Raw genomic sequence first — 57,671 nt, forward strand, 5'->3', positions numbered from 1 at the left:
CCCGACGGTGTTTTGGCACACACCTGCGGTCTCAGCGGCGTTTCTACGGTGGTGTCGGCCTGGGTGGAGAGCTGGCGGACGGCAATCACGCAGCCGGCCTTGAACGTGCTGATTTTCATCATTTGAAGTTCCATTTCATAGTCTTTACCGGGCTCGGGGATAAGCGTGACGGGCGCGGGAAAGCAGGAGAGTTGCGATCCCCCCATGGCGAACCCTGCAATAAACGGTTTACCGGCCGGGATGACATGTTCGTCAAACACCTTGGGCGATTGATTGATGGCTTTGCTCGCCTTGCTGGCAGGCATGCCAATCACGCTGTTCTGGCGGTCTGTCGCCCGGAAAGGGTAGAGCCCCGCCGAGTCGACATGGGCTGTTTGCCATCCGGCTTCTTCGGGGGTTTTGGTCAGCAGGGACTCGTTGTAGAACATCTCGCAGGTCTGGCCACTGATAAAGCCGGCGTGGGTGGTGTCACCGGTGATCAGGCGGACACGCGCGGTAGTGGTCGGGTCATATCGGCTGATGTGTGCTTCGTTGCGAACGTCGGTCTTGGTGGTGGCGCAGCCGATCAGCGTCAAGCTGACGGCCAGGGGAAACAGTAAACGCATGGGTAACCTTCATATCCTGTGAGGGTTGGGGGCCGCAACCATACTATGGCGGGGATATGTTCGCCCACTTGCGATACACAGGGGAAGGGACAGGGAGGGGACGTTCATGGCGGCTGTACATTGACGTAACATAGCCGCATAACACTCAGCCTCGGATGTTATCGGGAATGAAAATTGGCCCACTGGACGGGATGAAAATTGCCTATCACATCACCAGCCCACACGTTGCGTGCACTGTCGGAGCTCGATTACTACCACATTAGGTCGGTTCAGCTCCCCGTTGAAATCACCATGCTTGACGCGTGGAACATCACAACGGCTGAGCCGGGACTGGCCATGCGGCTGGCTTTCCGAATAAGGGACGCAATTTCTTCGTTATTCGGTGTGAGGCGAATCGGCGGGTTCTCCGGCGTTGCGCGAAAAACGGTACACGCAGGCGAACACCTGGATTTCTTTCTGGTGGAGCACAGCGCCTCCGATATCCTGGTTCTTACCGAGCGTGACAGGCATCTGGATGTCATGATCTGCCTTTCGATAACAGATCGTGTGCTCACCATCACATCATCGGTCGTCACGCATAACCTCTATGGACGCATCTACATGTTACCGGTAGGGCTCGCCCATAAAGTGATCGTCAGTAGTCATCTGCGCCGACTGAAGAGAAGCCTTGAAAGGCAGTAGAGGTTGGTTGTTCAGGTCGATCAGCGAACCCTACACGCGTCCATCAGCACCCATCCTGTCGCCCACTGACAGGCGCATGCACGGCCAGCAACTCAGCCACCCATTCGATAAACACGCGCAGCTTCAGGCTGATATGCCGGTTCGGCGGAAAGGCCACGTAAAGCGGCATCGGATCAAGGTGCCAGTCCTTGAACAAGGGCACTAACTCGCCCCGGTCCTCGAAGGCTTTCGACATGTAGCTGGGCAACCACAGCACGCCAAGTCGGCAGCCATGCAGACGGCTCGCCCGAGCCCGATCTGGAGGATCAGGTCCGTCTGGCGTTCAACAACCTGAATGCGATCCTGGGGGCTGCCGGCTGCACCTTTGACGATGTGATCGATGTGACGGTGTTTATCGTCGATCCCGAATCCAGGTTCGAGACGATCTGGAAGGTGGTGCCGGAGTTCTGGGGCGAAGCGCCGCACCCGACGCTGACTGGCGTGGGGGTTACGTGGCTGTATGGGTACCAGTTCGAGATCAAGGTGATTGCCAGGCTTGCTTTGTGAATCCGTGCTGGCACATCCACCTCAGCAAGCACGGCTAGGCGCAGGCTGTCGGTATAGTTGATCCTATCGTCCAACGCCTATCCCGGAGCTTGCAACCCGTGTCTGACTTGCCAGGCAACGCCGCCTACACACAGCGCTTCGACGCCGTGCTCGCTTATATCGACGCGAATCTTGAAGGTGACTTGTCGGTGAAGGCGCTGAGCGAGGTGGCGCATTTTTCGGTGTTTCACTTCCATCGGCAATTCACCGCGTTCGTGGGCATGCCGGTTGCGCGCTATGTGCAACTGATGCGCCTGCGCCGCGCGGCACATGACTTGTCTTCCCGCGCTGATTATTCGGTGCTGGAGGCGGCGCTGGGGGCCGGCTTCGAAAGTCCTGAAGCCTTTGCCAGGGCGTTCAGGCGAGCGTTCGGCATGGCGCCGAGCGCATTCCGGAAACGACCGGATTGGCAGCTCTGGCGCGGGGTATTCAGCGTCCCTTACTTTTCCAGGAGCATCATCATGCAGGTACGAATTGTGGAGTTTCCTGCGGTCAAGGTGGCCGCATTCGAGCACCGCGGCGCCCCAGGGCGCGTGAATGAAAGCGTGCAGACATTCATTGCGTGGCGCATGCACAGCGGGCAGTCGCCGGTGGCTTCAAGTCGCAGCTTCGGTATTCCCTTCGACAATCCTGATACGACCCCGGCCGATGAGTTCCGGTTTGCCATTTGCGGCGAGATTCACCAGGCGCTGGCCGCGAATGAGTTCGGCGTCACTGAACGCGTCATCCCCGGCGGGCGCTGTGTGGTGGTGCGTCATGTGGGTTCGCCGGATCACATCGCAGAGTCGATCTATCCGATCTACCGCGACTGGCTGCCTGGCAGCGGCGAGGAGCTTCGGGACCAGCCGTTGTTTTTCGAATACCTGAGCATTTTCCCCGAGACACCGCAGGATCAATGGCAGACCGATATTTATGTGCCGTTGCAATAGCGGCGCTCGCCAGCCTGTGGGAGCGCGACTGCGCTTCCACGCCAGGTGTTGCGGCCAGCTACGGCTGAGCGGTCCACACCGCCAGTTCATAACCATCCGGGTCAATGAAGTGAAACCTGCTGCCACCGGGGAACGAAAAGGTCTCGCGGCTGATCACGGCGCCTGCGGATTTGAGCCGCTGCTGCGTGCCTTCAAGATCATCCGCGTACAGGATCACCAGCGGGCCACCCGGTCGAACGGGCTCTGCGGTCGTGAACCCGCCGGTCAGCCTGCCATCGCTGAACTCGGTGTAGGTGGGGCCGTAGTCGACGAATGCCCAGCCGAACACCGCGCCGTAGAAGGCTTTGCTGCGGGCGATGTCGCCCACGTTGAACTCGATATTGTCGATCTGTCGGTCTTGACCGCGAACGCTCATGGTTGCCTCCTTGGCGGATGGTTGAGGGGCGAGTGTAGCGGTTTACACCCAGGACTGGGTTACCATGCCGGCGCGAAATTCCCGCCGAACCCTCTGGCCACTTATGTCCTCCAACGCGCTGTACACCGACCTGTCCATCTACTACGACCTGATGTGCGCCGACATCGACTACCGCGCGCAGAGCCACAGCGTGCGCCGCCTGCACCAGTTGTTCGGCAATGACGGGCGCCGCCATCTGGACCTTGCCTGCGGCACCGGGCCCCATGTGCGCCACTTCCTCGACTTCGGCTACCGCAGCACCGGCCTGGACATCAGCCAACCGATGCTGGACCTCGCCCAACTGCGTTGCCCCGAGGCACGGTTCAGCCGCCAGGACATGGCCGGCTTCCAGGTGGACGAACCGCAAGACCTGATCACCTGCTTCCTGTACTCGACCCACTACAACCCCGGGCTGGCCCAACTGCGCGCCTGCCTCGCCAGCGTGCACCACGCACTCGCCGACAACGGCGTGTTCTGCTTCAACGCGGTGGACAAACTGCATATCGACAACCGCTTGCTGGTACGCCATAGCGTGGAGTTTGAAGGCAGTCATTTCACCTTTGGCTCCGGCTGGCATTACCGCGGAGAAGGGGAGCAGCAGGCGCTGCGCCTGAGTATCGAGAAGACCACGGCGGGTGTGACCCAGGCCTGGCAGGATGAGCACACCATGGTGGCGCTGAGTTTCACGGAGTTGCAGGGGCTGTTACAGCCGTACTTTGAGGTGCAGGTGTTCGAGCATGACTATGAGCGGATCACGCCCTGGGCGGGCGTGACCGGGAATGCGTTGTTTGTGTGTGTGAAGCGTTAATGAACTGCCGCTCCTTCATATGCCTGAAAAAGACCCAGGCAGATCAACCGTCGCCTCCACCTCCGCAAGCAATCAGTTCAATAAGTCCCATTTGGTACCACTTATTCTGGCAACTCCATCCATGTTCAAAAGTAAAGGCGCTGGCCGTACCGCTGAACGCAAGGCCTGCTGAGAGAGCCAATGCTAATGCGATGGTCGAACGTACTTTCTTCATATTGTCTTTCATAAAAACTCCCTCTATCACTTGATCGCTGTGTGGCCCGAGTCGGTCAAGGTGGCGCGGTTGTCAAAACCAACCGCCCGTCTTTCGGCTGGGACACTCCTTACGCTTAATTGAACGGTATCTGAATCAAGGCAGCGGAGGATCGGCCTGCGCTGAAACAACGTTGATTCAGCGCAGCACGTTCCCCAGGCGCATTGGATAACGGGGCGCCAGCGACATCAATACGACAAGTGACCTATTACCTCGCCGCAAACCGACAGGCGAATGGCAAGCCGCGCTAATGATAGGCGTGCATTCCACACACCGTCGCACCCGGATATGTCCGGGCATGGACATCCCCCAGCTAACCCATTTCCCTGGCGAAATGCTTGGTCAGTTCGAGCAGGGTCGTTCGCAATTCAGGCGGACGCACGGGCTTGGACAGGATGGAGATATTCATGTGGATCAATGTGCTGCGGATACGCTCGATTTCATGGCCGGTCATGATCATGGCCGGTACTTCCCAACCACGCTGTTCGCGAATCGCAGCGATACACTCGGAACCTGAAATCCTAGGGCCCAGGTCGAAGTCGGCAATGATGATGTCGCATTCCGTGGTCACGTTCAGTCCATCGCTATGACTTTCTACCTCGCATCCCCATTTTTCCAGCAAGGCCGAGGTCGCCATCAGTACGTTGGAATCGTCTTCCACCAGGCAGACCCGCAGACCCTGCAGACGGCTTTGCGTGGCCGCTGGCCGTTGTGTCTCGGTGCCCGGCGCGACGCTTTCCAGGCGTTGGATAGTGGCGCGGGTGCCTTGGCCGAGCCGGGAGTCCAACTGGATATCCAGATTGAGCAACTGGCTGATGCGCTTGACGATGGACAAGCCCAACCCCAGGCCCTCGACATCCTTGTCGCGTGCGTGTCGCACCCGGTAAAACTCCTTGAATACGTCCGGCAGATGTTCAGCGGCGATGCCGCGTCCCTTGTCGTAGATGACAATGGCCAAGCCCTTGCCTCTGGGACGCACACCGATCAAGACCGGTTGGCCGGACGCGTATTTGAGCGTATTTGACACCAGGTTCTGCACCATGGTGGTCAACAGTCCCGCGTTGACATTCACCCAGTGCTCGCAAGGGCGCAGGCGCAGTTGAACCCCGGCCCAGCGCGCGGCCTCGGTGTTCTGTTTGACGACGTCCCGCAGCAGCGCGCCCAGGTTCACCGGTTCCGCTTGCGGCTCCAGCTTTCCGTTGTCGAGGGTGTAGATATCCAGGATCGAACGGAACAGTTGAGAGACGGTATGCAGCGAGCGGTCGATGTTGTCTACCAGGCGCAGTTCTTCGCCGCCCAAATTCGCGTCCCGCAGGCACGCGGTGAACAGGCCGATGGAGTGGATGGGCTGGCGCAGGTCGTGGCTGGCCTGGGCGAGAAAGCGTGATTTCTCCTGATTGGCGGCGATTGCCTCTTCCGATGCGATACGCGTGCGCTTGAGCAGAATGTGCGCATAGGCCGGTACTACGATGGTAGTCACGATCAGCATCAGGAACATGTAGGGCTGCGCGCGCCAGAAGGGGGTAAGCATGAAGATCATGACCAGCATGCTCAGCGCGATGAGTGTCGCGGCGGTCAAGTAGCGCGAGCCAAAGCGCATGCCATTGCCCAATGTGACCCAGAGCAACGCGGCATAAACCGGCAACGCGCCTTCTCCACCCACGATCATGGCGAAAGCGATGCCGGTATAGTCATGGGCCATGGCGAATAATCGGCGCCAGAAAAAGTGCCCTGGCCAGCGCTTGATCGCCATGCGCAGGGGGACTGCGACGCTGATGAAAAACGCCATGTACCACATGATCGGTACATAGGTGGCGAAGTCACTTGAAGGAAGGAGGGCCACCACAAAGATGTACAGCGAAGCACAGGTGCTGACCGTCAACCGCAATGTGGCCTGGTCCAGTTCACTGTTCTTTTCCGTCATGTTCATTGCGATTCTCCAGGGCAAGAAGTCGCTTAAAAGTTGAAACCTGGCGTTACAGTTTGCGTTACGATGCGCCGGACCTGAGGTGAGATGGACCTTGACATGACGCACAGAATAATAGTGGCAGATGACCATCCTCTGTTTCGCGAAGGTATGCTGAGAACCATAGAACGGCTTATGCCGACAGCGATGATAGAGCAGGCGGGCAATCTGGATGAAGTACTGGCGCTGGCGCGTGCGGGCGCAGAAGTTGATTCGTTGATTCTGGACCTGCGCTTTCCCGGTATCACGTCTATGCAGGTCATAGGCCAGTTGCGCAACGAGTTCAAGCGCACCTCGATCATTGTGGTGTCGATGGTCGATGACCTGGACATTATTTCCCAGGTCATCGCCCAAGGCGCTGATGGCTTTATCGGCAAAAACGTTGATCCGGCAGGCATTGCAGAAGCCATCCTGGCGATTCGGGAAGGGGAAGTCGTGGTGAAGTACAACCCCGAAAATCCCCTGCTGGACCCAAGCCTTGCCTCACTCACGGCCCGCCAACGGCAAGTGCTCGGCCTGGTTGCAGCGGGCAAGACCAATAAGGAAATAGCCAAGCAACTGGGGATCTCCCCGTTCACCGTACGCATCCATGTTTCCACTCTGCTTAAATCCCTGGGTGTGCCCACCCGTGCGGCGGCGGCGGCTCAATTCAGTAACTTTCCCGGTGCCAGTGGGTGGCCGGGCAAGCTCGATACGTGAATCAAGACGGTGCAGTGACCATTAGAGCGTGGGTTGGGGCACGGGGGTGTTACCGGGGATCAACTTGGCGCCTTTAGGCCTTTTTGGACAGTCGCCAGATGAATACCAGCGGGTCACCACGCCCTTTTCAATCATGAACCGCTGTTCGCAACGGGCGTAATCAGGCACATAACCCCATTCCATCGAATGGCTGCCGTTTGTAAGCCATACGTAGTCGTAGCCGATGATTTTCGAGTTGCCATCACTGAGGCCATGGCTGTTTTTCGGCGCCCCCCATGACGTCACCAACTCATCTTCGGATGCACCTACCCATGAAGCAGTAATGTCCGATGTCGTTTGATAACGCTGGTTCATGACCAGATTACTCAAGGGAGAACCCGCACACCCGGACAGCATCAGAATGGATAAGACGGTGATCCATGATTTCATATTTCGACTCCATTCATGCGGCTTCAATAATCGGGCATTACATCAACTGGCGAGCAATTCATTACATTAATTCAAGCCATTAATGTCCATCTGGCTATGCTAGACAAGTCCCTGTTGGTCGCCTATAGCACACTTGTACTATGGCGTCAGCTCACGCGCCCTCATAAGCTGTACACGCTCGAAAAAGTCTTAAAGGCTTTGAGCCCGAGCGCACACCGGAATGCACTTTAACTTCAGCGTTTAAGTGTTCCAGTGTGTTTGCCCGCCTGTGAATCCAAAGGCTCGATTAGTTGCACTACGTTGTGTCAACTTCACCGTGCATCCGGTCGAAATGGAATGGTATTAATCACAACTCAAGGTAAGTCTATGTGCTTGAAATATGGAAAACTACTTAGAATCGGATTCACGCTGTGCATACTGACCGCAGGCCTGGGAGGCTGTGCTAACACTGGGGATTTGATGAATTCCTTAAATCCGGGAGCACAAAAGTACGATGTTGCTTACCTGAAGAAAACCATCATCCCGGGAAAAACTACCAAGACTCAGGTGACGCAACTGTTCGGCGCTCCAGCCGAAGAGGAACTTGATTCAACGAGCAGAAGCAATGGGTCCAACTGGACCTATGATAAAAACCAGGAGGGCCTGGAAAAGTACATGACCCTGGCCCACAAATATGTCTCGACCGAGACAAGCCTGAAGATGTACGACGCCTCGTCGCAAGTGTCCAAGGCTCAGGGTGTCGCCAATGATGTCGGCAGTGTGACGGGCACGAAAAAAGCTCAAAGCCAGACCAAGGGAACGAGGTTGATAATCTACTTCGTGGATGACGTGGTGGATTACTACAGGCTTTACTGACACGTTCCACTTCTGATACGACACGCTGTGTCGTTTGATGCCTTAACACGCCAACCTACGCCTTATTGTTCTCAAGGGGGCGGCATCCAGCGATGCATCCCCCATGGTCCATGAGGTTGAACGCGTGGAAAAGAACAGCGAACTCAATCAGGCCACGTTACGCCTGACCGTCAGCGCCTGTGCGCTGCTGTACATCATCGTACTGAGCGGGCTGCGCCCCAGCGATACCGCAGCCTACACGCCCATCATCGTGTATATCTCCACATTCATCGTGGTGTCGATATTCCTGCGCATGGCGATCAAGCGCTGGCCAGGACACTTTTTTTGGCGGCGCTTGCTCTCCATGCTTCATGACTACACCGGTATCGCTTTCGCCATGGTGCTGGGAGGCGAAGGTGCATTGCCTATCTATGCCGCGCTGCTCTGGGTAACCCTGGGTAATGGCATGCGTTTCGGCTCACACTATCTGGCCCTGGCAACCGTGATCGCGTTGTCCACCCTTATCGTTATTTTCTTGTTCAACCCCTTCTGGCGCGCACAGCCCTACATGTTCCTGATGCTGATCGTGACCACCATCGTCGTGCCGGCCTATGCGCACATTCTGCTCAAGCGCACGCGTATCGCATCGGAAGAGGCAATCGCCGCCAATCAGGAGAAATCACGCTTTCTCGCCCAGGCCAGCCACGACCTGCGCCAGCCCATCCACTCCATCGGCCTGTTCACCGCGTGCCTGCGTGACGCGAATCTGAGCGGCGAAGAACTGCGCCTGGTGGACAACATCGACCGCTCGCTGCACACCGTCTCTCAGCTGTTCCGTTCGATCCTGGATATCTACACCCTCGACAACGGTAAGCTGGAGCCGCGAGCGGAACCGGTGAACCTGGGCGCACTGCTGCAGGAGGTCGTCAAACAGAACACCGAGGCCGCGCGCTGGGCCGGGATTGAACTGCGCCTGCGCCCTTGCGAGCACTGGGTGAATGTCAATGCGGGGCTGTTGACCACCATGGTGCAGAACCTGGTGTCCAATGCGATCAAGTACGCATCGGGAGAGCCCGTGCTGATCGGTGTCAGACGCCAGGCAAAGGGCTTGGCCGTGGTGGTTTACGATAAGGGCTGCGGTATCGCCGCCGAACATCTGCCGGACGTATTCAAAGAGTTTTACCGGGTGCGCCACGCACGCGACAAGGATGTCGAGGGCCTGGGGTTGGGCTTGTCCATCGTCAAGCGCATCAGCCAGTTGCTCAATGTCGATGTAGATATTCGCTCCACGCCCGGGCGCGGCACCCAGGTGGCAATCAGCGGGTTGAAACACGCCGCCCCCAAGGTCGTCGCGCCTCGGATGAAAAGCACCCATGAGCGCCTGAACGGACTACGGATATGCCTGATTGAAGACGACGCCAATGTGTTGCTGGCCACCAAGGCCCTGCTGGAGAAATGGGGCTGCGTCGTCGAGACCCACAGTGATGCGGATACCCTGGCCAGCGATTGCGACATCATCATTGCCGACTTCGACCTGGGCACAAAGGTCTCGGGGGCCGAATGTATCGCGGCAATACGCGAGTTCCGGGGTCAAGAGATACCGGCATTGGTCATCACCGGGCACGAAATCGAGCGCATCCGTCAATCACTGCACGCATTCAATATCTCGGTACTGGCCAAACCCGTGCGACCGCCGGAACTGCGTAACGTATTGCTTGAACAGGTCAAGTCAATGAAGTGTGAGTTACCCGTAGATCCATCAAGGGACTAGCAGGTGTAGCGCCCCGCGAAACGCGCGGCGGCTACTGCTCTATTGGGTACGTTCAAGGCACGTATCAGCGAAGACACGTGAATACGCACGGTATAGGGAGAGATTTCCAGTTCAGCGGCAATTTCCTTGTTGGTTTTACCTTGTGCGATCAAATGCCAGACTTCCCGCTGCCGCGACGTCAGTTTGCCCATCGCGTGATCACTCTCAAATGATGGCGATTCGGCCGGTTCGTATTTGACCACTACTTGGCCGTTCCGAATATCGTTGATGGCGTTACGTACCTCTTCGGCTGAAATGTTCTTGCCAATAAAACCATTGGCGCCGGCCTCCATCACTCGCGTAATGACCACGCTGTCATCGACTGTCGAAACAACAACGACTGCAGTAGTGCCTCTTTCCTCGCACAGTTTTGCAAGCTCTTTCAAGGAGCAAAGCCCTGGCAAATATACTTCGATAAACAGCATGGCGACAGGTTGCCAGCGATTCAGGAGAGCCCAGACTTCCTCCAGGTTTCCTGCCTGTTTTATTTTTGCTCCAGGTATTAAGCACTCCAGTAATCCTGTCATGCCCTCTCGATAAAGTGGATGTTCGTCCGCCACCACAATTCGGCAACTCATATCAGCAAGCACAACCCGTCCAGATCAATGAAAACACGCTTTGATCATGTCCGACTCATACAACTTATGATATAGAACAGCTGAACTAGTACACCTGTACTAGTTGCTAAAGGCCATTAAGCAATTAAGTGCATTTTGCTCGATGCAACTGCGGCACAAACAGCGTGCTTGAACCCGTTGCCAGGAAGGGCAGTGCTATCCTCCTTCTCAGCGCCTGGGCATAAAGCTACCTAGTTGGCTCGCGTCTCATATCGCATCTTGACCACTTCAACGAGCCGCTCCTGTCCACCATTCGTTCCGGAGAGACTGGTCGACCTGATTGATTGCCCACGGTAGGGCCCTTCGGCAGCAAACCAATTCTGCACCACGACCTTCTGGGTCGGTTGTTGACCGGACGTTGATCCAGTGGAAATTTCATTGGTGAAGCGACAGGTCTCGAATGTCCCGAGTGCTGTTTTGATCGTCTCGCGGCCGTGGTAGGTCAGCTTTTCTGATACCTCAAACTCAAGCGTGGTGCCGCCGCTGACGACCTGGTTCTTGTAACTGACGTCGACTGTCTGCCCGGGTTGTAAATCCAGCGGCGTGGTGGGAGGAGGGGTGTAAAGGGTCGTGGTCAACGAAGGCCCGGCACCGTGCCGATCACCATAGCGAATCAACTGGCCGTCCTTGATTTGCGCAAAGGTGGTCGTTAAATACACCGGCGAATTGCTTATGAACGTGGTGTGTAATGACGCCACCGGGTTGGCCCCGGCGAAGTCTTCATGGCCCAGCGTTTCGGTTTTACTACGATTGGTTACTGCAGAGGTGTTGTCGCGACTTTCAGACTCCACAACGGTGCCGGCCTGGAAATCCGCTTCATTGGTACACGGTGCCGAGGAGGCCGTTGCACCAACGGCTGCCTCGGTCCAGGTAGCGCTGGTGGTTAACAGCGAGATCAAGGCCATCGCCAGCGCAGCGTTCATTTCAATTTTTCTGGTGGTTATAGGTTTCAAAAAAAGCATCCCTGTTCAATACGATCGGCAGCGTCGAATAGCGTAGAAAAGACCTATTAGAGCGCGAACAACTGTGATCCAGCGCCAAAGCGCGATGCAATAGGGCAGCTGTGCTATTGAGTTATCTCGATAGCCCCGGTTTTATAAGCAGCCAACTACAGCAGCACCCTTTATCCGCTCGACCATCACCCTGGGTGCTAAGGATTTGCGGGAATAACATGACGTTAGTGAAAAAAACAGCAGCGACTACCCTGGTTTTAATCGTCACCCTGGGGCTGAGCATTCAAGCCTCGTCATTCGAGAGCGGAGCAGACAACAAGGTATTCGATGCCGCGAGTCTTGAGGTGTCGAACGTGCCGTTGGGCGCCTTTCCCTACATCGCCCTTCCCGACGGATATGTCATCGCCACCGCGCCCGATGTCTCCGACTTTGATCAGGTACCCTTCTGGACCGGTGATCGCCTGGCAGTAGTAGAAGGCAAGGTCTGGTCAGCCCATATCGACGCCGCGCAGGGCAAGGCGTTCTCCGACCTGGAATTGCAGCGCAACCTCGAGTCCGTCGTGTCCTCGTTGGGCGGCAGCAAGATCTTCGATGGCAGGATTCCGGAAGACCCCGGCCAGAAGATCAAAGAATGGCCGCGGGACTTCGCGCTCAAATACAACAGTGGCCTGGGGGACATTTGGAATAACGCCGCGCAGGTGTTTGTTATCCATCGCGCCGACCGCGATATCTGGATTCATTTGTGCAGCTACGCGTTCGGCGGCGGCCTGCTGATTGCCGAAACCAAACCGCTGCAAATAACGGCCAGCCTGTTGCCGGCCAGTGAACTGAAAGCGCAGATAGATAAAACCGGCAAGGTGGCATTGCACATCAACTTTGCGACTGACCAGACCCGCATCCTTCCGGGTTCACAGCCACAGATCGAGCAAGTGTTGTTGTTACTCAAGCAAAATACATCGTTGAAACTGGCCATTAACGGCTACACCGATCACACCGGTGACCCCGCGCACAACAAGACACTGTCATACGGCCGCGCCAAGGCCGTCGAGGCCGCCATCACCGCCAAGGGCATCGACGCGGCGAGGTTATCTGCGGCCGGGTTTGGCGAGGCTGACCCGGTGGCCGACAACGCCACCGAGGCAGGCAAAGCTGAAAACCGCAGGGTCGAGCTGGTCAAGCAAGACTAAGCGAACGCTCAGGACCAGGGGCGGCCCGGGCCGTCAAGACGAGACCCGTGATGGCTTCCGGCCGATGGCGAGCCCCAAACTATCACTGATGAAACCGCCGCCCCAACGCATCCAACCGCACCGCAATCGGCGGCAGCTGCTCGCTGCTCCTGGCCAGCATCTCCACGTCGTCAGCGGTGTTTTGAGCAATGCTCTGCACCGATTGCAAGCGCCCGACAATCTCCTGATTCGCCGAGGTCTGTTCGCGTGTGGTGGAGACAATCCGCCCATTCAGCGCATCGATCTGGGTAATGTCATTGCCCACCGCTCGCAGCATTTCCACTGCCAGCTGACTGTCCTCCACACACCGTTCCACGCCCTGGCGGCTGTCGTGCATGGCTTCCACGGCCTGGCGGCTGCCTTGCTGCAGGCCCTCGATGATGGTTTTGATTTCCTGGGTGGAAACGGCGGTGCGTTGCGCCAGGCTGCGCACTTCGTCGGCGACGACGGCGAAGCCGCGGCCTTGTTCGCCGGCGCGGGCGGCTTCGATGGCGGCGTTGAGGGCAAGGAGGTTGGTCTGGTTGGCGATGCTGCTGATGACTTCCAGTACCGAGCCGATTTGTTCGGCCTGGACCGCCAGGCCTTGCACGGTGTGGTTGGTGCCTTCCAGGCGTGTGGCCAGTTGGGTGATTTCGTGTTGGGCGCGGCCGACGCTTTCCTGGCCACGCAGGATTTGTTGGCTGGCGACGCCCGCGTGCTCAACCGCTTCTTCGACGTGCACCGTAATGTGGCCCATGGCGTCTTCCATGCGCTGCATGGAGTCGGTCATTTGCGCGATTTCGGCCAGTTGGTGGCGAGCACCTTTTTCCAGGGTGCCGCTGGCGTGGGCCAGTTCCTGGCCGAGTTGGCCGAGACCGTGGGAGTCGCGGGCGACGCCGTCGATGAGGTGGGTGATTTGTTGCAGGAAATGGTCGAAGCGCTTGGCAAGAGAGACGTGCACCTTACCTTCACCTTTGGCGCTGTCCACGGTGAATTGGGTGGTGACGGCGAGCATTTTTTCCAGCATTTCCTCGCTTTCCACCGCCTCGGCCTGGCTGTTTACCGCGAGGTAGAGCAGGGCGATGGTTTCCATCACGACGTAGAAGGCGTGGACAAATACCATGGTCCAACCGCCGTGATGCGCCATCACGAACACCGGGAAGCCTTGATGCTGCAACGCATGGAACACCACGTGGTGCACGGCAATCGTCAGGGCGGCCACCAGGATCGGCAGCCAGTCTCGATAGAACGTCAGTACCGCCAGCAGCGCGAAAATCCCGAAGTGCGCTTCGATCACGCCCTGGGCCTGGTTGATGTGCAGCGCCGCCATGACCATCAAGCCCGCGCCCAGTGCACAACGCATCACCCGCGTGCCGCCGATGGCGCGGTAGAGCGCGGTGAGCACCGTGCTGGTGCCTCCTCCCACGACAATTGCCTGGGTCAGGGTGTCGTGCCAGAACGCGAGCCCGACGGAGAACAGCGTCATCAGCCAGATCAACGCCAGCATGATGCGGTCGGCCTTGCGGTAGTGCTCCAGGAAACGTGCGCGTGCGGGCATTCACTCTTACTCCATGTGGTCTGGCAAGGATCAAAGCATGCGGCGTGCAGCTAAGGCCCGCATTCAGGCACTTTGCGGGTGCAGGGAAACCAAAAAGTTTATCGGCATCGGGGGAGGGGACTTTAAGCGCGAACGCGTTCGGAGGGGGCAGAACACATTCCTGGTGGCAAGCGGGGTGCAATGTGGGAGGGAGCAAGCTCGCTCCCACATTTAGGACCCCCGTTCGCCAGGTGGATCAGAAGCTGTACTTGGCCGTCAGCATCATGTTGCGTGGGGTGCCGTAGGCGTCGCCGCCATAGCTCACGGAGTTGGCGATGGTGGAGTAGTAGCGGCGGTCGAAGATGTTGTTGGCGTTGAGCTGCAGGTCGAGGTGGTCGTTGACCTTGTAGCCGGCCATCAGGTCGGTGACGGCGTAGGCGCCCTGTTGGAGGCGGTAGGTGCTGCCGTCAGCCAGCTTGACGTCGTTGTACAGGCGGCTTTGCCAGGAGATGTTGCCGCCCACGCGCAGTTTCTCCAGCGGGCCCTGGAAGTTGTAGCGGGTGGTCAGCTTGAACAGGTGCTCCGGAACGTCCGTGTCGTACTGCTTGTTGACCTTCTGCGGGTTGGCTTCATCCTTGATGGTGTGGGTACGCGCGTAGGTGTAGCCACCGCCGACCTGCCAGTTCTCGGTCAGCGCGCCTTGCAGTTCGAAGTCGATCCCCTGGCTGCGAATCTCGCCGGAGGCCTCATAGCACTCCGTCTGTGGGCAGTTTTGCACGGTCACCTGGGTGGCGCGGTTTTCCTGGTCGACACGGAATAGCGCCACGCTCGCATTCAGCGCGCCACCCAGGTACTCGCCCTTGATGCCGACCTCGTAGTTCTTGCCGACAATCGGCTTGACCGGAGTGCCGGAGGTGTCCTTGGCGCTCTGCGGCGTGAAGATGTCGCTGTAGCTGACGTACACCGAGTGGTGATCGTCCAGCTCGTAGATCAGCCCCGCGTAGCGGGTGAGGTTGCGGGTGACGTGATAGTCGCCGTCGTTGCTGCCATGGGCATCGTAGTCATACCAGTCCAGGCGCCCGCCCAGGATCAGCTTCAACGGGTCCGCCAGGCTCAGGCGCGTGGTCACGTAGACACCGTCCTGGGTGGTGACCTCGCGATCGTCCGTGGTGTGGACGAAGTCCGGTTTGCCCGCGGTGAGGGGCCAGTTGGTGTCGTAGGGGCTGTAGTTGTGGGTGGTCATGTCGTAGATGCGTCGGCTGGCGCCCACCACCAGTTCATGGGTGCGCCCGAATGCCTGGAACGGGCCGCTGGCAAAGGCGTCGACGCCGGCCTGGTTTTCATCGTAGGCGGCCTGGTAGACCGTGCGCGCCAGGGTGTTGTTGACCCAGCGCGACTGGTAGGAGCCGGAAAACAACGCGTTCTGTTCGGCGTAGTTGGCGTTGACCTGAAGCTTCCAGTCATTGGCCAGGCGCTGGCGCAGTTCGGCGAAGACCGTGTTGATTTCCTGGTCCTTGTTCTCCCAGTCGGTACCGGGATTGTAGGAGCGCGGCAGGTCCAGGTGATGGCCGTCCTGGCCGATCATCGACGAGCCCCAGAAGTAGTTGGTCTTGTCCTTCTGGTTCGAGAAACCGAGGGTGAGGGTGGTGTCTTCGCTCAGGTCGGCTTCGGTGACGGCATAGAACAGGCCGTGATAGGACTCGGCGTTGTCGATGAAGCTGTTGGCGTCGCGGTAGGAGGTGACCACCCGGCCGCGCCAGGTGCCGCTGTCATTGAGCGGGCTGGAGGCGTCGAGCTCGCCACGGTAGTCATCCCAGCTGCCGGCGGCGCCGGTGAGGGTGACTTTCTGTTCGTCCAGCGGCCGCTTGCGGACCAGGTTGATGGCCGCCGACGGGTTGCCCGCACCGGTCACCAGGCCGGTGGCGCCACGCACGACCTCGACACGGTCGAACATCGCCAGGTTCGGCTGGGCGCCTACGGAAACGCCGTTGTAGCCGCTGGGAATGCCGTCGTACATCAGGTTGTCGATGTCGAAACCGCGTGAGGTGTAGGACTGCCGGCCCGGGCCGTTGGAATAATTGAGGAATAGCCCAGGCGTGGCATTGACCACGTCGTTGATGCTGGTCATCCCCTGGTCATCCATGCGCTGGCGTGTGATGACGGTGACGGCCTGCGGGGTTTCACGCAGGGTGAGGGGCAGTTTGGTCGCGGTTTTCATCGCGCCGGTGGTGTAGGACTGCGTACCCTCGGTGGTTTCGCCCAGTTGCTGCTCGCCGGAGATCTGGGTCGCACCCAGTTCCAAGGTGGTTGCCGGCGTTTCAGCGTCGGCGGCGAAGGCCGCGTGCGAAGTGGCGAGACACACCGCCAAAGCAATCAGACTGGGTGTAAAACCTTTACCGCCGTGTTGTTGCACAGACATGGAACGGACTCTCCCCTAAGTGCCGTCCTTGGCGAATAATAAATCTGTTGATAATTATTCGCATTAGTTTGGCAGATTAAACCTGTCGGAAAAAGCCTTTGGGGAGAATTAGTTAACGAATTTTTCACATCTGCAGGGCAGGCTTTTGGCCATTACCTGCCGTCGGCGAGTGCTTTTTTTGCGTGTTCAATCGCGCTTCGGAATCGCCATCCGACTCGTCGCCTTCACCTCGCGCAGCGCCAGGCTCGACTGGATCGACGCAATCCCCAGCTGCCGTCGCAGCACGCTTTCCACAAACTCGCTGTAGCTGTCCAGATCCTCCGCCAGCACCTGCAAGAGGTAATCCGCGTCGCCGGTGATCTTGTGGCACGCCAGCACCTGAGGAAGCTCCTTCACCACTGCTTCGAACGCATCCGGCGCGTGGTCGGTGTGGATCGCAAAACGCACATGCACAAACGCCATGATGTCCAGGCCGAGCAGCTTGCGATCGAGGTTGGCCTGGTAGTCCTTGATCACGCCTTCTTCCTCCAGGCGTTTGCGCCGACGCCAGCAGGGGGTAAGGCTCAGGGCCAGGCGCTCGCTCAGTTGGGCGTTGGAAATACTCGCGTCTTCCTGCAGCAGGGCGAGGATGGCGAGATCGGTGTCGTCCAGAACGACCTGTTTGGTTTTATTTTTCATATTTGGCTGTAACCAGGGTAAAAACACCCGATAAAGCTATCAGTGTAAGAAGTAAAAGCAAAGAAAGCCCTGCTCACCCAGAACAAAATAGACCCTGTCTTTTTCTGGCGGATGTATCCAAATGCTGACTGTTTTTAGTGATGACCACCGTTTGCACCACGGCACCGAACTCAAGGACGGCGTGCTCAAGCCCTCATTCGAACAACCCAGCCGCGCCGACACCGTGCGTGACCGCGTCCGACACGTCGGGCTGGGCGATATCATCGTGCCGCGCCGCTTCGAGCGCGCCTGCTACGTCAACGCCCACAGCGAGCGCTACGTCAGCTTCCTCGAAACCGCCTGGGCCGAATGGACCGCCATCGGCCGCCGCCATGACGCGCTGCCGCTGGTGTGGCCGGTACGCGACCTGGCCAATGAGCAGGTGCCGGATTTTATCGACGGCAAACTGGGCTTCTTTGCCATGGACGCCGGCTCGCCGATCACCGCCACCACCTGGCAGGCGGTCAAGACCAGCGCGGACATCGCGCTCACCGGCCTGGCGCTGATCGACGAAGGCCATCACAGCGCCTTCGCCCTGTGCCGCCCACCGGGGCACCACGCGGCCCGCGAATACATGGGCGGTTATTGCTACCTCAACAATGCCGCGATTGCCGCGCAACAGGCCATCACCCAAGGTGCCAGGCGCGTGGCGGTGCTGGATGTGGATTTCCACCACGGTAACGGCACGCAGAATATTTTCTACGACCGCGCGGATGTGCTGTTCATTTCCCTGCACGGCGACCCGTCGGTGTCCTATCCGTACTTTTCCGGCGCCGACAGCGAACGCGGCGCAGGTACGGGGGAGGGCTTCAACCTGAACTACCCCTTGCCGAAAAACACCACGTGGGACCATTACAAAACCGCGCTGAACCACGCCTGCCAGCAACTCAAACACTTCGCCCCCGAGGTGCTGGTGATCTCCCTCGGCGTCGACACCTTCAAGGACGACCCCATCAGCCACTTCCTCCTCGACAGCCAGGACTTCCTCAGCATGGGCGAAATCATCGCCGGGGTCGGCGTGCCGACGCTGTTCGTGATGGAAGGCGGCTACATGGTCGACGAGATCGGCATCAACGCCGTCAACGTCCTGCACGGCTTCGAAAGCAAGACTGCCTGACCTAATAACAACACTCGCTCGATTTTTTTTCTGCCAAAACTCAAAAACATAACAAGAGGTTTTGTGATGAAAACAACCACGTCCGGGCTGTGTGAAAAGCCTGCATTGCAACGCACCCTGAGCAACCGCCACATCCAGCTGATGGCCATGGGCGGTGCGATCGGCACCGGCCTGTTCATGGGCTCCGGCAAGATCATCGCGTTGTCCGGCACCTCGATCATCCTGATCTACATGATCATCGGGCTGTTCGTGTACTTCGTGATGCGCGCCATGGGTGAGCTGCTGCTGTCCAACCTCAACTTCAAGAGCTTCGCCGACTTTGCCGGCGCGTACCTGGGCCCGCGTGCGGCGTTCTTTCTCGGCTGGTCGTACTGGCTGAGCTGGAGCGTGGCGGTGGTGGGGGACGCGGTGGTGGTCGGCGGGTTTTTCCAGTACTGGTTCCCCCATGTGCCGGCATGGATGCCGGCGGTGGGTATGCTGTTGACGCTGTTCGCGTTGAACGTGCTGACGGTCAGGCTGTTCGGCGAAGTGGAGTTCTGGTTCGCGATCATCAAGATCATCGCGGTGCTGACCCTGATCGGCGTGAGCGTGGTGCTGATTGCCAGCTCGTTTGTCTCGCCCACCGGGGTCACGGCCTCCGTGAGCCACTTGCTGGACAAACAGGCGGCGTTTCCCAATGGCCTGTTCGGTTTTTTCGCCGGCTTCCAGATGGCGATCTTTTCCTTTGCCGGCACCGAACTGATCGGCACCGCAGCCGCCGAAACCCGAGCACCGGAGAGGACCTTGCCCAAGGCGATCAACTCGATTCCGCTGCGCATCATCCTGTTCTACGTGCTGGCCCTGGCGTGCATCATCGCGGTCACTTCGTGGCAACAGGTGTCGCCGAGCAAGAGCCCGTTCGTGGAACTGTTCCTGGTGGCGGGCTTTCCAGCGGCGGCGGGGATCGTCAATTTCGTGGTGCTGACCTCGGCGGCCTCGTCGGCCAACAGCGGGGTGTTCTCCGCCAGCCGCATGTTGTTCGGCCTGGCTGACCTGGGGGACGCCCCGGGTATCTTTGGACGCTTGTCGAAAAGCAGCGTGCCGTTTATCAGCCTGGCCTTCACCACTTTGCTGATGCTGCTGGGCCTGGTGTTGCTGTTTGTGGTGCCGGAGGTGATGACCGCCTTCACGATTGTGTCGACGGTGTCGGCGATCCTGGTGATTTTCACCTGGTCGACCATCCTCGCGTCCTACATTGCGTACCGCAAAAAGCGCCCTGACCTGCACGCCAGATCCCTCTACAAGATGCCCGGTGGTGTGCCGATGGCCTGGTTTTCCCTGGCCTTCATGGCCTTCGTCCTCGGCCTGCTGGCGTTGCGGCCGGATACACGCCTGGCGCTGTACGTGATGCCGGCCTGGTTTATCTGGCTGGGCATTGCCTTTCAGTTTTCACGCTTCAAGGCGGCCGGGGTGGTCAATCCCGGTCATAGGTGATTCACGGGTTCCCTAGAACTCCATTCTCAGGCCGACCGTGCCCTGGCGGCCGTTGAAGGTGTTGCTGTCCAGGTTGCGGTTGTAGCCCACCTCGCCGTACAGGCTGATGCCCGTGGCCACCTTCAGCGTGGCGCCGGCGCCCAGGTCCAGGGTGGTGGACTTCTGCTCGGTGTCGATGGCTGTCACACCGTTGAAGGTGACGGTGTTCTGCCCGGCACTGGTGTGCCAGACATTCGCCCGTACGTAGGGTTGAAGCGGCATGCTGCGGACCTGATAGTCACCGCGCAGGCGCACCCCGAGGCGGCTGGTGACGTTAGTGTCGGCGTCATAGGAAACGTCGGAGATCCCGTCGTTTTGCTTATCCAGTCTGGTCTTGCCGACGATCAGTTGCGCCTGGGGTTCAACCACCCAGTTACCCATCCCGGCAAACGGCCAGCCGACTTCGGCGGACGCCGTGACATTGTGCCCCCGGGTGTCCATCTTCACGCCACGATCCGACTCGTTATTGCCGTCGAAGCGGGTGCCCATCAATACCAGGTCGAGGTAGGCCTGGTTGGCGCCGATCAGCGTCCAGTAGACCCCCAGGCTGTCCCCGCGCAAGGTGGTCTTGCCGGCGTCCTTGTCCTGCCAGCCGCCGTTGAAGCCCTTGATGTTGCCTTTGAGGGTGCTGTGGCCGACGAAGAACCCGCTGCGTTGGGTCAGGCCATTGTCGTAGGTGCTGGCGTACAGGTCGGTACCCACCTGGAAGCCGGTCACCGAACTGTCGAGCGACGGGCTGACCGTCCCGGTAAAGCTCTGGCGCGTGCTGTTGCCGTAGGTCCGTCCCCAACCCGACGTGAGTGCACCGCTGTGCAGTTGCTGGCTCTGGTCGCCCATGCGTTGGTGAAAGGTGCCGAGCATGCCCTGCACGAGTTGCTGTGCGGCGGGAAACAACGCAGCGTAGATCGGCACTTCCGGACGATAAATAGGGATCGGTTCGGTCCCGGGATTGGGCGGCAGCGGTGGTTCACCGGGAACCGGGGTGGGTAACGGCACGATAATCACCGGGCCAGGCGGCACCACGGGGATCGTCGAGCGCAGGTAGTAGTTCTCCGCCGTACCGGCCGTGACACCGCCTTTGAACAGGTAGTAGTCGAACGCGCCGGCAGGTACCGGGCCCGCCAGTGTAAATGCGCTGCCACTGCCAGACGCGCCGTTGAGGGCCTGCACCACCTGGATGCCGTCCTGCAGGGTGGCCGCGCCCGCGCCGCCGAGGTTGGTGACGCTGATGGCGGTGGTACCGGCGAGGGTGCCCTGGTTGATGATCAGTTTGTCGCTGGGGGAATCATCCGCGCCCAGGGCGCTTTGCAGTAAAAGCCGTCCATTGTCGCCGGTGTAATTGCCATTGATGGTCAAGGTGTCGCTGGTGCGGGTGTTGCCGGTGGTCATGTTGAGGGTGCCGCTGTTGGTGACGTTCACCCGTTGGCCGGCCGTAAACGGGTCGATCACCCCGGTGCCGATCAACAGTTCACTGGTCCCGTCGATGCTCAGGCTGCCCGTGCCGGTGTCGCTGTCACCCAGTTTCAGCGTTCCGCCCAGGATCAGCTGCGACTGGTTGTCCAGCCGAATGCTCTCCCAGTTGGAAAACAGGCCCGGATCGCCTGCCTTGGTATTGTCCAGTGTGAGCGTGTCGACACCCAGGCCAGCGTCGATCAACTGCGCCGCGGCCAGTTGGGTATTGACCAGGTTTTGCAGCACCGCCGTGTCGTCACCGGCGCCCAGCAGTACGAACGAATGCAGGTTGCCACCGGTCCATTCGAAGTGATCGTCGCCAAAGCTGAGGAGTATCTGGCCGTTGACGTCACCACCGGACACCGCCACGTGATCGTTGCCCCCGCTGACACTGATATTGCCGCCGACGAAGGCCGTGCCCGAGATCAGGATGGTGTCGTCGCCGAAGCCGGTTACCAGGTTGGCGATGATGCTGCCACCCGACATATCGAACAGGTTGTTGTCGAGTTTCATGTCGACTCGGCCAATGCGGCCGCCGCTCATCTTGGCCCGGTCGCCATCCTCGAAAGCACCGTCGATGATGCCGCCGCTCATGTTGAAGTCGTCCAGCCCATCGCCCTGGGCCAGTGACGCAATCCTGCCGCCGCTCTGGGCGTAGCTGTCGACGCCTGCGCCCTGGCTGACGGCGCCGGCCTGGCCGCCGCTGATCTGCGCCACATCCGCGCCCGAGCCCTGGCTGACGCTGCCGGTGATGTTGCCCAGGTTGAGCCGGAAAATATTACTGCCATCGCCCTGGTTGAGGTTGCCATCAATCCCGGCACTGGGCCCGTTCACATCCACCAGATCGTTGCCGGCGCCATAGGTGACATTCCCGGTAATCCGCCCCGTGGCGCTGAGGTTCAGGGTGTTATTGCCGGCACTGTCGGTAAAGCCTGGTGCCGTGCCGCTGTCGCAGGAAGAGAGGTCGTCGCCGGCGGTGTTGCTGATGGTGCACGCCCCGTAAGAGGCGCTCGGCAGTGTCGCCAGGGCAATCAGGTACAACAGGGTCGGAGTCCGTGAGCGCATGATCCATCCTCGTGCGAGGGGAAAGTTGCCCCGGCACCGGCAAAGGCCGGTGCAGGCCAGACCATGACAACGTGACACGCGATACGGAGCAGGGAGTGCGGGTTACCTGTTCGAAAACACCGGCCAATGCAAGGAGTTGGCATGGCTTTCTCGACTGCACTTCAACGGGTGCAGCGCTTTTTGCACCCTAGCCATACATCGTGCAGGGCGCTACTGTCAGAGTTGACAGGTATAGACGAGCTGCCGATCTTACGAAAACACAATCTCGTAAGGCTCGCGCATACGCTCCAGCAGCACCTGGGCCAATATCGGCGCCAGGCCGATCTGCGGGTCGCCCGCCAACTGGCTGGCATACGCATGGACGGCGTGGAGTTTGCGCGCCACGGTCCAGGTGTCCAGGCGTACCTTGCGCGCCCGCTGCCAGGGGATCGTCGCACCCTCGCGGGCGGGGCAGTGCCAGGCCCAGATCGGCAGTTCATAGAGCTGCGCGCCCACCAGCCTGCAGGCGTTGGCGCTGGCACGGCCGACGGCCTCATGGTCGTCATTGCCGTCGTTGCGCCAGGTGGAAAACACCACATCGCCCGGTTGCAGGTAGCGCGCGATAAATTGGCTCAGTTGCGGTTCGCGGGCGGCGAGGGCGTTGTCGCAGAAACCGCCGCGAATCCACTTCAGGCTGTGCAAGGGCATGCCCAGGCGGCGCAGCGCCTCGGCGCTTTCCTGGGGCCGCACCACACTCAGGCGGCTGGCTGGCCACACGTGGGACCCCGGGTGGCTGGCACTGCCGTCCGTGATGGAGATCATTTGCAGGGGGTGTTCCAGGGTGCTGAGCAATTGCAGTAGACCACCGCAGGCCACCACCTCGTCGCCGGGATGGGGCGCGATGATCACCACGCGCGCGCCAGCGGGCACCAGGGAGGTGGTAGAGATAGGCGGGATTTGCGCCAGCTGCGGTGCGCTGTTCCAGATTTGCGCGGGGCCGCGACGGCCTTCACTGAGGGAGGCAGGCTTCATGGGCGTTACGTCCTTGTCGATTGATGCTGGGTCGTGCCCCGTTGACGGGACGACTCTATTTATTCACCACAGACTCCGCCGTGGTGCACGCGTGGTAATCCAACCCTGAATTACCAGCAAGGCGTCATCAGCATAGACAAGGATTGGTCGCTTTTACATTTTGCAATGTCGTTTTTTTCAAGACGCGCACATCAGGCTCTTCAAATAATCGCCGAACCCGCCCTGGGCACGGGCCTCCAGGCGCGCGCTGGTGATGACTTGCGGGGCGTGGCTCCAGGCGATGGACGCCCCGCAGCGCTCGAGGTCGCGCACCAATTGCACATCTTCGTGACAGGGCAGCGGTTCGAACCCTCCGGCCCGCACATAGGCCCCGGCACTGATGCCCAGGTTGGCGCCATGGATATGCCGGTGGCCGTCACGGGCGTGGTACGCCTGCTGGTAACGGATCTGCGCCGCCGGGTCGAACCCTTCGCTCCAGGCGTCGACGGTCACGGTGCCGCACACCGCGTCGGCGCCCAGTGCCAACTGGGCCACCAGCCAATCGGGGGCCACGCGGCTGTCGGCGTCGGTGCATGAGATCCAGCGCGCACCCTGGTTGAGCAGGTGTCGCGCACCCACCCCGCGCACATGGCCCACATTGCGTGCCTGCACCTCCAGGCGCTGCACCGGGAACCCCTCGGCAATCGCCGCACTGGCGTCGCTGCAACTGTCGAGCAGCACCAGGATCTGCACCGCTTCACCCAGCAGGCCTGGATGACGGGCAGCCACCAATGCGGCCTCCAGACACTCGCCGAGCAGCGCCTCTTCGTTATGTACCGGGATCAGAATACCGATCATCGCAGGCCCTCAAGGGTGGCAACCGAAGTGCCGTCACGGCTCCACAGGTCGAGTAGAAAGTCGGGTTCGTGGTGGGTGGCGACCAGGGGCATCCCCAGCCGCTCATGGAGCAGGGCATGCACCTGTTCGGCGGTCTGCGGGCACCCGTCGATCGTCGGGCGCCAGTGGCAGGCCAACACCTGGCCGCTGGCGGTGAGGCTGCCGAGGGCGCGATCGATCAAGCGGCACAGGTCATCGCGGTCGAGGTAGTAGCACAGCTCGCTCAAGACGATCAGATCGAATTCGCCGGTCGGCCATTGCCCGGGCAGGCGGCTCTGCTCCACCCGGGCATGGGCAAAGCCCAGCAAGCGGCTGCGTGCCAGGGCGACGGCGGCCGAGGCGGTGTCGCAACACAGCAGGTGATCACAGCGCGGGGCCAGCTCGAAGCTCAATTCGCCATTGGCGCAACCGGGTTCGAACACCGAGGCATAGCGTGGCCGAGTCAACAGTGCCAGGGTCAGCGCCCGTTTGCGACGCTCGTACCAGCGTTGGCGAAAGGCCCAGGGGTCGTCGTTACCGGCAAACAGTTGATCGAAATACGGTGTCGCCACACTCATACGAATACCACTTCAAAAGGTTGTAGCAGACGCTCCACCACATAGGGCGCCAGCACCGGCGGCAGGCCGATCTGCGGGTCACCCTCCAGCTGGCTGGCGAACGCATGGATGGCGTGGCGCTTGCGCGCGACGGCTTCACAGGTCAGGGGGATTTTGCGGGCACGGTGCCAGGGCACCAGGCTGTTCTCGGGAGACGCCCAGTGCCAGGTCCACACCGGCAGCTCATAGAGGGCCGCACCCACCGCGTGCGCTGCCTTGGCGCTCGCGCGGCCAACGGCCTCGTGGTCGCAATGGCCGTCTTCGCGCCAGGTGGTAAACACCACATCCGTGGGTTTGAGGTGGCGCTGGATAAAGGCGCTGAGCTGCTCTTCCCGCGCCGCGACCTGGCTGTCGCTGAAGCCGGCCCGCAACCATTTCAGGCTGTGCAACGGCACACCCAGGCGATACAGGGCCTGGGCCGACTCCTGGGGGCGCACCACGCTCAAGCGCTCCACCGACCAGTGGGTGGAGCCGGGGTGACTGGCGCTGCCATCGGTGACCGAAATCAATTGAATGGGCCGGCCCAGTTCGGCCAAGCCCTGCAACAGGCCGCCGCAGCCCAGCACCTCGTCATCCGGGTGTGGGGCGATGATGACCGCGCGGTGGCCCTCGGGTACCAATTGTTCGACGCTGATCTGCGGCAGTTCGGCCATCAGCGGCGAGTCCTGCCAGCGCTGCAGGGGCGTGCCCTGGCCGACGATAGGGTTGGGTTTCATAACTGCCACCTCCCTGTGGGTTCCCCGGCGACCAGTTCGCCGAGGCCGGCCAGGTCGCGTTCGGCATGACTCTGGCGGACATACACCGGCAGGTCCGCCATCAACTGGGCGAAGTGCGGATCCTTGCAGTACGGACCCGCGCCCACGGCTCTGCCCACATGCCGCATGACCTGCTCGACGGTGTCCTCGATGCTCGCGCGCACTTGCTGGGCCAGGTGCCGGGCATTGGCCCTGGGGTAGCGATCGATCTGTTCAGCGCTGGCCCGCAGCACACAGGCAGCGCTGTTCAAGGTGCTGTCGACCGCGCCCAGGTGGGCGAGGGCGTGGGGCTCCGAACGCCTGCTGCAGTGATCGCGCAACACTTCGGCCAGGCGTTGTGCGGCACCGTACCAGCAGGCGGCGATACCGATGCCGCCTTGCCAGAACCCGGGGCGCGCGAGGTAGTCGCCGGGGCCGCCCACGGCAAGGCCATGGGCACCGTCAAAGACGACCTCGACGCTGCCGGTGGCGGCCATGCCCACGGCATTCCAACCGTCGTGGGTGACCGTGATGCCCGGTTGATCCATCTGCACCGCGACCAATTGCTGGCCGCCTTGTTCATCCCACGCCGTCAACAAACCATGGCTGAGCACCGCCGCCCCGGAACACCAGGCTTTACGCCCGTCCAGACGCAGGCGATGACCCTCGCAGCGCACCTGCACCTTGGCATTCGGCGGTTCTGCGGCCCACATGCCCCACAGACTGCCCAAAGGCGGCGCCGGGCTGCGCAGCTCGGCAATGATCGCCAACGCATCGGTGTGGCCTTCGAACAGCTTGCACAAGCGCAGGTCATGGCCAGCCACCTGCGCCAGGCGACTGAACCGCCCGAGGGTGTCGCCGCTGCCAGGCAGCGGCAACTGATCGAGGCCTTCCTCCTGAAGTGCCCTCAAGGCCTTGGCCAGGGCCTGCGTGTCCGCATAGCCCTGGAAGCCTTGAAGGAATCCATGCAGTGCCATGTCACACCTCGTCGTCACGCTGCAGTTCGAACAGCAGCAGGGAGCGGCCGGTCACACCGTACTCGTGGTCGAACTCGAAGCGTTCCTGGCCACGTACCGCCGGCTCGTTGGTGTCGAGCATGCAGGTCCAGAACTCACCCTCCGGCACCGGCGGCAGGCGGAAATTGACCACGTCGTGGTGGGCGTTCACCACCAGCAACAAGGTGGCGTCGGCACCGGCGCGGCGAATCCCGGTTTCCTGGGCGCGGCCATCCATCAGCATGCCCAGGCAACGGCCGTGGCTGTCTTCCCATTGCTCGGTGGTCATCTCGGTGCCAGCCGGCGACAGCCAGGTGACGTCCTTGACGCCGATGTCTTCGTTGTAATCGCCCACCAGGAAGCGCCCACGACGCAGGATCGGGTAGGCCAGGCGCAGCTTGATCAGGCGCTTGACGAACTTGAGCAACGCCTTGCCGTCCTCGTCCAGGTCCCAGTTGACCCAGCCGATCTCGCTGTCCTGGCAGTAGGCATTGTTGTTGCCGTGCTGGGTGCGCGCGAACTCGTCACCGGCGACCAGCATCGGCGTGCCCTGGGCCAGCAGCAGCGTGGCGAAGAAGTTGCGCATCTGGCGCAGGCGCAGTGCGTTGATTTCCGGGTCGTCGGTGGGGCCCTCGACGCCGTGGTTCCAGGACAGGTTGTTATTGCTGCCGTCCTGGTTGTTTTCGTCGTTGGCTTCGTTGTGCTTGTCGTTGTACGACACCAGGTCATGCAGGGTGAAACCGTCATGGGCGGTGATGAAGTTCACCGAACTGTACGGGCGGCGGCCACGGTGGTTGAACATCTCGCCCGAGGCGGTCATGCGCCCGGCGAAGTCCGCCAGTTGGCCGTCATCGCCTTTCCAGAACGCGCGTACGGTGTCGCGGAAACGGTCGTTCCATTCAACCCACCCCGGCGGGAAGTTGCCCACCTGGTAGCCACCGGGGCCGCAGTCCCAGGGCTCGGCAATCAGTTTGAGCTGGCGCAGCACCGGGTCCTGGCGGCAGGCCACGAGGAAGCTGTGGCGTTCATCGAAGCCATCGCGGTAGCGGCCGAGGATGGTCGCCAGGTCGAAGCGGAAGCCGTCGACGTGCATCTCGTTGGCCCAGTAACGCAGGGAGTCGGTGACCATCTGCAGTACGCACGGGTGGCTCAGGTCCAGGGTGTTGCCGGTGCCGGAGTCGTTGATGTAGAAGCGCTTGTCATCGGGCATCAGCCGGTAGTACGAGGCGTTGTCGATGCCGCGCATGGACAGGGTCGGGCCGCGTTCGTTACCTTCGGCGGTGTGGTTGTAGACCACGTCGAGGATCACTTCCAGCTTCTGCTCGTGCAGGTGCGCGACCATCTCCTTGAACTCGGCGATCTTGCCGCTGGCCAGGTAGCGCGGGTCGGGGGCGAAGAAGGCAATGCTGTTGTAGCCCCAGTAGTTGGTCATGCCTTTTTCCAGCAGGTGCTGGTCGTTGACGAAGGCGTGCACCGGCAGCAATTCCACCGACGAGATGCCCAACTGGCGGATGTGCTTGAGCACATCATCTTCCATCAACCCGGCACAGGTGCCGCGCACGTCTTCGCCCACCGAAGGGTGGCGCATGCTGATGCCGCGCAGGTGGGTTTCGTAGATGATCGTACGGTCCCACGGCACCCGCACCGGCTGGTCGTTGCCCCAGGTGTGCGCCGGGTCGATGACCTTGCACTTGGGCACGAAGGGCGCACTGTCACGCTCGTCGAAACTGAGGTCGTCGTCCGGGTGGCCGATGGTGTAGCCGAACAGCGCTTCGGACCATTTGAGTTCGCCCACCAGTTGCTTGGCGTAGGGGTCGATCAGCAATTTGTGGTGGTTGAAGCGATGACCATTGGCCGGATCATACGGCCCGTACACGCGGTAGCCGTAGATCAGCCCAGGGTGGGCGTCGGGCAAGTAACCGTGGAAAATTTCGTCGGTGTATTCGGGCAATTCGATGCGCTCGAGTTCCACTTCGCCGGTGTCGTCGAACAGGCATAGTTCGACTTTCTCGGCGTTGGCCGAGAACAGCGCAAAGTTGACACCCAGGCCATCCCAGGTCGCGCCGAGGGGGAAGGGCAAACCTTCACGAATCCGCGACGGCTCGCTGCCCGGCGTCGAAGGGGTCTTATGGGGTTTGCTCATTGAGTTGCTCCTGCAAGGCTGTTTTTTCGGGCCGAACGCGGCCGTGCTGACGAGTTTTCAGCGGATGATAAGAAGAGTGAAATCACCTTTTGCCGACCGCGCCGGCAAAAGGTCGATGGCGCCGTGCGCGTTAAGCCTTGGGCTTTTTCGGCGCGGGTGGCTTCTTGGCCGCCGGCGGCGCCGGCTTGCTCGCGGCTGGCTTGGCTTTCGCCGCAGGCTTGGGGGCGGTCTTGGGCTTGGCGGCGGGCTTGGGTTTGCTCGGCGTCAGCGCTTCGGCTTCGGCCAGTTTGCGCGCCATCTCCCAGTGGCGCGCGTCTTCCCCGTGGGGTTTGCCTTCAGACTCCCAGATCTGATGCGCCAGTTCGCGTATGCGTTTGTCTTCAGTACTCATCACAATGCTCCTCACAGAAAATTTTCAGCTTTCTTGATCATCAGGATTGATAAAGACATTGACCGGGAAATCCCCCAGGGCAGTGCTGATCAACAGCTCCTTGTCTGGTGTGACTGCGCCTGTATGAAAAAGTCCCTTCCAGTTTTGCGTTGGTGCGGCGAACGGTAATTTCACCCGTGTATCGCCCCAAACCCGCGCATTGATCTGGGGACGCACACCGTTTTCAAGCAGCTCATGGGACCAGCGTGGCACCACCACCAGCACGCGTTTGCCCTGGTGTTCGCGGCAGAATGCGACCACCCGCTCGGCGTGTTGGCCGACCACTTCCAACGCTGTATAGCGGCCGCTGCGGAACACCTGCGGATGGGCCTTGCGCAAGGCCAGTACCTGGGCAATCAAGGTTTGCTTGATACGCCCGTCACGCCAGTTGAACAACAGTTCGCCGATATCCGGCGGGGTATTGAGTGCCTGTTGCCGCGCGGTGAAATCCACCGGGCGACGGTTGTCCGGGTCCACCAGGCTGAAGTCCCAGAACTCATCGCCCTGGTACAGGTCCGGCACACCCGGCACGGTAAGGCGAAGCAAGGTTTGCGCCAGCCCATTCAGTGCGCCGGCGGGGGCGATGGCCTGGGCGGCGTTATTGATCGCGCTGCGCAGGGGCCGACCTTCCTCCGTGAGCAGCAGGCGGGTGAGAAAAGCCTCGACACCCTGTTCATAGGCCTCATTGGGCGCGCTCCAGCTGCTCTGCAACTTGGCTTCGCGCAGGGCTTTTTGTTGCCACTGCCACAGGCGCTGGTGATAGCCCTCGAAGTCCTCGGCCTGGTCCAGCGGCCAACTGCCCAGCAATACCTGATACAGGATCAGCTCGTCGCCGGCCGACGGTGTGGTCGCGTCGTCGCGCAACGGCGCCGCCAGGGTACGCCAATGCTCCACCTGCTCGACGTACCACGGCGCACACTCGCTGAGCACAGCCAGGCGCGCCCGGGTGTCTTCGCCGCGCTTGTGGTCATGGGTGGCGGTGGCCAGCAGGTTGTCAGGGAAGGCCTGCAAGCGCTGTTGGTTGATGGCATGAAACTCGGCCAACGGCGCGCTGAACTGCTCCGTACTGAAGCCCACATCGTTGCGCGACAGCAGCACGGCCGAGCGGTAGAACGCGGTGTCTTCCACGGCCTTGGCCGCTGCCGGCGAGGTCAGTTGCTGGAAGCGCACACAGGCATGCTTGAGCATCTTGCGCTCGCGGCCCACCGGGCGATTGCGCCAGGGTTGGCCGCCGAGCCAATTTTCCAGATGCTCGAGCACCGGCCAGTCGCCCTCGCCAAGGGTCGTGCGGGCGCCGTCCATGGCCTGCTGGAACACCTTGTCGTCATCTGCGCTGCGACCACGGGCACTGATATAGGTGCGGTATACCGGGAAGTGCACGATCAGTTCCTGCAATGCGCGACGGATCGCGCCGAGGGTCAGGTCGCGGGTCATCACGTCGTCGCGGGCCACTTGCAACAGGGCCTGGGCCACGCTTTCAAAGTCGCCGCCCAGGGAGCCGTTGAGGATTTGCTGGCGGGCCAGCCGCGCCTCTTCGATAAACGCCGAGGGCCGTTCGCTGTGGCGCGTCCATAAGTCCGCCAGCGGCGCAAAGCCCTCGGGATGGTGTTGCAGCAGCGACAGTTGGTTCATGAATTCGTAGCCGGTGGTGCCGTCCACTTGCCAGTCTTCGCGAAGGGTTTCCCCCTCGCCGAGGATTTTTTCGACGAAGATCGGCAAGTGCCGCTCGGGCGACAGCGTATCCACCCGACGGCGCAGCTTGCGGCAGTAACCGCGCGGGTCGGCCAGGCCGTCGATGTGGTCGATGCGCAGACCATCCACCAGGCCTTCGCTGATCAATTCGAAGATCTTGCCGTGGGTGGCTTCGAACACTGCGGTGCGCTCCACGCGCAGCCCGCCCAGTTCGTTGACGTCGAAGAAGCGCCGCCAGTTGATATCGTCCGCCGCCGTGCGCCAGCTGGCCAGGCGGTAGGCCTGTTGCTCGAGCAACTGGTGCAGGCGCTTGAAGCCCTCGGGCGTGCGTCCGTCGAACTCGGTCAGCCGGCGTTCGATAAGCTCGAGGACTTCGGTGGCGCGCTCGGCCAATGCCTGCTTGAGCCAGGCGGCTTCGGCGTAGGCGTCATCCTGATAGGCCAGGGCGCTGAAGCGGTCGGCCAGGGGTTTGAGCAGCTCGTCGGTGCCGAGGATCGCCGCGTAATCCCGTGGGCAGATCGGGAAGCGGTGTTCGTAATGCTCAACATGAAACGCGCCGTGGGCGGCATCGAAATGCAGCGTCAGCGTGCCGCTCTGCAAGGCTTCGCCGTAGTCGCTGCCGAGAAAGGGCATGAGCAATTGGCCCTTGAGCAGCGGGTCGGGGGAGTGCCACTGGATATCGAAGAATTCGCTGTAGGGACTCAGCCGGCCCCATTCCAAAAGGTCCAGCCACCAAGGGTTGTCAGCGCCGCCCACGGCCATATGATTGGAGACGATATCGAGGATCAGCCCCATATCGTGCTCGCGCAGGGCCGCGACCAACCGGCGCAAGGCGGCTTCGCCACCCAGCTCGGGATTGACGCTGGTGGGGTCGACCACATCGTAGCCGTGCATCGAGCCGGCGCGGGCACTCAGCAGTGGCGAGGCATATAGATGGCTGATGCCGAGCCGGGCGAAGTACGGCACCAGCGGCACAGCATCGTCCAGGGTAAAACCTTTGTGGAATTGCAGGCGCTGGGTAGCGCGCAGGGGCAGGGCTTTCATCGGTCACGCTCGTAGGCTTGGTTGCGCGCGACGGCCAGCAGTTCAAGGCGGCGCGCGGCACCGGCGTTGTCGAGCAGGCTGGAGGCCTCGCCCGGCAGACGGCGGCGCCAATTGGGGTGGGTGTCGGTGGTGCCGGGCAGGTTGGCCTGTTCTTCCAGGCCCAGGGCATCTTCCAGCGGCAACAGCACCAGCGGCGCACGGGTGTGGCCGAGGTAGCGCACGCTGGCGTCGATCATATGGTCGGTTTCATTGCGGATCTCATCGACGAAGTTCTGCGGGTCCTGGCTCAAGGCCTGGCGCAGCGCCTGGCGTTCACGCAGGCGGTGCTCGCTCCATTGCTCCACGGTGGGCGCATCGATCAGGCCCAACTGGACGTTCCAGTCGATATCGCGGCTGTGCCACCAACCGTTGAGGGTCGGCAAGTCGTGGGTGCTGGTGGTGGCCAGGGCGTTGTCCGGCCAGTCGAGGATCGGCTTGAACTGGCCATCGTGGCCCTGTTCGAACAACAGCACGCGCATGCCGAGGATCGAGCGGGCGATGAGTTTTTCGCGCAGCCCATCGGGCACTGTGCCGAGGTCTTCACCGAGCACGATCGCCTGGTGGCGGTGGGATTCCAGCGCCAGCAGGCGCAACAGGTCGTCCACCGGGTAATACAGGTAAGCGCCCTCACGCGGCGAGGCGTCCATGGGGATCACCCACAGGCGTTGCAGGCCCATTACATGGTCGATGCGCAAGCCGCCGGCATGGGCGAAGTTGGCCCGCAGCATCTCGATAAACGCGCGGAAACCGTTGCGCTTGAGACCTTCGGGCGAGAACGCGGAAATGCCCCAGCCCTGGCCGGCACGGTTCAGGATGTCGGGTGGCGCGCCCACGGTCAGGTCGGCCAGCAACTCATCCTGGCGGCTCCAGGCCTGGCTGCCACCGCCGTCGGCACCGACGGCCAGGTCAGCGATCAAGCCGACGCCCATGCCGCTGCCTTTGGCGGCTTGTTGGGCGCGCTCCAGGCAACGGGCGATCAGCCATTGGCCAAAGGCGTAGAAGCCGATCTCGGCGTGGTGCTCTTCGGCGAACGCAACCAGCGCAGGGCTTTGCGGCGAGCGCCACTCTTCAGGCCAGTGGCGCCAGTCAAGGTCCTCGCCTGCAGTGGCGCGCACTGCCTGCACGGCTTCGAAGCGACAATGGTTTTCCAGCGCCTCGCCACCGGCCTGGCGAAAGCTCAGGAAGTCGGCATGCTGCGGGTGATGGCCGTGACGGAAGTCTTCATACAGAACGCGCAACAGCCGCTGTTTGGCTCGCGCAGCGGCCGGCCAGTCGATCAGGCTGTGCTGTTCCAGCGCGCGCAGCTCTTCTTCCAGGCCAAGGGCTTCAATCGCATTGCGCACCTCACGTTCGCCGAGAATGCAGGCGGGCGAGGCATACAGGCTGTTGAGGAACAGGCGGCTGGACGGCGAGTACGGGCTGTAGCGCTCGGTATCGGCGCTGAACATCGCGTGCATCGGGCTGATCGCCAGGGCATCGGCGCCGCGTTCGGCGGCGGAACGGACCAGGTGTTCCAGGGCCAGGGTGTCGCCGAAACCGCCATCGCCCAGGCGGCGCAGTGAATACAGCTGGGCGCTCAGGCCCCAGGCGCGGGCGGGGCGGTTGTCCACCGCTTCGGCCACGCTGTAGCAATGGGTGGGCGCGACCGCCAGGGTAAAGCTCTGGTTGTCGATCTGCACCTGGTGGTAGCCCAGGGCGATAACCCCGGGAAGCACGGCATCGCCGTCGAGGCGCAGTTCCAGGCTTTCGCCGTCTTCGAGGTTGACCCGGCACAGGGTGTCGGGTTCGAAGTAGCGCGCCAGGTCGAGGCCTTCGCCGCTGTCGACGGTCATCAGGGGCGGCAGGTGCTTGTCTTGTTGCACCCGCTCCAATTCAAGCAGGCTGGCGTTGATGTCGGCATCGTTGTCGGCCGGGTGGCCCAGGCCTTTGAGAACCGCGCGCAGGGCGTCGGGTGTCACTCGTTGCGGGCGGCCGTTTGCGTCGATCCAATCGACGGCCAGGCCCGCGCGGCTGGCGAGGATTTCCAGGTTCGCTTCGCTCAAGGGTGCTCTCCAACAGGGGATAAAGTGACGCGGGCGCTGAAGGGCGGCAGTTGCGCACCTTGCAGGGCCGGCGTTTCGAACAGGACCGGCGCGGTGGCCGGGTGATCCAGCGGCGTGGCGCTCAGGTTCAGGTCGATCTGCAACAGGCTGCCGTTGCCCAGGCGCCAGCGCGCACTGACGGCGGCGTAGGCCAGCACCTGCGCGCCCAATGCCACGGCGCCAGGCAGGTGCGGCACGATATGGCGATGGCGCAGGCCCAGCAGTTGGCGGTAGAGCTCGGCGTGTGGGGTGTCGGCGATCACCGGGGCCGATTGCGCGAATGTCGACAGTGCGTTGGGATCCGGGATGCGTTCACGGCGCTCGGGGTCATGGAACGCGGCGAAGTCGGCAAATTCATTGCGTCGGCCTTCGCGTACCGCTTCAGCCAGTTCACCGTGGTGGTCGGTAAAAAACAGGAACGGCTCGCTCGCGTTCGCCTCATCCCCCATGAACATCAGCGGAATCATCGGCGACAACAGCAGCAGGACGGTTGCAGCCTTGAGCGCCTGGGGCGAGCAGAGCTGGTGCAGGCGCTCGCCCAGGGCGCGGTTGCCTATCTGGTCGTGGTTCTGCAGGAACGCGACGAAGGCCGTGGGCGGCAAGTCAGCGCTCGGTTCGCCGCGCTCGTGGCCATGGCGGGTGGTGTGGCCCTGGTAGATAAACCCTTCGCCCAGGCAACGGGCGAGTTTGGTGGTGGGATCCTGGGCAAAGTCGCTGTAATAGGCATCGGTCTCGCCGGTCAGCAACACGTGCAGCACGTTATGGAAGTCATCATTCCATTGCGCGTCGAAATCCTCCTTGAGCAGGCTGGCCTGGTTCAGCTCGTTTTCCAGCACCAGCCACACCTGCCGACCGGTATCCACCTGCTGGCGTACCCGATGCGCGAGTTCCTGGAGGAAACCGGGGTTGTCGATGGCGTGCACCGCGTCCAGGCGCAGGCCGTCGAAGCGGTACTCAAGCAGCCACATCAGCGCGTTATCGAGGAAGAAATTCCGCACCTCACGGCGCTCGAAGTCGATCCCGGCGCCCCATGGGGTGTGCACGTCTTCCTGGAAGAAGCCCTTGGCATACTGGCCCAGGTAATTGCCGTCAGGGCCGAAGTGGTTGTAGACCACGTCGAGAATCACGGCGAGGCCGTGTTCGTGGGCGCTGTCGACCAGGTGCTTGAGTTGCTCGGGCGAGCCGTAGGAAGACTGCGGTGCGTAGGGCAGTACACCGTCGTAACCCCAATTGCGCTCACCGGGAAATTGCGCCAGTGGCATCAATTCAATCGCGGTGACGCCCAGCTCGGCCAGGCGTGGCAGGTGCTTTTCGACTTCGGTGTAGCCCCCCATCGCGCCGACGTGCAATTCGTAGATCACGGCTTCGTGCCAGGGGCGGCCTTGCCAGTTGGCGTGACGCCAGGTGTAGGCGAGCGGGTCGACCACCAGGCTCCAGCCATGCACGTCCGAGGCCTGGGCCCGGGACGCGGGGTCGGGAACGTCCATTTCCCCATCGATGTTGTAGCGATAGCGCGTGCCCGCCGGGCATTTCACTTCAGTCTCGAACCAGCCATCTGCCTGGGGCAGCATGGCGATGGATTTACCGTTTTCCAATTCAACGCTGACATAAAACGCGTCTGGCGCCCACAAGGCAAAACGCGTGTGTTGCGCGTCCAGCATGATTGCGCCGTGGGGCCAGGTTTCCAAAGTCCGTAACGGCATCTATGAAGACCTCCCTTGATTATTTAGTCGATTTCCCCAAGGCCTTGGCCACCAGTTGTTCATACAGCTCGGCGTAGGGTTCCACCGCCTGGCACCAGTTGAAGGGTTGGGTCATGGCGCGGCTGCGCATGGCGTTGAGCAGGCCTTTATTGGCGAAGACCCGGAACGCGCGGCTCAGGGCTTCTTCGTAGCTTTCTACGGTGGATTCATTGAATAGGAAGCCGGTGACGCCATTCTCGATGGTGTCCGCCAGCCCGCCGGTGTTGCGAGCCACGGGCAGTGAGCCGAAGCGCTGGGCATACATCTGGCTCAGGCCGCAGGGTTCGTAGCGCGATGGCATCAGCAGGAAGTCGCTGCCGGCGAACATGCGCCGCGCGTCGGTCTCGTTGAAGCCGATGCGCACACCGACCTGGCCCGGGAAGCGCAGCGCCAGTTCACGCATGGCCTGTTCTTCTTCCGGCTCGCCGCGCCCGATAATGGCGATCTGCCCGCCGTTCTCGACGATAAAGCTCGCCACCGCTTCGGTGAGGTCGAGGCCTTTCTGGTAGACCAGGCGCGAGACCACCGCGAACAGTGGGCCGGTGGAGTCATGCAGGCCGAACAGCTCGCGCACGTGGTCGGCGTTGATGGCCTTGCCTTCCCAGTCACCGATATTGAAGTTGTGGGTCAGGTGCGTGTCGGTGGAGGTTTCCCAGCTTTCATCGATGCCATTGGGGATGCCACTGAGCAGGCCCTGCTGGGTCTTGGCGGCAAGGAAGCCGTCGAGGCCGCAGCCGAATTCCGGGGTGGTGATTTCCTGGGCGTAGGTCGCACTCACGGTGGTGATATGGCTGGAGTACGCCATGCCGGCCTTGAGGAACGACATCTTGCCGTAGAACTCCATGCCTTCCTGCTGCAGCGCGTGGGGCGGGATACCCAGCTCCGGCGTCGAGGCCAGGCTGACCACGCCTTGATAGGCGAGGTTATGAATGGTGAACAAGGTCGGCGTGCGTGACCCACGCCAGTGCATATAGGCGGGTGCCAGGCCGGCGGGCCAGTCGTGGGCGTGCACCAGGTCCGGGCACCAGTGGATCTGGGCCAGGTTGGCGGCCATGTCGGCGGCAGCCAGGCCCAGGCGGGCGAAGCGAATATGGTTGTCCGGCCAGTCGCGGCCGTTGTTGGCGCCGTAGGGCGTGCCTTCGCGCTCGTAGAGCTCGGGGCAGATCAGCACATAGATGACCAGCCCGTCCTTGAGGTCCATGCGCCCGATCTTGCACGGCGGCAGCGCGGCGTGGCCACCCAGCTCACCGATGATATGGATCGGGTTGTCGCTTTCCATCACCTGCGGGTAACCGGGGATGAGGACGCGCACATCGTGCAAATGGGCCATGGCGCGGGGCAGGGCCGCGGACACGTCGCCCAGGCCACCGGTTTTCACCAGGTCGGCGAACTCGGAGGTGACGAACAATACCTTCTTGCGATTGGGATTATTACTCACGATCGGCCGCACAGTGTTGGGCAGGTCGGCCAGTGACGTTGGCCCCTCTGCCGCCTTACTAAAACGCTCTCCCTGAGTATCTACAGCGGCACTGATCATAGTTCTCTCCCAATGTTGGTTGGCTAATGGCCCGCTGCCACTAGCTCCGAAGACCGCATCCTGCGGCCAGGCGCACAAGCGCTATACAAGCTGGCAAGGCTTATGCCAGTTGCACGGTCGGCTTAAATAGATTGGATGGACGGGCATCGGGTGTGAACCGCGTGCACTCGCCCTACCTTAAAACTGGACCTACGGCAGAGTTCGAAAGTTTAGATTTTTTGCGGGGTTTTTGTTTTGGAAGGGACCCATCGGTCATCAGTCTAGGACAGATTCCAGAGCCTGTAGGGTTTGTGCGGGAATTTTGTAGGACAAAAAACTTGTAACCATATGCAATTGAGGACGGCGAAAGGTTGTAGTGAGCAGGCTTGCCCTGCGCTGGAGTGCGAAGCGCTCCCAAACAATTTGGCGGCCTGCCACCCCGTTGCGGGTTTTCAGGGCCGCTTCGCGCCCCAGCGCAGGGCAAGCCTGCTCACCACGAAGATTAAGCTCACACCCTTAGTGCGGGTCGCACCTGATTGGTGCGTCAGCCAAGCACCCGAATGGGCGCGCCCTTGGCCCAGGCCTGGATATCTTCAATCATCTGCTCGTAGAACTGCCGGTAGTTTTGCTCACTCACGTAGCCCACATGGGGCGTGGCGAGTACGTTGGGCAAGTGGCGAAACGGGTGATCCACCGGCAGCGGCTCTTCGGCGTACACATCCAGCGCCGCGCCCGCCAGGCGACCAGTGGTCAGTGCCTGCGCCAGCGCCTGCTCATCCACAATCGGCCCGCGCGCGGTATTCACCAACCGGGCCGTCGGCTTCATCCAACTCAATGCCTCGGCGTCGACCAGGCCACGGCTGCGGTCGCTGAGTACCAAATGAATCGTGAGAATGTCGGCCTGCTCAAACAGCTCGCGCTTGCTGACCCAGGTCGCCCCGGCCTGCACGGCGCGCTCCGGCGTGAGGTTTTCACTCCAGGCAATCACCCGCATGCCGAATACCTGGGCAAACTGCGCGACCCTCTGGCCAATACTGCCCAGGCCGAGAATGCCCAGGGTCTTGCCATTCAGGTCGCCGCCCAGTCCCACCTGCCAGCCACCCGCGCGCAATGAGTTAGCCTCGGCCAGCAGATTGCGGGTAGACGCCATGATCAGCGCCCAGGTCAGCTCCGGCGCCGCCTGCTTGTAGCTGTCGGTGCCGCACACCTGGATGCCCAGGGCCTTGGCGGCGGCGATGTCGATGGCGGCATTGCGCATGCCGCCGGTCACCAGCAACTTGAGGTTGGGCAAACCCTGCAACAGGGCTTTGTCGAAGGTCGAGCGTTCACGCATGACGCAAATGACCGCGAACCCCTTCAAACGCTCAATCATCGTGGCGGTATCGGCCGGATAGTCGTGCAGGAAGTGCACCCGCCCCACGGCCGCCAGCGGCGACCAATCCACCACACCACGGGCGACATTCTGCCAATCATCAATGACTGCGATCTGTACCGACATGCACGCGTGCCTCGAAAATAGTTGGATTAAAGGGCGTTCAAGCCCTGCAACAGCGCCTGGTGAAACTTCGCCGGCTCTTCCATCTGCGGCGCATGGCCCAGGCCTGGAAACTCCACCAGTGTGGCGTGGGGAATCAGCTTGGCCACTTGCTTGCCCAATACCGCGTAGTTGCCGATCCTGGCCTTGACCGCCGGCGGCGCAATGTCTTTGCCAATGGCGGTGGTGTCGGCGGTCCCGATCAGCAACAGGGTAGGCATCTGCAGATGCTTGAACTCGTAGTACACCGGTTGGGTGAAGATCATGTCGTAAATCAATGCCGAGTTCCATGCGACCAGCGTATGCCCTGGGCCATTGCTCAGGCCGGCGTACATGTCGACCCAGCGCTCGTACTCCGGCTTCCAGCGTCCGACGTAATAGGTATTGAGTTGGTACTTGCGAATCCCCTCGGCACTGACTTTCTGCTCCCGCGCATACCATTGGTCGACGCTGAGCGTGGGCACGCCCAGGGCTTTCCAGTCTTCCAGGCCGATGGGATTGACCAGCCCGAGCTGCTCGGTCTGCTCGGGGTACATCAGCGCATAACGGGTGGCGAGCATGCCGCCGGTGGAATGGCCGAGCAGCGTGGCCTTCTGAATGCCGAGTTTTTCCAGCAGTTGGTGGGTGTTGAGGGCCAATTGCTGGAAGCTGTACTGGTAGTGGTCGGGCTTGCTGGAACTGCAGAAGCCGATCTGGTCCGGTGCAATCACCCGGTAACCGGCGTCGCTCAAGGCCTTGATCGTGCTTTCCCAGGTGGCGCCGCAAAAGTTCTTGCCATGCATCAGCACTACGCTGCGACCGTTGGGTTGCCCCTTGGCCGGCACGTCCATGTAGCCCATTTGCAGGGATTTACCTTGGGATTGGAATTGGAAATGTTCGAGGGGATAGGGGTATTGGAAGCCTTGCAGCTCAGGGCCATAGCTGGCGGCGAACGCCGGGGCGATGCTGGCCGTCAGCAGGCCGGCGATGCAAAAGGCACGGGATAGAGGCATGGGCGGGGCTCCGAACAGGGTGCTCGGATGCTGTTTGCGGGGGATTAACGGGGGATTAACACCCACTGCAAGGTCACGGCGGCGAGCACCGCGTATCGCAGGCCCTTGGCCAGGGTCACCAGCAGCAGGAACCGCCACAACGGCTCACGCATCACCCCGGCCACCAACGTCAGCGGGTCGCCAATGACCGGCAGCCAACTGAGCAGCAGCGTCCAATGCCCCCAGCGCTGGTAATGATGGCGGGCCTTTTCCAGCTGCTTGTCGCTGACCGGAAACCAGCGACGCTGCTTGAAGTGCTCCACCCAGCGCCCCAGCCACCAATTGACCAGCGAGCCGAGGACGTTGCCCAGGGTGGCGATACCCAGCAGCAGCCACAGGCTGTAATGCCCGCTGATCAACAGGCCGACCAGCACCGCTTCCGATTGCAGGGGCAGTAACGTCGCCGCGCCAAATGCGGCGAGAAACAGCCCCAGGTAACCCATCGGCACCGATCAGTGCGCCGGGTAGTCCGCCACCACCACATCCTGGCCGTCGCGGGTCAGGCCGATGACTTGATAGGCCTCGGCATGGCCGTCCATTTCCATGCCGGGCGAACCCATGGGCATGCCCGGTGCGGCGATACCCTGCAGGTCGTCGCGCTTGCGCAAGGCCAGTACCTGCTCGGCGGGCACATGGCCTTCGACGAACTTGCCGTCGATCACGGCGGTATGGCACGAGCCCAGGCGCGGGGCCACGCCCAGCCGCTGCTTGACCGCGCTCATGTCGGCTTCGACATGGTCATTGACCTTGAAGCCGTTGCTTTCCAGGTGGCTGATCCACTTTTTGCAGCAGCCACAATGGGCGTCGCGGTGCACATCGATGGGGATCAGGTCGGCGGCCTGGGCCAGGGTGGTGGTGAACAGCGCTGAAAGCAGGGCCAATCGCAATGGGGTTTTCATTGGGGTCTCGTCCAATACGGGCAGTAAGCCGGGCATTCTCCCTGCTTTTATCCGTGGGACGTCGGGTTAATGTTTCAAAATTATACGGAGAGCGAGTTTTCCATCCGTTGCTTGAGCCGGTCCAGTGCAATCGCCGACAGCTCGATCATGCGTTCATGGAGGCTGGCCAACTGCAATTCGGTTTCATAGGTCAGCACGCGCTTGAACAGGGTGCCGTCGCGAAAGGGCTGCAAAAAGTAATGGATCGAACCGTCGACGGCCAGTGAGGTGAACACTGTCTTGAACTCGTCGGGACGCCGGGCGATCTGTACGCGGTAGCTCATGGGCACGCGTACTCCGAGCAGGTCGATCATTTCGGTAAAACGTGCGCCGGCGGGGAGGGGGCCGCTGGTGCCGGTGTCGGCACCGAGGGAGGTGGGGTGCCATTCGTGCCAGCGATCCGGTTGGGTCACATAGTCGTAGACGGCATCGATAGGGGCCTGGATAAAACGTTCCTGACTGATCCGTTCCAAGCGGACCGACTGCTCGACAGCGCGCATGGCACACCTCCTGTGTGGCTGTGAACTGTCAGAATAGTCCCACTCCCGCACATTGCACGGGAGTGTTTCAGCCATTTATCAGCGCACCTTGAACCGGCCCATCAACGCAATCACCCGGCCATTGGCGTCCAGCAGGCTTTGTGTATTGGTTTGCGTGGCATGGCCGCTTTGCACCAGCTCTTCGACCATATGTCGGATATGCACCATGCTGCGGTTGATCTCCTCGGTCACCGCGCTTTGCTGCTCGGCAGCGGTGGCGATCTGGGTGCTGAGGTCATTGATATGGCTGACCGAACCGGCCATCTCGTCGAGCCCGGTGTTCACCCGTGCCGTGGCATCCGCCGCCGACTGGCAGCTGGCCTGGGTGTTTTCCATGGCCGCCACCGACGAACTGACACCGGTGGTCAGGCGTGCGAGCATTTCATTGATCTGCGAAGTGCTGGCCTGGGTACGCGCCGCCAGGGCGCGGACTTCGTCGGCCACCACCGCAAAACCACGACCCTGCTCGCCGGCCCGCGCGGCTTCAATCGCGGCGTTGAGGGCCAGCAGGTTGGTCTGGCCGGCAATCGCGCCGATCACGCCGAGGGTTTCGGTGATGCGCGCGGCGTCCTGGCGCATGTTCTCGACGGTGTGAGTGGCACTGGCGACTTCGCCGATCAGCGCACTGACGCTGGTGGACGCTTCACCCACCACCACGCGGGAGCGGTCGGCGTGTTCGTTGGCGCGCTGGGTGAACGAAGCGGTTTGCGCCGCGTTCTGCGCCACCGTATCGGCGGTGGAACTCATCTCGGTGATGGCGGTAACGGTCTGGTCGGTCTCCGAGGCGTGGCGCACCAGGATGCTGTTGGTGTGCGCCGAGGTTTGCTGCAATTGCTCAAGGCCCGATGACATGGCGCCAGTGGCCTGGGTCACTTCGCCGATCATGTCTTGCAGGTAGACGATAAAGCGGTTCACCGAATGGCCGATGGCGCCCAGTTCGTCTTCGGCGCGGATGGTGATGCGCCGCGTCAGGTCGGCATCGCCGGTGGACAGTGCGTCGATGTTGGTCTTCAGGATTTTCATGCGCTGCACCAATTGGCGGATCGCATACACCGCCAGCAGCACCAGCAGCAACACCATGGGGATCTGCAACAGGGCCAGGCTGCCGAGTACGTCATCGCGCTGGGCGGTGATCAGCGAGGTGGGCAGGGCGGTGGCGAGGAACCACGGCGTGCCTTCGATGGGGCGCATGTAGAAGGTACTGGCCACGCCCTGGTTGTCGAACTCGTTGCGCTGCAAGGCCTGGTCGCGATGGGCCAGGGCCTTGCTGACCTGGGCGGCAAAGGCCGAGGTCCCGGTCAGTTCACTGATGTTCTTCAACACCACCGGGCTGCTCAGGCGCGTGCTGTTGCTGATGATCTTGCCATCGCCTTCGACGATCAGCATTTGCCCGCCGATGTCCTTTTCCTTGCTGGCTACCAGTTCGTTGAAGAAACCCAGGGTCACGTCGATGGTGGCCACGCCGTACGCCGCGCCGTCACGCTGGATCGCCATGGCGCAGTTGGTGCGCGGCTCCTGGCTGGCGTCGTCCTTGTAGGCCGCGGCCCAGGCACATTGGCCACGTGGCGACGCGAGTCCGCCCTTGTACCAGCTCTGGTCGTAATAGTTGGGGGCAGGATCGCTGTTCCAGAAGGTGTTCACTGCCAGCTTGCCCGAGGCATCGCGGTGCCAGAAGGTGCTGTGCTTGTTGCGCCCCGGCGTGCGCTGGTTGGGCAGCGGCCAGATACCGCCGCCGAAGACCTTCAGCTCACCATATTGGTCGACCAGGCCGGGCAGGACCTTGTCGATGGCATCGCTGTCGAGCAGGGGAATGGTCTGGGTGATGGTGCGTTGCTGGGACTGAACCTTGTTGAGTTCGCCCTGGATCTGCTCGGCCACCTCACTGATGCGGTTGAGCACCACCTGTTCCTCGGTATGGCGCAGCGTGGGCGCGACCAGTTGGCCGATGCCGACGACCGTCAACACGAACAACACCAGGACGAACAGCACCAGGAACAGGGTATAGCGAGCTTGGATGGAGCGCAGTGGGGGCATGGGGGTCGTCCTTACGAAGCGTTTATTATCGACGCGGCTGTTTTGGAGCTTCGTAGGGCTATCGGCTTGGCGAGGAAGAGCTTTAGGTACGGGGGGGCCAAATCAGGTTTTTAACATGGCGAGGCCAGCAGCTGCCTCGCCATGGGGATTACCGCTTATCGAATCAATGCCTGGCCTGCCGGCGCTGCATTAGTTCCCGCGACCTTGAGGGCTGGGTGTCCATAAGTAGGACTGCCTCAAGGGTTTGCCCATTTCTGCATTCAGGGCGTTCTCAGTGAAGTGTTTCGGATTGGTTACACGCGCTGATGTCGAGGGAGGGGTGCCGTCCTGAGAAGGTTCTTCAACGTAGGGTAAACCGATGACTTGACGTTTGTTGTTCTCGACAAGGCCTTCCTCCCCCGGCTCTTCGCGGGTGTACCCATGCTCGGATGTACCGGTTGCGTAGGTGTAGGCTTGGTTTATCTCATGGGCGAGACCGGTTACGGGCACCATTGTATTGGTACGCTCGGCGTTTTCGATAATAGATGGCGGTTCATAGCGAATGATGCCGCGAGTGACGCGGAAACCGGGAACGCCATCCGTGATATGCCCGTAGGTTCCGGCTTCTGCGCTTTCGCGCTCCTCGGGCGTCAATTCATCCAGTTCACTACCGCCAGGAATGTAGTCGGTACCGCCGTTCCCGATTGGCTCAATGGTGACCTTGCCGCCATTTGTTACCGCGAGCTCATCCATTTGTTTGAGTGCTTGTTGCCCTATGGGTGAACTGCGCAGAAATTCAAAATCGTCGGCGACGCGCTGCTTGAAAGCCTGTGCGTCCTCCTCCGGGGTCTGAGGGGGAGTTTCTACACTGAATCCCAGGTTGCCGGCATTGCTTGGCTTCACTTCGGTGAAAGTCGAACCCCTGGTGCGGTCGAAACCATCCGTGGCCTTGGCGTAGATAAGATCCTTGCGCTGGTTGTTCCAGATAGTGTCGTTTCCTTTGCCGGTGTAGAAGGTCGTGCGCTCGTACCCTGCAAGGACGTCGTCGCCATTGCCCCCATGTGCAACGGTATGTCCGCTGCCTGAGAGAAGTACATCGTTGTCGTCGCCACCGTCCAGATAGGTCTGCCTGGTGGAGGGGCCAAAGCCTGCAATGAGCAGGTCCTTGCCTTTATTGCCGTACATTACGCCATTGCCGGGACCTCCCATGATTGTGTCATCGCCGTCGTTGCCCTCGGCATAACCCAGTCCGCTGCCCAACTGCAGGATATCGTTGCCAGCCCCTCCGAAAAGCCTGCTGCGACCTCCGCCCGCCTGGAGATAATCGTTGCCGTCGCCGCCTTGCACGCTCACGCGAAGCTTGACGTCATCGTCGATGATGACCGTGTCGTCACCGCCGTGGCTTTCGATGAATAGCTCGTGCTCGCTTCTTTCGTTTGTATTGATATCGACTAAATGCGGTTTATCGTTGATGAAGATCTGCAGCTTGTCCACCGACCAACTGCGCACGTGGATACGGTCGGCGGCATTACCGGTTTGCAGGTGCAGATAACTGGTCAGGATCTCCGGTTTTTCGGGGTCAGATGGGTCCCAGTCAACGACCCTGCTGATTTTGGTGTCACCGTCTACAAGCAGCGTGTGGGTGCGGCGGTTCACGATGCCTGGCGTCAGGTCGGTGGGAGGGGTGAAGTGCGAAACGTTTGTTTCAGCGAAAGGCCGGGGGAGTTGGGCGTAGAGTCCGGATGTCAAGGAGTGGGCAAGTGCAGATAACATCGGTATGTCCTCTGGGGTGGCGTGTAAGGGCACCCTGATTACGTATCAGGGTTGCTATTACGTGGAACTCCGACTGAGAAGGTTCCCCGCCCCCGGAGGGGCTTTAGTGCTAAACGTGTTGGCGTCGGAGCACCGCAAACCGGGTGCCCCTTGAGCTTGGCCGTCAGATATCCAGCATGGCCATCACCTCTGCGGGATAGCGCAGGCCGGCACTTGCATCGGCCGGAAAGATCCTCTCCAGTGCCGCCAGTTCAGCCGCGCCGAGGCGGATCGACACGGCCTCCACGTTCTCCTGCAGGTACTTGCGCTGCTTGGTGCCAGGAATCGGAATAATGAAGTCGCCTTGTGCCAACACCCACGCCAGCGCCAGTTGCCCGGCGGTGACGCCTTTGTCGGCTGCGAGGGTTTGAACCTGCTTGACCAGTTGCAGGTTCTTCGCGAAGTTCTCGCCCTGGAAGCGTGGGTTGGTGCGACGGTAGTCATCGGCATCGAAATCCGCCGGGCTTTTCAGGGCGCCCGTCAGAAAGCCTCGGCCCAGCGGGCTGTAAGGCACAAACGCGATGCCCAGGCGTTGGCAGGCCGCGAGGCAGCCGTTGCTTTCCTGGTCGCGGCTCCACAGGGAATATTCGCTTTGCAGGGCGCTGATCGGGTGCACCTTATGGGCGCGCTCCAGCGTGGCGGCGGATGCCTCGCTCAGCCCCAGGTAACGCACCTTGCCTTGCTGCACCAAGTCGGCCATGGCTCCGACGGTTTCTTCGATGGCCACCTGCGGGTCGATTCGGTGCTGGTAGTACAGGTCCAGGGTGTCCACGCCCAGGCGCTGCAAGGTGCCGTTGATGGCATCGCGAATGTACTCGGGGCGACCGTTCACTCCACGCACCGCCGGATTGGCCGGGTCACGCACAATGCCGAACTTGCTCGCCAGGAACACCTGGTCACGTTTGCCGGCAATGGCTTTGCCGATCAGTTGCTCATTGGTGTGGGGGCCGTACATATCGGCGGTATCAAGGAAATTGACGCCCAACTCCAAGGCGCGATGCAGCGTGGCAGTGGCCTCCGAGGTGTCGGTGCCGGGGGCGTAGAAATCACTCATGCCCATGCAGCCGAGGCCGATGGCACTGACGTGGGGACCGTTCTTACCGAGTTGACGAGTGTGCATGGGTACAGCTCCTGATGAGGTAGGGCGCCATTGTTACCCTCGACAAAACCGGGATAAACCGGCTAAAAGCACTATCACTATTGGTAATTTCTAAATAATCCTCCTGGAGTCGGCCCTTGGATCGTTTTAACGCCATGCGGGTGTTTACCCGGATTGTCGAGTTGGGCGGATTTGCCAAGGCCGCCGACAGCCTGCAACTGCCGCGCGCGTCGGTGACCATCCTGATCAAGCAACTGGAGGCGCACCTGGGCGTGCAGTTGCTGCAGCGCACCACGCGCCAGGTCAGCCCGACCCTGGACGGCGCGGCGTATTACCAGCGTTGCGTACAGTTGCTCACCGACCTGGAGGAAACCGAGGCGGTGTTCTCCACCCGCCGCCAGAACCCACGCGGCACCCTGAGCGTGGATATGCCCTCGGGGATCGGGCGCCTGATTGTGATTCCCGCGTTGCCGGCGTTCACCGCGCGCTATCCGCAGATCGAATTGGACATCGGCCTGAACGACCGCCCGGTGGACCTGATCCGCGAAGGTGTGGATTGCGTGCTGCGCGGCGGTCCGGCGCTGGATGAGTCGCTGGTGGCCAGGCCTTTGGCAATGATGGACCAGCTGACCCTGGCGAGCCCCGGGTACCTGGAGCGCATGGGCATACCGGCGGGCCTCGACGACCTGGCCAATCACCAGATGGTCGAGTATGTCTCCACGGCCAGCGGCAAGCGGTTCGGCCTGGAGTTCCTGGTCGACAACGCCGTGCACTCGATCCAGTTGCCCAAGCGCGTGGCGGTCAACAGCTCCGATGGTTATTTCGCTGCGTGCGAAGCCGGCTACGGCCTGATTCAGGCGCCGCACTATCATGCGATGCGGCAACTGGCCGAGGGCCGCCTGGTGCCCGTGCTGGCGCAGTTGCCCGTGCCGACAATGGCGCTGACGGCGCTGTATCCGCCCCATCGCCAGTTGTCACAGCGGGTGAGGGTGTTCGTGGACTGGCTGGTTGAGCTGTGCCGACAGCCGGGCACCGGTTTGCACCGCTAGGCCTGGGCCTTGCGGTAAGCGCCGGGTTGCTGCCCGGTCACTTTGTGGAAGGCGCGGGTAAACGCCGCCACGGACTGATAACCCACCGCCACTGCGACATCCGCGACGGTCTGGTCCTGCTTGAACAATTGGCAGGCGTGGCGCATGCGCATCATCAGCAGCACCTGACCGGGCGACTGCCCGCACAATTCAGTGAAGCGCTTGAAAAACGCCGAGCGCGACAAGCCGGTGCAGGCCGCCATGCTTTCCAGAGTCCAGGCGTCTGCCGGGCGGGCGATCAAGTGTTCCAGCAGGTTCGCGAACGCCGGCTGGCGCCCCAGTGCGGCGAGGCCACCGAGTGCGTGGTTATCCAGCACTTGCTGGCGCAGTACATACAGGAACAACAGGTGGCACAGGCGCTCGAGCAAGGCCGCGGAAGGCGCCGGGTCGCGCTGGCACTCCTGCAGGATCAGCTCGAACAGGTTGCGGGCGGCCGTCAGCGAGGGGTCGCCGGCCCGCAGGATGATCCACGCGGGCAGGGTATCGACGATCATCGCCGACAAGCCCGACTGGAAGTGAAAGAACCCGCACACCAGCCCCACGCCGTCGCTGGCGCCGTTGTCCAGGGGCAGCATCGGGCGTCGCGGACACTCCCGCGCGCCGGCCGCCGTGGCTGCTCCGGACAACCGATACTCAAGGTCACGGAGCAGGAACACCGCGTCGCCGTTGTTCAACTCGACGGGCGTGGGTTCGCCGGCGATATGCAGCCAGCACTCGCCCTGCACGATCAGATGGAAACTCGCGCGCGCCAGGCCGTGGGTGCTGGCATGCCAATCGCCGCAATAGCGCCCGACATGGAACAGGCTGGTGTTGAGTTCGAGGCTGTCTAATAACCAATCGACAAGGGCACTGGAAGAATTCATCTAATGGAAAGACTCAAGAGCAAGTAATCGCTACTTTAGCCTATTGAGAGGATTTCTTATAACCAACAGACTGGATACACGAACCCTCAGGAGACCGCTCCATGTCCCGTGTACCGCTGCTCACCCCGCAAACCGCGCCACCCGCCGCCAAGCCGTTGCTGGAGAACGCGCTGAAAGCCTCGGGTTTCATCCCCAATCTGCTGGCCGTACTGGCCAATGCCCCGGCGGCGCTGGAAACCTACATCACCGTCTCGGGCCTGAACGCCAAGGCCGAGCTGAGCCTGGCCGATCGCGAAGTGGTGCAGTTGATTGCCGCCACCACCCACGGCTGCGATTTCTGCGTCGCCGGCCACACCGCCGTGGCGCGCAACAAGGCCAAGCTGCCGGAAGAGGTGATCGATGCCCTGCGCCAGCGCGGCGAATTGCCCAATGCCCGGTATGAGACACTCGCTGCCTTTACCCGGGAAGTCATTGCCACCCGTGGCGATGTCAGCGATGCCGGTTTTGACGCGTTCCGCGCCGCCGGTTATACCGAAGGCCAGGCCCTGGAAGTTATTTTGGGGGTGAGCCTGGCAACCCTGTGCAACTTCGCTAACGTGTTTGCCCGTACCCCGCTGAACCCGGAGCTGGCGCAATACCGTTGGGAAAAACCGGCCAGCTGAAGGGCGGGTGGCCCTGCTGCTTTGACAAGGAGAAACATGAATGCTTGACCCGATCTTGAGCCGTTGGCTCGATGTTCAAGCGCAGGCCCTGGATGTGGGCAGTTGCGATCCCCAGGAAGTGCTGCCCCGGCTGGCAGAGGCCAACGTACTGCGTATCGGTGTGCCAAAAGCCTTCGGCGGCCTGGGCGGCGATGTGGCCGGCGCTGTCGAGGCCATCGCCCATGTCGCCAGCCATTCGTTGGCGGCGGCGTTTGTGTGCTGGGGCCAGCGCTCGTTTATCGAGTATTTGCTGCAGAGCCCGAATGAGCGGCTGCGCGAGCAATTGCTGCCGGACCTGCTCAGCGGCAGGCTGGCGGGGGCCACCGGTTTGTCGAATGCCATGAAGTTCCTGTCGGGCATCGAGACGCTGCAGATCAGCGCCGAGCCCACCGATCACGGCTGGACCCTCAACGGTCGCCTGCACTGGGTGACCAACCTGCGCAAGAACGGCTTTGTCGCGGCGGCGGCGGTCGAGCATGCCGGCGGCGGCGCGCCGTTTATCCTGGCGATCCCGGATTCGGTGGCTGGCCTGCAACGTTCCGGCGACCTGGAACTGCTCGGCCTGCAATCGAGCAACACCGCAGCCCTGGGCCTGGAAGGTGTCGAGCTGAGTCGCGAGTGGTTGCTGCATGAGGATGCACGCAAGTTCCTGCCGGCCGTGCGCCCGGCGTTCCTGGGCTTGCAGTGCGGTATGTCGATCGGCCTGGCCCGGCGTTCGCTGGCGGAAGTCGCCCATCACCTGGGCGCGGCCCGCACGGTGTTGCGCGAAGAGCTCGAAGGGTTGCGCGGGACCTTGGATCACCTGGTGACCGAGCTGCAGAATGGCCTGCTCGCCGGGCGCTTCGCCGCCGAGCCGGTGGCGCTGTTCAAGTTGCGCATCGGCCTGGCCGAAACCGCCGCCAGCGCGGTGCAGCTGGAACTGCAGGCCAGTGGCGGCAAGGCTTACCTCACGGCCCATGGCAGTGGGTTTGCGCGGCGCTGGCGGGAGTCGGCATTTGTGCCGATCGTCACGCCCAGCCTGGTGCAATTGCGCACCGAGTTGCAACGCCAGGCCAACCTGTGAGCCCGGTGGTATTGAGTGCCCGGGGCATTGGCCTGGGGTACGCCGGCGGCCCGGTGCTGCAAGGCTTCGACCTGCAATTGCAGCGCGGTGAAGTGGTGTCGATCCTGGGCCCCAGCGGGGTCGGCAAGTCCAGCCTGTTGCGGGTGCTCGCCGGTTTGCAGACGCCCCAGGAAGGCAAGGTGCAGGTGTTGGGCGAGCCGTTGAGCGGCCCCCATCCACGTGTCGCCGTAGCGTTCCAGGACCCCAGCCTGTTGCCGTGGTTGAGCCTGGAAAAGAACGTCGCGTTCGGCCTGGATTTCGCCCGCCAGCCGCACCTGGGCGCTGATGAGCGCCGCCGGCGCGTCGACCACGCCATCGCGGCGGTTGGCCTGGAGCACGCCCGCCAGCAATTTCCGGCGCAGCTGTCCGGCGGCATGGCCCAGCGCACCGCGTTGGCCCGTTGCCTGGCACGCCAGCCCCAGGTGCTGTTGCTGGATGAGCCCTTCGGTGCGCTGGATGAAGTGACCCGTGCCGATATGCAGCACCTGTTGCTCAAGGTCAACCGTGAGCAGGGTTCGGCGGCGGTGTTGATCACCCATGACATCGACGAAGCGCTGCTGTTGTCCGACCGCATCCTGCTGCTGGGCAACCGCCCGGCGCGGACGCTGGGCGAATGGCGCATCGACCTGCCGCAACCGCGGGAAGAACAGGTGGAAGCGATCGGCGCGCTGCGCATCGAGATTCTTAAAACCCTACGGCAGGCGAGCCGCCCTCAACCCCAAACCCTTGACCTGCCGGAGCCCAGCCATGTGCCTGGATGACCTGACCCACTCGCGCCGTGACTTTCTCAAACTTTCCGCGGTACTCAGTGCCGCCGGCGCCTTGCCGCTGCTGAGCAGCCTGCAGGCCCGCGCCGCCAGCGAGCCGGATGCGCCGGTGCGCATCGGCTACCTGCCGATCACCGACGCGACGCCCTTGTTGGTGGCGCATAACAACGGCCTGTTCGAAGCCGAAGGCATCAAGGCCGAGCGCCCGGTGTTGCTGCGCAGTTGGGCGCAGGTGATCGAGGCGTTTATCTCCGGGCAGGTCAACGTGATCCACCTGCTGTCGCCGATGACCGTGTGGGCGCGCTATGGCAGCCAGGTGCCGGCCAAGGTGGTGGCGTGGAACCATGTGGGCGGTTCGGGGCTCACCGTGGCACCGGGTATTACCGAGGTGAAGCAACTGGGCGGCAAGTCGGTGGCGATCCCGTTCTGGTATTCGATCCATAACGTGGTGGTGCAGCAACTGTTCCGCGACAACGGCCTGACCCCGGTGGCGCGTGCCGCCGGCAGTGCGATCGGCGCCAATGAAGTCAACCTGATCGTGCTGCCGCCTTCGGACATGCCGCCGGCCCTGGCCAGCCAGCGCATCGACGGCTATATCGTCGCCGAGCCGTTCAACGCCCTGGCGGAGAACCTCAAGGTCGGGCGTGTGCAGCGGTTTACCGGCGACGTGTGGCGCAATCACGCGTGCTGCGTGGTGTTCATGCACGAACACGACCTGAACAATCGCCCGGAGTGGTCGCAGAAAGTCGTGAATGCGATCGTCAAGGCCCAGGTGTGGACCCGTGATAACCGCGCAGAGGCGGTGAAACTGCTGTCCAAGGACGGCCCGAACCGCTACACGCCACATGCCGAGCCGGTGTTGAGCAAAGTCCTGGCGCCAGCCGCTGCCGACCGCGCGGCCTACCTGGCCGATGGCGCGATCCGGCATGCCGACTGGGACGAGCACCGCATCGACTTCCAGCCCTATCCATTCCCCAGCTACACCGAGGAATTGGTGCGACGCTTGAAGGACACGCTGATCGAGGGGGACAAGAAATTCCTCGCCGACCTGGACCCGGCCTTTGTCGCCAAGGATCTGGTGGATGACCGCTTTGTGCGCAACGCCATCGAAGCGGTGGGCGGCATGGGCACCTTCGGTTTGCCCGAGGGCTTTGAGCGGATCGAGGAGATTGGCGTTTGAACAACCGCAGAGTCCCGGGCTGGTCGCTCGGGCTGAGTGGCCTGGCCGGCCTATTGTTGCTGTGGTGGCTGGGGGTGAAGGTGTGGGGCGATGGGGGCGGCCTGGCGGCGCGCTTTTCGCTGGCCGCCACCTTCAGCAGCCTGTGGGAATTGCTGGGGCGCGGTGAGCTGTATCTGCATATTGTCGTGAGCCTCAAGCGTATCTTCGTCGGGCTGTTCCTGGCCTTGCTGGTGGGGGTGCCGCTGGGGCTGCTGGTGGGCAGTTCGCGCAACCTGGAAGCGGCGACCACGCCGGCCTTCCAGTTTCTGCGGATGATCTCACCGCTGTCCTGGATGCCCATCGTGGTGATGCTGATGGGGGTAGGGGACCAACCGATCTACTTCCTGCTGGCGTTTGCCGCGGTGTGGCCGATCATGCTCAACACCGCCGCCGGCGTGCGCCAACTCGACCCGCGCTGGCTGCAGTTGAGCAGCAGCCTGAGCGCCACGCGCTGGGAAACCTTGCGCCGGGTGATCATCCCTGGCGTGGTGGGCCATGTGCTGACCGGCGTACGGCTGGCCATCGGGATCCTGTGGATCGTGCTGGTGCCGTGCGAAATGCTTGGGGTCAGCGCGGGGCTCGGCTATTACATCCTGGATACCCGTGATCGCCTGGCCTATTCGGAACTGATGGCGATGGTGTTGCTGATCGGGCTGCTGGGGTTTGCCCTGGATGCGCTTGCACGCGGGTTGCATCAGCGCTGGGTGCATGGGGGGAGCCAGTGACGGCATGGCCTCAGCCCGGCGGCCCACCGCCGTCGGGGTGAGCGGCACACCGGAGGAGCCAAAGCTTTTCATCACCTGTAACATAAGACCCCGTCGACCCCGTCGCCGGGTATGTGCCTGGCGTGTTCGGCGATACACAGTGAATACATTCTTCCGGTTCAGGAACCCGTCATGACCCAAAAGCAACGCTTGAAATACTCGATCCTGATCGCCCTGGCGGTATTGGCGACGATGTTTGGCCTGTCCTACCTGCAGAACATCGGGTTTATCAGTGAGAAGACGTTCCAGACCATCGCCATCGCCGTCGCGGTCGTCGTGGTGGTGATCAACGGCATCATGCGCCGCAAGGTCAAGCTTTAAGGTCCGCCTCAGCTTCGAGCGTCGAGTACCTTGGCAGCCTCTTCATGGAGGCTGTAGCTTTTATCTGCGTTAAGGGTGATCACGCCTTCGCTGCACAGGCGCTTGAGCACCTCGCGCACACTCAGGAACGACAACGGGATCCCCAGCTCCAGCAAATGGCTGTGCACGCCACGTACCCCCAGGGTGCGCTGGTTGTCGGCGGCGGTGAGCAGGGCGTCGATGACCTTCAGCCGGATCAGGCTGGTGCGCAGGCCGAAACACTTGAGCAGGTGGCGAATACGCTGGTTGCCTTGCTGTTCGGGGGTTTTGCCGAACGCTTGGGCGCCGTTGCCAAATTGGCTGTCGGCTGCGGGTGGATGTCCGTCCGTGGGCACTTGCGGGTTGTACATGCAAAAACTCCTTATCAGAGCCTGATCAGGAAAATGATGGCGCTCTTAGTTAATAAGACGAACGAGCGTGCTAAATCATGAAGGGCGTGATGTAGAAAATTTGTCGGTATCGGCTTTGTCACATCTGCAGCGCCTCGGATAAACCTGCTCCAGGGTTAAATTTCTCCCGGTTTTTTGCGTCCTTACGGTGGGGTGGTTACCCCTGTGAGGGTGTTCAATTTGACTGCGGAGTCTGTGTGATTATTTCCAACGGGTTGGCCAGGGTGTGCGTGACGGGGCTGTTGCTGGGGGTGAGCCTGGCTGCAACGGCACGGGAGTCGACAACGCAGGCGTCGGCGGATATCCGCCGCACCAGTTTCGGCGTGCCGCATATTCGCGCCAATGACGAGCGTGGCCTGGGCTTCGGGATCGGTTATGCCTATGCCCAGGACAACCTATGCCTGCTGGCCAATGAAGTGGTTACCGTGAACGGCGAGCGGGCCCGGTACTTCGGCCCCGAGCAGTCGACCCTGGAAGAGCGCAACAACCTGGCCAGCGATGTGTTTTTCACCTGGCTGAATACTCCGGGCGCGGTGGCGGCTTTCTGGAAGGCGCAAAGCCCGCAGATCCAACAGCGCATGCAAGGCTACGTGGCCGGCTACAACCGCTATCTGAAAGAACAGGGCGCACCCGCCCAGTGCCAGGCGGCCTGGGTGCGGCCGCTGGTGGTTGAAGACCTGGTGAAATTGACCCGCAGGTTGTTGGTGGAGGGCGGTGTCGGCCAGTTCGCCGAAGCCCTGGTCGGCGCCGCGCCGCCTCAGGCCTCCGCGAGTGTGCAACCCAGCGCCAAGGCATTCGAATTGGCCGCCGCCAATCAACAGCGCTTCAGCCTGGATCGCGGCAGCAATGCCGTGGCGGTGGGCCGCGACCGTTCGTTCAATGGCCGTGGCATGGTGCTGGCCAACCCGCATTTCCCGTGGGTGGGCGGCATGCGCTTTTATGAAATGCACCTGACCATCCCCGGCCAGTTGGATGTGATGGGCGCCGCGCTGCCCGGCCTGCCGGTGATCAATATCGGCTTCAACCAGCATGTGGCGTGGACGCACACGGTGGATACGTCCAAGCACTTCACCCTGTTTCGCCTGACGTTGGATCCCAAGGACTCCACGCGCTATATGCTGGATGGAAAATCCATCCCCCTGGAGAAAACCTCGGTGACGGTGCAGGTCAGGCAAGCGGACGGCAGCATGAAGCCAGTGACCCATCCGGTCTATAGCTCGCAGTTCGGCCCCGTGGTGCAATGGCCCGGCAAGCTGGATTGGGACAGTCGCCACGCCTTCAGCCTGCGCGATGCCAACCTGGGCAACGACCGCGTCCTGCAACAGTGGTATGCCATGAACCGTGCCACGAGCCTCAAGGACCTGCAAACCTCGGTGCACACCCTGCAAGGCATCCCGTGGGTCAATACCCTGGCCGCCGATGACCAGGGCCAGAGCCTGTACATGAACCTGTCGGTGGTACCCAACGTCAGTGCGGCCAAACTGGCGCAATGCAGCGACCCGCGTGCCGGCCTGCAGATGATCATGCTCGACGGCGCCCGCAGTGCCTGCGCCTGGGACGTCGACCCGCGCGCCGCCCAGGCCGGCATCTTCCCCGCCGACCAGTTGCCGCAGCTGGAGCGTAGCGACTACGTGCAGCACTCTAACGATTCGGCGTGGCTGGCCAACCCCAAGGCACCGTTGACCGGCTTCTCCCCGGTGATCAGCCAGGACCACATCGGCCTCGGCCCGCGCGCACGCTTCGCCCTGCAACGCCTGCAATCCCTGGAGGCGCAACCGATCAGCGTCGCCGACCTGCAAAACATGGTCATGGACAACGAGGTGTACCTGGCCGGCCAGGTCATGCCTGACCTGCTGGAATTCTGCGCCAAACACCTCGGCACCGACGCGACTGAGCTGAAGTCGCTGTGCACCAGCCTCAACGACTGGGACCGACGCGCCAACCTCAACAGCGGCCTGGGCCTGGTGCACTTCATCAATTTGGTTGAAGACCTGCAGCAACTCCCCGATGCCTGGCGCGTCGCGTTCGACCCGGCCCAACCCCTGACCACCCCACGGGGCCTGGCCATCGAGCGCGCCCCCGTGGCCAAGGCCCTGCGCGAAGCCATGCTGGCCTCCACCGCAGCCGTGGCCAAACTCGGCCTCAACGCCGACAGCAAATGGGGCGATATCCAGGTCAGCGGCCAAACCCCGATCCACGGCGGCCCGCAAGCGCTGGGGATCTACAACGCCATGCAAACCGTGCCCCGGGCCGACGGCAAGCGCGAAGTGGTCAGCGGCAGCAGCTACCTGCAGATCGTCACCTTCGACGACCACGGCCCCCACGCCCAAGGCCTGCTGGCATTCTCCCTGTCCAGCAACCCGGCATCGAAATACTCGAAGGACCAGACCCAAGCGTTCTCCGAGAAAAAACTGCGCCCACTGCCGTTCACCGACGCCCAGATCAAGGCCGACCCGCAGTACCAGCAGCAGCTCATCAAGGAGTAGGGCAGGCGCGCAACTCCTTGATGCCAATACGAAATATTTTTGAAATCAAGGGGTTGCAGGCAAAAGCAAATGAGTACATAATGGCGCCCATCGAACGCAACGAAGCATTAAAAACTTCAATGTATTCAATGAGTTAGAGTAGAGGCAGGGCTCTATGGCCCACTCAAGTTTTTATGCGGTGAATGCCAGTGGCAAGGGCATTGATCGTTTGAGGCCGAGTAGCAAAATGGTTATGCAGCGGATTGCAAATCCGCCTACGCCGGTTCGATTCCGACCTCGGCCTCCACTCTTAAAGCCCCGTAGATCAATGGTCTACGGGGTTTTTTATTGTCTGTGATCTGAGAAGTGTTCCGCAACTTTTGGGATGTGTTCCGCAACCCTACTCATTTGTGATCGCAATGAGGGGGCAGAACAGCGCCAGGTGAAGGCGTGGTTGGCCTATCATTTCGTGGGGTTAACGATCTCACCGACGCGCCGATAGACTTTCTTTGTCATCTCCTCAGTGGAGTGGCCGAGCAGCCGACTTGCATGCGCAAGTTCTATCTCGCTGGCGGCTTTAGGGCGGATGTCTTTGAACTGAAACTGACGGATTAGTACAGCCAGGGCAGGATCGCCGTCAGCACCGGCCTTGATGGCTGCTTTATCCCGGGCTTCATCCCAGCGGTTGCGTAACATCTGCTGGCTCATCCGAAGGCCGGACGCGTTCGTGATAAGCGTTGAGGTCTTAATCCCATTTAACGATCTGCGTTCGAGCAGGTTATCTAGGAATAGACTAAGCGCTGATTGTTCGCCGGCATCGTCCAGGCGAATCCGCAGAAGTTTGCCACCCTTGCCCTGGCGAACCCCTACGAAGCCGTTGGCCAGATCGGTTGTTGCCACTTTCAGCACATCAGCAGGGCGCTGGCCGGTCAGGTAGGCAAGGTCCATGGCATCCTTTAGTTCCTGCACTGCCTCTCCATATACCGCATTCCAAACCACTTCGCCGGCATAGTAGTCCCGCGGCTTTTCCTTGTTTCTGCGTACGCCGAAGCAAGGGTTGGCATTGTTGGTCAGTCCCCACTCGCGCGCGATCGTGAACATGTGTGACAACAACGCGATTTCTCGGTTGGCCCTGACCTTGGCGGTTCTGGCATCTCGATACTGTGCAACCACCTGGGGAGTGATTGAGTCGAGAGGCGCGTTTTCAAATGCCTTCCGCAGCTGTTTCAGTTCCTTGCGGTTGTCGGACTGTGTTCGTATTGATTTGGTCGGGATGATCTTTTTTTCGTACTTGTCGAACAGCGCACCCATTAGATGATTGGGCTTTAGTGGTTCGCGGCGTTCCAGTCGAGCCCACTCGACCTTCGCCGCGTCCAGATCACTGCCCAGCGGTATTTCTTTTCGGTTGCCGTCGGCATCCCTGCCGTTGTAGTAGAACGAG

General features: G+C 61.6%; 50 protein-coding genes, 1 tRNA gene and 2 pseudogenes (2 of these 53 only partly in view). 19 read left to right on the forward strand and 34 right to left on the reverse strand.

All coding sequences use genetic code 11. From position 1 onward, the window contains the following. Positions 1–605, reverse strand: the 5' portion of a protein-coding gene (locus J1N02_RS28205) for a hypothetical protein (RefSeq protein WP_027608435.1). 34 nt of this gene lie to the left of the window's left edge; the window shows 605 of its 639 coding nt (coding positions 1–605); it begins with the start codon at positions 603–605; the stop codon falls past the left edge of the window. Between the two features lie 198 nt (positions 606–803). On the opposite strand from J1N02_RS28205, the gene J1N02_RS28210 reads away from it, so the two are divergent. Continuing rightward, a complete protein-coding gene (locus J1N02_RS28210; protein WP_421148076.1) occupies positions 804–1,286 on the forward strand; it encodes a DUF2867 domain-containing protein in 483 nt (160 codons plus the stop codon). Positions 1,287–1,329: 43 nt separating this feature from the next. Here J1N02_RS28210 and J1N02_RS28215 read toward each other — a convergent pair. Continuing rightward, a pseudogene (locus J1N02_RS28215) lies at positions 1,330–1,548 on the reverse strand (LysR substrate-binding domain-containing protein); the annotation flags it as partial. Between J1N02_RS28215 and J1N02_RS28220 the strand changes: the two are divergent. Further along, positions 1,545–1,832: pseudogene (locus J1N02_RS28220) on the forward strand (Rid family hydrolase); the annotation flags it as partial. The pseudogenes J1N02_RS28215 and J1N02_RS28220 sit on opposite strands and share 4 nt — an antisense overlap. A gap of 98 nt (positions 1,833–1,930) precedes the next feature. Continuing rightward, complete coding sequence (locus J1N02_RS28225; protein ID WP_092357029.1) at positions 1,931–2,800, forward strand: AraC family transcriptional regulator; 870 nt, start codon at positions 1,931–1,933, stop codon at positions 2,798–2,800. 58 nt (positions 2,801–2,858) lie between these two features. On the opposite strand, the gene J1N02_RS28230 is transcribed toward J1N02_RS28225, so the two are convergent. Further along, a complete protein-coding gene (locus J1N02_RS28230; protein WP_092357032.1) occupies positions 2,859–3,215 on the reverse strand; it encodes a VOC family protein in 357 nt (118 codons plus the stop codon). 103 nt (positions 3,216–3,318) lie between these two features. On the opposite strand from J1N02_RS28230, the gene J1N02_RS28235 reads away from it, so the two are divergent. After that, entirely contained in the window at positions 3,319–4,062 is a 744-nt protein-coding gene (locus tag J1N02_RS28235) for a class I SAM-dependent DNA methyltransferase (protein WP_193603329.1), read from the forward strand. Positions 4,063–4,105: 43 nt separating this feature from the next. On the opposite strand, the gene J1N02_RS28240 is transcribed toward J1N02_RS28235, so the two are convergent. Then, on the reverse strand, positions 4,106–4,288 hold the full coding sequence (locus tag J1N02_RS28240) for a hypothetical protein (protein WP_081744500.1): 183 nt from the start codon (positions 4,286–4,288) through the stop codon (positions 4,106–4,108). A gap of 340 nt (positions 4,289–4,628) precedes the next feature. Next, positions 4,629–6,245 (reverse strand): hybrid sensor histidine kinase/response regulator, encoded by a 1,617-nt coding sequence (locus tag J1N02_RS28245; RefSeq protein WP_413682500.1) that lies wholly within the window; start codon positions 6,243–6,245, stop codon positions 4,629–4,631. Positions 6,246–6,341: 96 nt separating this feature from the next. On the opposite strand from J1N02_RS28245, the gene J1N02_RS28250 reads away from it, so the two are divergent. Beyond that, positions 6,342–6,980: a response regulator gene (locus tag J1N02_RS28250; protein ID WP_027608115.1), complete on the forward strand. Its 639-nt coding sequence runs from the start codon at positions 6,342–6,344 to the stop codon at positions 6,978–6,980. 21 nt (positions 6,981–7,001) lie between these two features. Here J1N02_RS28250 and J1N02_RS28255 read toward each other — a convergent pair whose 3' ends face one another. Further along, complete coding sequence (locus tag J1N02_RS28255) at positions 7,002–7,409, reverse strand: hypothetical protein (RefSeq protein ID WP_027608114.1); 408 nt, start codon at positions 7,407–7,409, stop codon at positions 7,002–7,004. Between the two features lie 459 nt (positions 7,410–7,868). On the opposite strand from J1N02_RS28255, the gene J1N02_RS28260 reads away from it, so the two are divergent. Continuing rightward, complete coding sequence (locus J1N02_RS28260) at positions 7,869–8,264, forward strand: hypothetical protein (RefSeq protein ID WP_027608113.1); 396 nt, start codon at positions 7,869–7,871, stop codon at positions 8,262–8,264. Positions 8,265–8,367: 103 nt separating this feature from the next. Further along, positions 8,368–10,014: a hybrid sensor histidine kinase/response regulator gene (locus J1N02_RS28265; RefSeq protein ID WP_421148077.1), complete on the forward strand. Its 1,647-nt coding sequence runs from the start codon at positions 8,368–8,370 to the stop codon at positions 10,012–10,014. Here J1N02_RS28265 and J1N02_RS28270 read toward each other — a convergent pair. Together J1N02_RS28270 and J1N02_RS28275 are read right to left on the reverse strand one after the other, a co-directional pair. Beyond that, on the reverse strand, positions 10,011–10,631 hold the full coding sequence (locus tag J1N02_RS28270) for a response regulator transcription factor (protein WP_027606758.1): 621 nt from the start codon (positions 10,629–10,631) through the stop codon (positions 10,011–10,013). The two genes, J1N02_RS28265 and J1N02_RS28270, sit on opposite strands and share 4 nt — an antisense overlap. Before the next feature lie 230 nt (positions 10,632–10,861). Next, positions 10,862–11,575, reverse strand: coding sequence for a hypothetical protein (locus J1N02_RS28275; protein WP_169899615.1), 714 nt, complete (start codon positions 11,573–11,575; stop codon positions 10,862–10,864). 266 nt (positions 11,576–11,841) lie between these two features. Here J1N02_RS28275 and J1N02_RS28280 point away from each other — a divergent pair, with 266 nt between their 5' ends. Then, the gene (locus J1N02_RS28280) at positions 11,842–12,810 is read left to right on the forward strand and encodes an OmpA family protein (RefSeq protein ID WP_074846916.1); all 969 of its coding nucleotides are present in this window, start codon (positions 11,842–11,844) and stop codon (positions 12,808–12,810) included. A gap of 82 nt (positions 12,811–12,892) precedes the next feature. Here J1N02_RS28280 and J1N02_RS28285 read toward each other — a convergent pair whose 3' ends face one another. The 3 genes from J1N02_RS28285 to J1N02_RS28295 all read right to left on the reverse strand — a co-directional run bounded on the left by J1N02_RS28285 (position 12,893) and on the right by J1N02_RS28295 (position 17,462). Then, positions 12,893–14,386, reverse strand: a complete 1,494-nt coding sequence (locus J1N02_RS28285; protein WP_421148078.1) for a methyl-accepting chemotaxis protein — start codon at positions 14,384–14,386, stop codon at positions 12,893–12,895. Between the two features lie 235 nt (positions 14,387–14,621). Beyond that, complete coding sequence (locus J1N02_RS28290; RefSeq protein ID WP_414887166.1) at positions 14,622–16,784, reverse strand: TonB-dependent siderophore receptor; 2,163 nt, start codon at positions 16,782–16,784, stop codon at positions 14,622–14,624. Between the two features lie 186 nt (positions 16,785–16,970). Continuing rightward, complete coding sequence (locus tag J1N02_RS28295) at positions 16,971–17,462, reverse strand: Lrp/AsnC family transcriptional regulator (protein WP_027606753.1); 492 nt, start codon at positions 17,460–17,462, stop codon at positions 16,971–16,973. 121 nt (positions 17,463–17,583) lie between these two features. On the opposite strand from J1N02_RS28295, the gene J1N02_RS28300 reads away from it, so the two are divergent. After that, on the forward strand, positions 17,584–18,618 hold the full coding sequence (locus J1N02_RS28300) for a histone deacetylase family protein (protein ID WP_027606752.1): 1,035 nt from the start codon (positions 17,584–17,586) through the stop codon (positions 18,616–18,618). 66 nt (positions 18,619–18,684) lie between these two features. Further along, positions 18,685–20,091 carry an amino acid permease gene (locus J1N02_RS28305; protein ID WP_027606751.1) on the forward strand — a complete coding sequence of 469 codons (1,407 nt, stop codon included), beginning with the start codon at positions 18,685–18,687 and terminating at the stop codon, positions 20,089–20,091. A gap of 12 nt (positions 20,092–20,103) precedes the next feature. Here the strand turns inward: J1N02_RS28305 and J1N02_RS28310 are convergent, their stop codons facing one another. The 20 genes from J1N02_RS28310 to J1N02_RS28405 form a co-directional block, all read right to left on the reverse strand. Continuing rightward, entirely contained in the window at positions 20,104–22,647 is a 2,544-nt protein-coding gene (locus J1N02_RS28310) for an autotransporter outer membrane beta-barrel domain-containing protein (protein WP_092357044.1), read from the reverse strand. A gap of 249 nt (positions 22,648–22,896) precedes the next feature. Further along, positions 22,897–23,658, reverse strand: a complete 762-nt coding sequence (locus J1N02_RS28315; protein WP_027606749.1) for a PIG-L deacetylase family protein — start codon at positions 23,656–23,658, stop codon at positions 22,897–22,899. 177 nt (positions 23,659–23,835) lie between these two features. Further along, on the reverse strand, positions 23,836–24,495 hold the full coding sequence (locus tag J1N02_RS28320; RefSeq protein ID WP_027606748.1) for a glycosyltransferase: 660 nt from the start codon (positions 24,493–24,495) through the stop codon (positions 23,836–23,838). Beyond that, positions 24,492–25,091, reverse strand: a complete 600-nt coding sequence (locus J1N02_RS28325; RefSeq protein ID WP_027606747.1) for an SAM-dependent methyltransferase — start codon at positions 25,089–25,091, stop codon at positions 24,492–24,494. The genes J1N02_RS28320 and J1N02_RS28325 overlap by 4 nt, the downstream gene beginning before the upstream one ends. Beyond that, positions 25,088–25,846, reverse strand: a complete 759-nt coding sequence (locus J1N02_RS28330) for a PIG-L deacetylase family protein (RefSeq protein ID WP_421148079.1) — start codon at positions 25,844–25,846, stop codon at positions 25,088–25,090. The genes J1N02_RS28325 and J1N02_RS28330 overlap by 4 nt, the downstream gene beginning before the upstream one ends. Further along, positions 25,843–26,841: an acyl-CoA dehydrogenase gene (locus J1N02_RS28335; RefSeq protein WP_421148080.1), complete on the reverse strand. Its 999-nt coding sequence runs from the start codon at positions 26,839–26,841 to the stop codon at positions 25,843–25,845. Before J1N02_RS28335 ends, J1N02_RS28330 begins: the two co-directional genes overlap by 4 nt. A 1-nt stretch (position 26,842) precedes the next feature. Beyond that, positions 26,843–29,002, reverse strand: a complete 2,160-nt coding sequence (gene glgX / locus J1N02_RS28340; RefSeq protein ID WP_027606744.1) for a glycogen debranching protein GlgX — start codon at positions 29,000–29,002, stop codon at positions 26,843–26,845. A 130-nt stretch (positions 29,003–29,132) separates the two neighbouring features. Further along, the gene (locus tag J1N02_RS28345) at positions 29,133–29,393 is read right to left on the reverse strand and encodes a DUF2934 domain-containing protein (RefSeq protein ID WP_027606743.1); all 261 of its coding nucleotides are present in this window, start codon (positions 29,391–29,393) and stop codon (positions 29,133–29,135) included. Between the two features lie 24 nt (positions 29,394–29,417). Beyond that, on the reverse strand, positions 29,418–32,168 hold the full coding sequence (locus J1N02_RS28350; RefSeq protein WP_421148081.1) for a malto-oligosyltrehalose synthase: 2,751 nt from the start codon (positions 32,166–32,168) through the stop codon (positions 29,418–29,420). Then, a complete protein-coding gene (gene malQ, locus J1N02_RS28355; protein WP_421148082.1) occupies positions 32,165–34,249 on the reverse strand; it encodes a 4-alpha-glucanotransferase in 2,085 nt (694 codons plus the stop codon). The genes J1N02_RS28350 and malQ overlap by 4 nt, the downstream gene beginning before the upstream one ends. After that, the gene (treZ, locus tag J1N02_RS28360; protein WP_421148083.1) at positions 34,246–35,991 is read right to left on the reverse strand and encodes a malto-oligosyltrehalose trehalohydrolase; all 1,746 of its coding nucleotides are present in this window, start codon (positions 35,989–35,991) and stop codon (positions 34,246–34,248) included. Before treZ ends, malQ begins: the two co-directional genes overlap by 4 nt. Positions 35,992–36,010: 19 nt before the next feature. Then, on the reverse strand, positions 36,011–37,567 hold the full coding sequence (gene glgA, locus J1N02_RS28365) for a glycogen synthase GlgA (protein ID WP_074846904.1): 1,557 nt from the start codon (positions 37,565–37,567) through the stop codon (positions 36,011–36,013). A 523-nt stretch (positions 37,568–38,090) separates the two neighbouring features. Next, on the reverse strand, positions 38,091–39,044 hold the full coding sequence (locus J1N02_RS28370; protein ID WP_421148084.1) for a D-2-hydroxyacid dehydrogenase family protein: 954 nt from the start codon (positions 39,042–39,044) through the stop codon (positions 38,091–38,093). Between the two features lie 26 nt (positions 39,045–39,070). Further along, complete coding sequence (locus J1N02_RS28375; protein ID WP_027606737.1) at positions 39,071–40,072, reverse strand: alpha/beta fold hydrolase; 1,002 nt, start codon at positions 40,070–40,072, stop codon at positions 39,071–39,073. Between the two features lie 44 nt (positions 40,073–40,116). Further along, positions 40,117–40,554 (reverse strand): YqaA family protein, encoded by a 438-nt coding sequence (locus J1N02_RS28380; protein WP_027606736.1) that lies wholly within the window; start codon positions 40,552–40,554, stop codon positions 40,117–40,119. A gap of 9 nt (positions 40,555–40,563) precedes the next feature. Beyond that, positions 40,564–41,010: a DUF411 domain-containing protein gene (locus tag J1N02_RS28385; protein ID WP_027606735.1), complete on the reverse strand. Its 447-nt coding sequence runs from the start codon at positions 41,008–41,010 to the stop codon at positions 40,564–40,566. A gap of 80 nt (positions 41,011–41,090) precedes the next feature. Continuing rightward, the gene (locus J1N02_RS28390) at positions 41,091–41,549 is read right to left on the reverse strand and encodes an SRPBCC family protein (protein ID WP_027606734.1); all 459 of its coding nucleotides are present in this window, start codon (positions 41,547–41,549) and stop codon (positions 41,091–41,093) included. 78 nt (positions 41,550–41,627) lie between these two features. After that, on the reverse strand, positions 41,628–43,622 hold the full coding sequence (locus J1N02_RS28395; protein ID WP_027606733.1) for a methyl-accepting chemotaxis protein: 1,995 nt from the start codon (positions 43,620–43,622) through the stop codon (positions 41,628–41,630). Between the two features lie 189 nt (positions 43,623–43,811). Beyond that, positions 43,812–45,374 carry a M91 family zinc metallopeptidase gene (locus J1N02_RS28400; RefSeq protein ID WP_092357071.1) on the reverse strand — a complete coding sequence of 521 codons (1,563 nt, stop codon included), beginning with the start codon at positions 45,372–45,374 and terminating at the stop codon, positions 43,812–43,814. A 163-nt stretch (positions 45,375–45,537) separates the two neighbouring features. Next, complete coding sequence (locus J1N02_RS28405) at positions 45,538–46,533, reverse strand: aldo/keto reductase (RefSeq protein WP_098479394.1); 996 nt, start codon at positions 46,531–46,533, stop codon at positions 45,538–45,540. A 116-nt stretch (positions 46,534–46,649) separates the two neighbouring features. Here J1N02_RS28405 and J1N02_RS28410 point away from each other — a divergent pair, with 116 nt between their 5' ends. After that, entirely contained in the window at positions 46,650–47,561 is a 912-nt protein-coding gene (locus J1N02_RS28410) for a LysR family transcriptional regulator (protein WP_108573002.1), read from the forward strand. Here J1N02_RS28410 and J1N02_RS28415 read toward each other — a convergent pair. Further along, complete coding sequence (locus J1N02_RS28415; RefSeq protein ID WP_421148085.1) at positions 47,558–48,463, reverse strand: AraC family transcriptional regulator; 906 nt, start codon at positions 48,461–48,463, stop codon at positions 47,558–47,560. The two genes, J1N02_RS28410 and J1N02_RS28415, sit on opposite strands and share 4 nt — an antisense overlap. 101 nt (positions 48,464–48,564) lie before the next feature. On the opposite strand from J1N02_RS28415, the gene J1N02_RS28420 reads away from it, so the two are divergent. The 6 genes from J1N02_RS28420 (at position 48,565) to J1N02_RS28445 (ending at position 53,337) form a co-directional block, all read left to right on the forward strand. Next, positions 48,565–49,125, forward strand: a complete 561-nt coding sequence (locus J1N02_RS28420; RefSeq protein WP_027606729.1) for a carboxymuconolactone decarboxylase family protein — start codon at positions 48,565–48,567, stop codon at positions 49,123–49,125. 40 nt (positions 49,126–49,165) lie between these two features. Further along, positions 49,166–50,227, forward strand: coding sequence for an acyl-CoA dehydrogenase family protein (locus tag J1N02_RS28425; protein WP_027606728.1), 1,062 nt, complete (start codon positions 49,166–49,168; stop codon positions 50,225–50,227). Continuing rightward, a complete protein-coding gene (locus tag J1N02_RS28430; protein ID WP_421148086.1) occupies positions 50,224–51,027 on the forward strand; it encodes an ABC transporter ATP-binding protein in 804 nt (267 codons plus the stop codon). Before J1N02_RS28425 ends, J1N02_RS28430 begins: the two co-directional genes overlap by 4 nt. Further along, a complete protein-coding gene (locus J1N02_RS28435) occupies positions 51,014–52,213 on the forward strand; it encodes an ABC transporter substrate-binding protein (RefSeq protein WP_419480476.1) in 1,200 nt (399 codons plus the stop codon). Before J1N02_RS28430 ends, J1N02_RS28435 begins: the two co-directional genes overlap by 14 nt. Continuing rightward, the gene (locus J1N02_RS28440) at positions 52,210–52,977 is read left to right on the forward strand and encodes an ABC transporter permease (RefSeq protein ID WP_421148087.1); all 768 of its coding nucleotides are present in this window, start codon (positions 52,210–52,212) and stop codon (positions 52,975–52,977) included. Before J1N02_RS28435 ends, J1N02_RS28440 begins: the two co-directional genes overlap by 4 nt. A 171-nt stretch (positions 52,978–53,148) precedes the next feature. Further along, entirely contained in the window at positions 53,149–53,337 is a 189-nt protein-coding gene (locus J1N02_RS28445; RefSeq protein ID WP_027606724.1) for a hypothetical protein, read from the forward strand. Between the two features lie 8 nt (positions 53,338–53,345). Here J1N02_RS28445 and J1N02_RS28450 read toward each other — a convergent pair whose 3' ends face one another. Further along, entirely contained in the window at positions 53,346–53,726 is a 381-nt protein-coding gene (locus tag J1N02_RS28450) for a fe2+ zn2+ uptake regulation protein (protein WP_098479399.1), read from the reverse strand. A gap of 236 nt (positions 53,727–53,962) precedes the next feature. Between J1N02_RS28450 and J1N02_RS28455 the strand changes: the two genes are divergently transcribed. Next, positions 53,963–56,251, forward strand: coding sequence for an acylase (locus J1N02_RS28455; protein WP_421148088.1), 2,289 nt, complete (start codon positions 53,963–53,965; stop codon positions 56,249–56,251). 212 nt (positions 56,252–56,463) lie between these two features. After that, positions 56,464–56,537 (forward strand) — tRNA-Cys (locus tag J1N02_RS28460). Between the two features lie 155 nt (positions 56,538–56,692). Here the strand turns inward: J1N02_RS28460 and J1N02_RS28465 are convergent. Continuing rightward, a protein-coding gene (locus tag J1N02_RS28465) for a phage integrase (protein ID WP_421148089.1) crosses the window boundary here: on the reverse strand, positions 56,693–57,671 show its 3' portion. Its footprint extends 86 nt past the window's final position; the window shows 979 of its 1,065 coding nt (coding positions 87–1,065); the start codon falls outside the window, past its right edge — the gene reads right to left on this strand; it ends in the stop codon at positions 56,693–56,695.

Source organism: Pseudomonas sp. NFX5 (assembly GCF_049132125.1).
Lineage (GTDB): Bacteria > Pseudomonadota > Gammaproteobacteria > Pseudomonadales > Pseudomonadaceae > Aquipseudomonas > Aquipseudomonas marginalis.

Coding starts and splice junctions, on each gene's coding strand:
- J1N02_RS28235 (WP_193603329.1), top strand. CDS start 3,319: ATGTCCTCCAACGCGCTGTACACCGACCTGTCCATCTACTACGACCTG.
- J1N02_RS28400 (WP_092357071.1), bottom strand. CDS start 45,374: ATGTTATCTGCACTTGCCCACTCCTTGACATCCGGACTCTACGCCCAA.
- J1N02_RS28315 (WP_027606749.1), bottom strand. CDS start 23,658: ATGAAGCCTGCCTCCCTCAGTGAAGGCCGTCGCGGCCCCGCGCAAATC.
- J1N02_RS28405 (WP_098479394.1), bottom strand. CDS start 46,533: ATGCACACTCGTCAACTCGGTAAGAACGGTCCCCACGTCAGTGCCATC.
- J1N02_RS28425 (WP_027606728.1), top strand. CDS start 49,166: ATGCTTGACCCGATCTTGAGCCGTTGGCTCGATGTTCAAGCGCAGGCC.
- J1N02_RS28345 (WP_027606743.1), bottom strand. CDS start 29,393: ATGAGTACTGAAGACAAACGCATACGCGAACTGGCGCATCAGATCTGG.
- J1N02_RS28245 (WP_413682500.1), bottom strand. CDS start 6,245: ATGAACATGACGGAAAAGAACAGTGAACTGGACCAGGCCACATTGCGG.
- J1N02_RS28310 (WP_092357044.1), bottom strand. CDS start 22,647: ATGCGCTCACGGACTCCGACCCTGTTGTACCTGATTGCCCTGGCGACA.
- J1N02_RS28330 (WP_421148079.1), bottom strand. CDS start 25,846: ATGAAACCCAACCCTATCGTCGGCCAGGGCACGCCCCTGCAGCGCTGG.
- J1N02_RS28300 (WP_027606752.1), top strand. CDS start 17,584: ATGCTGACTGTTTTTAGTGATGACCACCGTTTGCACCACGGCACCGAA.
- J1N02_RS28250 (WP_027608115.1), top strand. CDS start 6,342: ATGACGCACAGAATAATAGTGGCAGATGACCATCCTCTGTTTCGCGAA.
- J1N02_RS28375 (WP_027606737.1), bottom strand. CDS start 40,072: ATGCCTCTATCCCGTGCCTTTTGCATCGCCGGCCTGCTGACGGCCAGC.
- J1N02_RS28385 (WP_027606735.1), bottom strand. CDS start 41,010: ATGAAAACCCCATTGCGATTGGCCCTGCTTTCAGCGCTGTTCACCACC.
- J1N02_RS28255 (WP_027608114.1), bottom strand. CDS start 7,409: ATGAAATCATGGATCACCGTCTTATCCATTCTGATGCTGTCCGGGTGT.
- J1N02_RS28320 (WP_027606748.1), bottom strand. CDS start 24,495: ATGATCGGTATTCTGATCCCGGTACATAACGAAGAGGCGCTGCTCGGC.
- glgA (WP_074846904.1), bottom strand. CDS start 37,567: ATGATCAGTGCCGCTGTAGATACTCAGGGAGAGCGTTTTAGTAAGGCG.
- J1N02_RS28260 (WP_027608113.1), top strand. CDS start 7,869: ATGAATTCCTTAAATCCGGGAGCACAAAAGTACGATGTTGCTTACCTG.
- J1N02_RS28305 (WP_027606751.1), top strand. CDS start 18,685: ATGAAAACAACCACGTCCGGGCTGTGTGAAAAGCCTGCATTGCAACGC.
- J1N02_RS28280 (WP_074846916.1), top strand. CDS start 11,842: ATGACGTTAGTGAAAAAAACAGCAGCGACTACCCTGGTTTTAATCGTC.
- J1N02_RS28240 (WP_081744500.1), bottom strand. CDS start 4,288: ATGAAAGACAATATGAAGAAAGTACGTTCGACCATCGCATTAGCATTG.
- glgX (WP_027606744.1), bottom strand. CDS start 29,002: ATGAGCAAACCCCATAAGACCCCTTCGACGCCGGGCAGCGAGCCGTCG.
- J1N02_RS28370 (WP_421148084.1), bottom strand. CDS start 39,044: ATGTCGGTACAGATCGCAGTCATTGATGATTGGCAGAATGTCGCCCGT.
- J1N02_RS28380 (WP_027606736.1), bottom strand. CDS start 40,554: ATGGGTTACCTGGGGCTGTTTCTCGCCGCATTTGGCGCGGCGACGTTA.
- J1N02_RS28295 (WP_027606753.1), bottom strand. CDS start 17,462: ATGAAAAATAAAACCAAACAGGTCGTTCTGGACGACACCGATCTCGCC.
- J1N02_RS28435 (WP_419480476.1), top strand. CDS start 51,014: ATGTGCCTGGATGACCTGACCCACTCGCGCCGTGACTTTCTCAAACTT.
- J1N02_RS28265 (WP_421148077.1), top strand. CDS start 8,368: ATGGTCCATGAGGTTGAACGCGTGGAAAAGAACAGCGAACTCAATCAG.
- J1N02_RS28350 (WP_421148081.1), bottom strand. CDS start 32,168: ATGAAAGCCCTGCCCCTGCGCGCTACCCAGCGCCTGCAATTCCACAAA.
- J1N02_RS28445 (WP_027606724.1), top strand. CDS start 53,149: ATGACCCAAAAGCAACGCTTGAAATACTCGATCCTGATCGCCCTGGCG.
- treZ (WP_421148083.1), bottom strand. CDS start 35,991: ATGCCGTTACGGACTTTGGAAACCTGGCCCCACGGCGCAATCATGCTG.
- J1N02_RS28390 (WP_027606734.1), bottom strand. CDS start 41,549: ATGCGCGCTGTCGAGCAGTCGGTCCGCTTGGAACGGATCAGTCAGGAA.
- J1N02_RS28395 (WP_027606733.1), bottom strand. CDS start 43,622: ATGCCCCCACTGCGCTCCATCCAAGCTCGCTATACCCTGTTCCTGGTG.
- J1N02_RS28325 (WP_027606747.1), bottom strand. CDS start 25,091: ATGAGTGTGGCGACACCGTATTTCGATCAACTGTTTGCCGGTAACGAC.
- J1N02_RS28275 (WP_169899615.1), bottom strand. CDS start 11,575: ATGGCCTTGATCTCGCTGTTAACCACCAGCGCTACCTGGACCGAGGCA.
- J1N02_RS28335 (WP_421148080.1), bottom strand. CDS start 26,841: ATGGCACTGCATGGATTCCTTCAAGGCTTCCAGGGCTATGCGGACACG.
- J1N02_RS28450 (WP_098479399.1), bottom strand. CDS start 53,726: ATGTACAACCCGCAAGTGCCCACGGACGGACATCCACCCGCAGCCGAC.
- J1N02_RS28420 (WP_027606729.1), top strand. CDS start 48,565: ATGTCCCGTGTACCGCTGCTCACCCCGCAAACCGCGCCACCCGCCGCC.
- J1N02_RS28290 (WP_414887166.1), bottom strand. CDS start 16,784: ATGTCTGTGCAACAACACGGCGGTAAAGGTTTTACACCCAGTCTGATT.
- J1N02_RS28270 (WP_027606758.1), bottom strand. CDS start 10,631: ATGAGTTGCCGAATTGTGGTGGCGGACGAACATCCACTTTATCGAGAG.
- J1N02_RS28285 (WP_421148078.1), bottom strand. CDS start 14,386: ATGCCCGCACGCGCACGTTTCCTGGAGCACTACCGCAAGGCCGACCGC.
- J1N02_RS28230 (WP_092357032.1), bottom strand. CDS start 3,215: ATGAGCGTTCGCGGTCAAGACCGACAGATCGACAATATCGAGTTCAAC.
- J1N02_RS28415 (WP_421148085.1), bottom strand. CDS start 48,463: ATGAATTCTTCCAGTGCCCTTGTCGATTGGTTATTAGACAGCCTCGAA.